This window comes from Shinella sp. M31 (assembly GCF_049199205.1).
Taxonomy (GTDB): domain Bacteria; phylum Pseudomonadota; class Alphaproteobacteria; order Rhizobiales; family Rhizobiaceae; genus Shinella.
This window is the reverse complement of the sequence record NZ_JBLZPH010000022.1, coordinates 1-57,671: the sequence shown is the minus strand read 5'-3', so window position 1 is coordinate 57,671 and position 57,671 is coordinate 1. Positions and strand designations below refer to the sequence as shown.

Below are 57,671 nucleotides of genomic sequence, written 5' to 3'. Positions count from 1 at the left end.
TCGAAGCGGCCGAGCTGGAGCTGGGTCAAACCGAGATTGTAGAGCGCTGCGCCGTCCCAGGGATTGACGGTCAATGCCCTGGCACAGGCGACGAGGCTTTCGCTGAACCGGCTGGTGACGGTCAGAAAGCGGCAATAGGCATCAAGCGCCGGCAGGGAGTGCGGCCGTCGGGCAAGCGCACGTTTCAGCAAGACGTTCGCATTCTGCTCGGCCGCAGCGCTTTGAACCGGATCGTACCACGTCATCTGCACCCCGCGCAGCTGCAACCCGGCAAGGGCGACCTGCAGCTCCACATTGTCAGGGTCTTCAGCAAGATATTGTTCAAGAATGGCGCGTGCCGTGCCGAAACGTTCGCGTGTCGTCTGGTTGATCGATGCAATAGCCTGCTGAATGGCGACATTGGAAGGGGCCGCGGCCTGTTCATCGGGTTCTTGAAGGGCACTCAACCGGGCACCCAGCGGATAACCGATACCGGCGGCGAGACGCTGGACGAGGCGTTGCCGGTCGGTTTCGCCGGCACCCGCCTCGACCTCCGCAACCGCCTTGATCTCCTGGCTTTCGCCATCTATGAGGCGCGCCTGAAGGATCCAGCTGCCCGCGCCGCGTTTCAATACGCTCCGCACTTCCAGCCCGATCCGACCTTGCCGCACCGCTTTACCCTCCGGCACGATCAGGTCGATGCCGTCAATCCGGGAAAACCCCTTGACCAGCTCCGATCCAAGGTCGCGCGCGAGCGCAACGCCTTCCGGGCCGGCCTCCACGGTCACAATCGGCTGCAGCACGACCGTGAGCCGTAGCGGCGAAAAGAGACGATCGCCAAGAAGCACAAGCCCAGTCAAGACCATGGCGGCGAGAAGGAAAACCGCCGCCACGACAAGCAACCGCCGGCTGCGCGATTTGCGGTGGTCCCGGATTTTCCGTACGTCCTGGTCCTGCGGCACGGTTGTGTCGGTATCCGCCTGCCGGCTGGTCACGTCGAGCGCGAAAAGATAACCACGCCCCGACACCACGCGAACCATTTCCCGCCTGGCATCGCCAAGCGCCAGGCGGATTTCGCGGATGCATTGAAAGAGGCTGTCTTCACCGACATGGATGCCCGGCCAGATCGCCTCCATCAGCTCATCCTTGCCGAGGACGCGATGGCTGTTTTCCGCCAAGAGCTTGAACAGGTCGAGGGTCTTGGGGCGCAGATGCGTCACGGATCCATCGGCGTGCCGCAACTCGGCCCGGTCCGTATCCAGAACGAAATCCGCAAAAACGTACACGGATCCCCCGAACCCTGCGCTTGGCCGGAGTGCACCATAGTGAGCGCATACCCGGGCCGTCAACCAACATGCTGGAACGCTCGACGAGCACCGGCACCGCTTCAGAAAAATATCAGAAAACTTTAGAACCGCGCCCCGCGGTCTTCAGGACATGCGCCGTCCATGCCGGTTATCCATCACCATGGATACCTCCGGGGACGATGCATGCTGACTGAGTTGGCCGTTGCGAAACACGAAAGCAAGGAATGGATCGACACGCCTGCCTTGCCTGTAGGAAACGTCGACTGCCTGATGACGGCTGCGACCTTCCCGAGCGCGGTCGAGTTTCTCGCGCAGAGTTTCGTCACCGGCTATGAAAGCGCACCCCGGGCTTCGGCGCTCTTTGCCACGCAGCAGCGCTGGCTTTTGTCCCTGGCAGCGCTCTCGCGGCACTATGGCGGCGATGGGGCCGGCATGTCCCGGCGATCCATCGCACAGTCGGCACTCAAATACCTGATCGCCAGCCGCAATACGGCCTACGCCTTCTTCGACGAAATCGTCAAATACGGCATCGTCCTCCCCATGTCCGGAAGCGAGCTTTCAAAGGAAGTGGCCGTCTTGCCATCGCCGGGTTCACTGGCGATCCTGGTTCAATGGTGCGACATGCATCTCGCCGCCCTCGACCGCGTCGATGCAGGCACGCGAAGCGACCGGTTTCGCGCAGCCCCCGAGCGGCTGCTTCCCCTTCTGATGCCGCCGCTCAGCGAGGGGCTCCTGGCAAACCCGCATGTCCGCATGCCGGGGCCGCTGTATCGTATCTTCGCCTGGACCGACGCCGGCGGGCTCTTGATGGACCGGCTCGTCGCCGGTATCGACCGGCAGGTCCCATGGCCCGGCGGCTACCTGACGGATGTCGTCACGATCGCGCAGCTCGCCCGCGCATTCAGTCTTTCGCGGGCGCATACCAGCCGCAAATTCGCCGAGGCGGAAGCGATCGGCGGCATCGGCTGGAGCGGCCGGCGTGGTTATTCGCCCCTATGGATCTCGCACGGCTTCTTTTCGGAATACGCGATGATGCAGGCACGCAAACTCCTTATTTTTCGGGCCGCCTTCGCAGCAGCGGAAGCCTAGCAGTCAAAAATGGACGGCGAAAATCAGGGCTGGGCGCGTTAAAAAACGCCTGAATTCCTGAATGCACGCTGCTTGAGACAAACCGCCGAGGCCCGGTCTCGCATCAGCTGTGCAAAGGGGCCAACCTATTGTTTACACCGATCACGCCTGGCCGTTGGCCAGTCCGAGGGGCTGTCATGAGCACGATCTTTACCAGACAGGATTTCAACGTCGACGCCTATGCCGACGACCTCGCCATCGCCGACGTGAATGGTGACGGCAAGCTGGATCTTGTGGTCACCGCCTCCAGTTCGACGAACGAATTCCTCGTGCTTCTGGGTGATGGCACCGGGGGTTTCACGACATCGACGAGCCTTGACCTCACGAACACCGGCTTCGATGCCGGAGGCGCCACATTGGCCGACATGGACGGCGACGGCGATCTCGATGTCATCTATGCGAGTTACAACAACCCCATCGTCAGGGTGCTCTATAACGATGGCACGGGTGGATATCTGGCCGGAAGCCAGATGTACGTCTATCCAGGCCAGAAATCGATGATCGCGGGTGACGTGAACGGCGACGGCATTACAGACGCAGTCTCCGTCAGCAGCAATAGCTCGATCATGGTCTTCCTGGGCAACCGCCAGGGTGGCTTTCAGTCGATTACCACCAATACATCCCTTGCCGCTTACAATTCGAACGCTCTTACGCTTGCCGATATGAACGGGGACGGCAAGCTGGACCTCGTGACATCTAGCAGCAACCACGCAGTGTTCGTCATGCTGGGGGATGGCACAGGCGGCTTTACGCCCGAATCCGGTTATGATCTTGGCTGGCTGGATTCGCCGAACCTCGTCACCATCGCGGACGTCAATGGCGACGGCAAGCTGGATGCGCTGACCGGCAACTACAACACTGTTTCGGTCCTGCTGGGCGACGGAACCGGCCACTTTACATCGTCAACGACTGTCAGCGTCGAGAGAGATCCGAAATCCATTGCCGTGGCGGATATCAACGGCGACGGCAAACTGGATCTGATAACCGCAAATTCCTTTTCCAGCAGCGTCTCGGTCCGGTGGGGAGATGGCAACGGCGGTTTCTCCGGCGGCATGGATATTGGCGTCGGCTACCAGCCCGAAACCCTCAAAGTGGCCGATGTCAACAAAGACGGAAAGATGGACATCATCGTCACCAATTTTTACGGCCGCTCCGTGACCGTCCTGCTGGGTGGCGAAAAAACGTTCGCGACGGGAATATCCGCCAGCACCGACCAGACCGGCACGCTGAAGATCGGCGACACGATCACCTTCACACTCTCGACCGAGCTGCCCGTCACGGTGACAGGTGTGCCGGACCTGCTGCTGAACAATGGCGGCCATGCAGTCTATGCCGGCCTTGATGACGATGGTCGGCCGACTTTCGTCTACACAGTTGCAGACGGCGACGACGATACGAGCGACCTGTCCGTCGCCGGCGTGGATACGACCAATGGGACAGTGGACGGGCGTGCGGCCGAGCTGAGCTTTGCGACGCCGACATATTTTTACATGCGCACGTCTGCGACTTCTCTCAGCACAGTCGATGTGAATGGAGATGGCAAGCTCGACATCCTGACAGCCAGTTTCTTCGGCAGTTCCGTGTCGGTGCGTCTGGGCGATGGCGCGGGCGGCTTCTCCAGCCCAACCCATATCGCGGTAGGAAGCAGCCTGCGATCTGCGGTCGTTGCCGACGTGAACGGTGACGGCAAGCTCGATATCCTCGGGGCGGATTTTAACAGCAGTTCCGTTTTGGTACGTCTGAATGACGGTAGCGGCGGCTTCCTGGCTGCCACCAGCGTCCAGGTCGGTTACGGCCCGTTCTCCATCACCGTCGCCGACGTGAACGGCGATGGCAAGCTCGACATTCTGACCCCGAATTACGACTATACCATCTCGGTGCGATTGGGTGACGGCACGGGCAATTTCTCCGGTTCGACTGCGGTCGCCATCGGCACTGCGGTGAATATCTGTGTCGCCGACGTAAACGGCGACGGCAAGCTCGACATCCTGGCTCCGAATATGGAAACCGACACTATTTCGGTGCGGCTGGGTGACGGCACCGGCGGCTTTTCCGGTTCGACCGAGATCGCCGTGGGTTATGATCCATATTCGGTCACCACCGCGGACATGAACGGCGATGGCAAGCTCGACATCGTGGCGGTGAACCAGACCGGCGCTACCGTTTCGGTGCGACTGGGCGATGGTGCAGGCGGTTTTTCGGGCTCGACGGAAATCGCTGTCGGCGCCGACCCGCTTTCCGTCGCCATTGGCGACGTGAATGGCGACGGAAAACTCGACATCGTGACCGCCAGTTACAGCGGCAAGTCCGTCTCCGTCCTGTTGGGCGATGGTACGGGCGGTATCCTCAGTTCGAGAGAGATCACGAGCAATTCCCAAATCAGCTCTGTCAGCCTCGCCGACGTGAACAGTGACGGCAAGCTCGATATCCTTGCAACGAGATCAGACGGCTACGTCGCGGTTTTCCTGAACACCTCTCAAAAGGGCTCTCCCTTCGACGGATCGACGATTTCCACTGTCGACGGAGCCAAAACCGGGCGGACCGTGGATGCGACCCGGCCGGATGCGCCGACGGTCGTGCTGACCCACGATAGCGGCACCTCCTCGACCGACGGCCTGACCAATAACGGTTCCTTGACGATCACCGGTTTGGAAGACGGGGCGACACTGAGCTACGTCGTCAATGATGGCGAAGCATCGGCCACGTACGATCCGAGCACCTTCGACGACGGCCATTATACCGTGAAGGTCTTCCAGACGGATACGGCCGGCAATGTTTCACTGGCCGGCACCGTTTCTTTCACATACGACCTTACGATCGGCTCGCCGGAACCCTACCTCGCCAACGACACCGGCAGTGCCTCGAACGATTTCGTGACCAATGACGCCACACTCTCAATCGCTGGCGTGGAGGACGGTGCGACCCTGAGCTACGTCATCGATGGCGGCCCGGCGACGGCGACCTACGACCCGACCGCGCTCAGTGACGGCGAGCATACGATCAAGATGAAGCAGACGGATGCCGCCGGCAACGTCTCTTTCTTCTACGGCACCATCACCTTCACTCTCGACCGAAGCAAGCCGGCGACGCCAACGCTCGCCTTGACCTCCGATACCGGCAAATCCGCCACCGACAAGATCACCAGCAACGGTGCCCTGACGATCACGGACAAGGAAGCCGGCGCGACACTCAGCTACATCGTCGATGGCGCCACCGCATCGACCACCTATGATCCGAGCGCCCTTGCCAACGGCACCCACACAGTCAAAGTCCTTCAGACCGATGCGGCCGGCAACGTCTCCTCGGCCGGCAGCCTCACCTTCACGCTCGATAGATCCATCGCAACGCCGGTGCTCACGCTAACCGCGGACACCGGAAAGTCCACGACCGACAAGATCACCAGCAACGGCGCCCTGACGATCTCGGGCAAGGAAGCCGGCGCGACACTCAGCTACATCGTCGATGGCGGCGCGGCATCGACCACCTATAACCCGGGCGCCCTTGCCAATGGCACGCACACGGTGCAGTTCATCCAGACCGATACAGCCGGCAATGTTTCCACAAACAGCATCACCTTCACGCTCGACAAGTCCGTCGCAACGCCGACGCTCGCACTGACCGCAGACACCGGAAAATCAGCAACCGACAAGATTACCAGCAACGGTGCCCTGACGATCTCGGGCAAGGAAGCCGGCGCGACACTCAGCTACATCGTCGATGGCGGCACGACATCGAGCACATATAATCCGAGCACCCTTGCCAATGGCACACATACGGTGAAGGTCTTTCAGACCGATGTGGCCGGCAATGTCTCCTCGGCCGGCAGCCTCACCTTCACGCTGGATCGCGCCAAACCCGCAACGCCAACGCTGGTACTCGCCGCCGACACCGGCAAATCCGCCACCGACAGGATCACCAGCAACGGTGCCCTGACGATCGCCGGCAAGGAAACCGGCACGGCACTGAGCTACATCGTCGATGGTGGCACGGCATCGAGCACCTATAACCCGAGTGCCCTCGCCAATGGCACGCATACAGTGAAGGTCGTTCAGACCGATGTCGCCGGTAACGTGTCCTCGGCCAGCAGCCTTACCTTCACGCTGGACAAGGTCGCGCCGACGGTGACCGGCATCACTACATTGGGCCCAGGCATCAGTGGCGGCTCCGGCACGCTGACGACGGGCGAGGCCGCGCGGTTCAGCATCGCCTTGAGTGAAGCAGTGACGATCACCGATGCGAACAAGCTGGTCCTGACGCTCAGCAATGGCGAGAAGGCCATCTACGATGCGGCCGCCTCCACCGCCACGAAGCTGGTGTTCAGTTATCGGGTCGGGCTGGAGGAGACGTCGAGCGATCTCGCCGCCAAGGGGATCATCCTCAATGGCGCGACCATCCGGGATACGGCCGGCAACAACGCCGATCTCACCGGCACGATCGTCAATCCGACCGGCACCCTGGTCATCGACGGCTATACCGGCACGTCGGGCGCCGATGCCTTCAAGGGCACAAGCGGCGCAAACACCTTCCGCGGACTCGGCGGCAATGACAGCTATGTCGTCAACCACAGTGGCGACAAGGTGATCGAGGCGGAAAAACAGGGCACCGATACGGTCTTCGCCTCCGTTTCCCATACACTTGCCGCCAATGTCGAGAACCTGACGCTGACGGGCTCCAAGGCGATCAACGGAACCGGCAACAGCCTTGCCAATATTCTCACCGGCAACGGACTGGCCAACATTCTGAAGGGTGCCGACGGGACTGACACGCTGAAGGGCGGCGCCGGCGACGACAGCCTCTATGGCGGGCTCGGCAAGGACCTGATGATCGGCGGGTCGGGCCAGGATACGTTCGTGTTCGACACCAAGCTCGGCATTACGAATATCGACACGATCGACGACTTCTCCGTCAAGGACGATACGATCTTCCTCGACGACGACATCTTCACCAAGGTTGGCAAGGTCGGGGATCTCTCGGCGAAGGCCTTCTACATCGGCACCGGGGCGCACGCGGAAACGGACCGGATCATCTACGATTCGAAGACAGGCAAGCTCTGGTACGACGCCGACGGGTCCGGCAAGGGCGCAGCCATCCAGTTCGCCACGCTCGACGCCGGCTTGAAGATGACCGCGACGGATTTCGACATCATCGGGTGAAAACCACATCCCGGGAAGCGGCCAGGCTTCCGCTTAACCATATGAAAACAAACAGTATTTCTGGAAGATACTGGACGTCACGCAATAGCGCTCACCATGGAGGACATCGTCATGAAATATGCCATCCTTATCGCCACGCTTCTGGCCGCCGGCACCGCACAGGCCGGAGAAATCAAATTCCCGGCCGACGAGCCGGTTGCCTCGATCACCATCCCGGATGGCTGGAAAACCACCCCGACCGAAAGCGGCATCGAGGTCCAGGCCGACGATGACTCGGTCTATTTCTCAATCGATGCGCAGGACGGCAAGGATACCACCGAGACGGTCAAGGAAGCGGTCGAATATCTCGCGAGCCAGAATGTCACGGTCGACGATTCGACGAAGAAGGAAGAGGAAGGCAAGCTCAACGGCATGCAGGCCTACAATGTCTACTGGTCGGGCAAGGACAGCGACGGCCCCGTCACCATCGGCCTGACAGCCTTGGTGGCTGCCGCCGACAAGACCCTCGTCATTACCTATTGGGGCGGCACCGAAGAGCAGAAGGCCCATGGCGAAGAGATCGGCGCGATCTTCAACTCCCTGAAGCCGATCACCCAGTAAAGTTGACCGAGGCGTCCTGAAGCTTCGGTCTGGTGCGGTCTGGCTTGAAAGACGTGCCGTTCTCGACAGCGTTCAGGACGCTTTCTCCCAATACCACGCGACATACATCTTCTTGCGGTCATGCTGGCGCGCTTTGAGACTGGCCCGGATGGCGCGGATATCGTCCTTTTCGCAGGCGGCCCAGACGAATGTCCCCTCGTCCAGGGTCGCAATGGCGTTCTTCGCTTCCTCCAGGAGAGATCCGGTAGCCGTACTCCGGTGCAGCCAGCGGACATCGAGCATACCGTTCGAAGGCAGCGGCTGCTCTTCTGCCGCGTCCTGGACTTCAATGATCGCTTGCATGCGCGTTCCCGCCGGCATCTCGGCGACGATGCGCGCGATGGCCGGCAAGGCGCTTTCATCGCCGATGAACAGGATCGACTCAGCTGACGGCAGATCACCGCCGCCCGGTCCGAGAAGGGCGGCAACGTCACCGGGCTGCGCATCGCGGGCAAAATCCGCGCCCGGCGTTGCCACACCCGGTGCGGGATGCTGCAGAAAGTCGATCCACAACTCCCCGCGGCCGGCGTCGACGGCGCGGATCGTGTAGACGCGCACCAGCAGCGCATCCTCGCCCTCCGGCCATGCGATACGCCCGTCTTCCCGGAAGCCGGGCCAGACGGGTGCTTTGCCTTTCGGCGGCACCAGCAGACGAACATGCATGTCGCCGCCGATGAAGGGGGAGACATCCGCGCAGGAGAAGATGACGCGGCGCATATGCGGCGTCACGTCCTCACTGGAAACCACCGTCACTTCATGCAGGTTCGGCAGTGCCGATAAAGAGGTCGGTTCTGACCATGTCAGTTCGAAGGGCTGGTCTTCTGCGAAGTAGAAGAGATGTTCCGCAAGGATCGTGCGGCTCATCTGCAAGGCCTCGGCGGTCGGGCAGTCGAGATCGATGAGCAGGCGGCCCGTGTCGATGCGGATATGGGCCAGGCCGACATTGCTTTTCAAAAGGGCCAGGTCGCCGGTCCGCTCCACATCGGCATGCTCGATGAAGTGCTCGCATATCTCGTCGAGCATGCCGGCGGCATTGCTGGGAAGGGCAACGCCCGAAAGCTTGAAGGACGACATCTCGTTCATGCGCGTTTCTCCTGTTGTGGCGGACGGCCAACCTCGTCGTCGATGGCCGCGGCCATCCGGTGCCGGCCGATCGGCAGCATGATGGGACGGCCGGATATGGGGTCGGTGATGACCCGGCTTTCCAGCCCGAAAACCTGCCGCACCGCCTCCTCCGTCAGTACGGCTTCCGGCGTGCCTGATATGTGCACGCGGCCGGATGCCAGCGCGACGAGATGGTCGGCATAGCGGGCGGCGAGATTGAGGTCGTGCAGGACCATGACCACGGTCGTGCCGCGCGCGTGGTTCAGATCGGTCAGAAGATCGAGCACCTCGATCTGGTGGTTGATGTCCAGAAAAGTCGTCGGCTCGTCGAGCAGCAGGATATCCGTCTGCTGCGCCAGCGCCATGGCGATCCAGACGCGCTGGCGCTGGCCGCCGGAAAGCTCATCGACTGGCCGTTCGGCAAGATCGAAGGTCTTGGTGGCCGAAAGCGCGCTGTCGACCGCCTCGTCGTCCTGCAGCGTCCAGCGGGAAAACAGGCTCTGATGCGGATGCCGCCCCCGGCTGACCAGATCCGCGACGGTGATGCCTTCCGGAGCGATCGGCGATTGCGGCAGGAGGCCCAACGTCCGGGCGAGATCACGCGAGGGCATGCGGTGGATGGATTTGCCGTCCAGCAGCACCTGCCCGCCCGTCGGCGCAATCAGCCGCGATATCGTTCGGAGGAAGGTGGACTTGCCGCAGGCATTGGCGCCGACGATCACCGTGATCTTGCCGGGGGGAACCGTCAGGTCGAGGCTATGGAGGATTTCGGTATTGTCGTAGCCGGCCGAGAGGCCGCTGGCGACGAGCAGATGATCGGTCACGGCGTGCCTCCGATCCGGTTGACGCGGATGATCAGGTAAATCAGGTAGGGTGCCCCGAGCGCGCCGGTCACGACGCCGACCGGGTATCGTCCGGGCAGAAGGTGTTGCCCGATGTAGTCGGCCGCAAGAACGAGGACCGCTCCGATCAGCGCCGAGGGGATGAGCAACGATCCATCGTTTTTAACGATGCGGCCGGCGATCGGCCCGGAGAGGAAAGCGACGAAGGCGATCGGCCCCGTTGCCGCCGTGGCCGACGCTATGAGGCCGACGGCCGCGACGATCATCAGCATCCGGGTCTGCGCAACGCGCGTGCCGAGCGCGGCGGCCATGTCGTCGCCCAGCCGCAAGGCATCCAGATCGCGGCTGCGGCTGAGGAGAAGGCCGCCGAAGACCAGGAGCGCGAGCAGCAGCGGCAGGGCCTGATCGAGCTGTGCGCCATTGACGCTTCCCGTCAGCCAGCGCATGGCCTCCTGCAGGCTCCAGGCGGGCGCTGATTGCAGGATATAGGCGATGACGCTCTGCAACATAGCCGAAACGCCGATACCGACCAGGATGAGCCGCGTGCCGGCGACGCCGTTGTGGAACGACAGGCCGTAAACGAGCATCGCGACGCCAAGCCCGGCCACGATGGCGAACACCGAGACCATCGGCCCGCTCATGGAGAGGACAACGATGGCGAACACCGCCGCCGCCCCGGCACCAGAAGTAATGCCGATAATATCGGGGCTGGCGAGCGGGTTGCGCAACATGACCTGGAAAGCCACGCCCCCAAGCCCGAAGCACAACCCGGCGAGGACCGACAGGACGGCGCGTGGCAGCCGCAGTTGCCCCACGCTGAAATCCGCGCCCGGCACCGGTTCGCCAAGCAACACCCGGAAAACTTCTCCCGGCGGCGTGATGGTCTTGCCGATAGACAGGGTGACGGCGAAGATCGCCAGCACGAGGGCCACAAGCATCGCAAGCACGGCGGCATATCGGCGCGTGCGTCCCCGGCGGTATGCGATGACGACATCGATGGTGGCGCTCTGCATGGTCACAGATCCCTCACCCGCTGCCGCCTGACGATCCAGATGAAGAAGGGCGCGCCGATCAGGGCAGTGACGATGCCGACATCGATTTCCGCCGGGCGGGCGACGATGCGTCCCAGCACATCGGCAGCCAAAAGCAGGCAGGCGCCGCCGAGCGCCGAGAACGGCAGCAACCAGCGATGATCGACACCGACCAACAAACGGCAGACATGCGGCACGACGAGGCCGAGGAAGCCGATCGGCCCGCACACGGCCGTCGTCCCGCCGCACAGCAGGATGGCGCCAAGCGACGCGATGGCCCGCGCGACCGCAACGTTTTCGCCAAGCCCGGCGGCCAGCTCGTCACCGAGCGCCAGGGAATTCAGCTTCCTGGCCGACAGAAGGCTGATGGCGAAGCCGGCGAGCAGGAATGGCAGGACCGGAACAAGGCGCTCGTAAGTCGCGCCGCCGACACCGCCGATCTGCCAGGACTGGATGCCGCCGGCGATATCGCCGCGCGGCAGCACGATGGCGATGACCAGGGAGGCGAAGGCGACCGAAGTCGCGGCACCGGCAAGGGCAAGCTTGAGCGGCGTCGCACCGCCGCGCCCCAGCGAGCCGATGGCATAGACGAAAATTGCAGCACAGCCTGCCCCCACGATCGCCGTCCAGATATAGGCATAGGCGGAGGACACGCCGAACCAGGCGACACCGACGACGACGGCAAGCGACGCGCCCATATTGACGCCGAGAATGCCCGGATCGGCAAGCGGATTGCGGGTCACGCCCTGCATGATGGCCCCCGCCAGCCCGAGCGCGCCGCCGGCGATCAAGGCCAGCAATGTCCGGGGAATGCGCAGCGCGACCGCCGCCCGGCCGATCGTGTCCTGCGCGCCGCCGACTGCGGCCACGACATCGGCCCAGGCAACGTCGCGTGTTCCGACCGTGACCGACAAGAACACGAACAGTGCCAGGAGAACGACAAGCCCCGCCAGCCAAAGGCTTCTGGTGCGGTTGGAGCCGGATGCGGCCGACCACCGGGTGGGCGATGTGTTGAGCGCGCCGGCGGTCATTTCGATTTCTTGGCCGCCTCGCTCAGCAGCGTCATATAATCCTTCAGGACCCAGCGGATGGACAGCGGCGTCGGATTGGCGCCGGTGCCGACCGCATTGTTGCCGAGCATGACGATCGATTCTTTCGCCACGGCCGGCATATGCAGCATCAGGGCATTCGCCTTCAGGGCATCGAAAAGCTTGCCGTCGCCATAGGTGACGAGGATATCGACATCGTCGAAGGCGTCGATCTCTTCCGCGCTGACCGAACCGGAGAACTTGCCCGGCTGCGAGGCTTCGATGACGCTTTTCGGCGAAGTGAGACCGAGATCGGCGAAGAACCGCACCCTCGTGTCATTGGTCGTGTAGAAGTTGACGGTGCTGAGATCCCACGAGCTCAGATGCGTGATGAACATCGCCGACTTGCCCTTGAGCTCGGGATAACCGGCGAGCACCGAGGCGATGTCGGCCTCGATGCCGGCAATCAGCGCCTCGCCTTCCGTGGCCATGCCGATGCCAGCGCTGTCCAGCCGGATCGTCTCGCGCCAGTCCGTCGACCAAGGCGCCTGCGGATAGGCGATGACGGGCGCAATGGCACTCAGCGTCTCGTAGTCCGCCTGCGTGAGGCCGGAATAGGCAGCGAGGATGACATCAGGACGCGTTGCAGCGACCGCCTCGAAATCGATACCGTCGCCCTCGTCGAACAGGACTGGCGTCTCGGCCTGGAGTTCGTCCAGCCGCGCGGCGACCCAGGGCAGGACGCCATCACCATCGTCATCACCGAAATTGGCACGCGCCATGCCGACGGGAACGATGCCGAGCGCCAGCGGCACCTCATGGTTTGCCCAGGCGACGGTCGCCACCCGCTCCGGCTTCTTTTCAATGACGGTGGTGCCGAAGGCATGTTTGATGCTGATGGGATAGGACGCGCTCTCGGCGGCAAACGTGCTTTTGCCCGCGCAGATGAGAACGAAGAGCATCATTGCCCACCCGGCAAAACGAAACCGCTTCATCATCCACTCCATTCCACACAATAAGTTGACCCCAAATCTCAGCTTAATTCCGCGCCGTCAACGGCGAAGCCGTCAATCCAGAGAAAGTGCGTGGAGATTTCCGGCGGATCGTACAAAACCGGGGGAATATACAATACTAGACAATTATGCTCCAGTTAATAGCGGAACATCGGGGCAAGGCCTTCACGTGGGGGACCGGTCGGACGAGGCGTCATGCGTCTTGACCGGCCGAACAAATAAGGCCCGGCCGCATCAGCAGCTACGGAATTGGAATATGACTATGGATATCGATCAAAAAGGCCGTTGCGCAACACGAACGCCGCTCCGCTTTCGAAACGCGCGTCTTCTCGGTTGCACGGCGCTTATCGCCCTGACGCCGGTCCTGTCCTTTGCGCAGGATGCCGGCACGACGGAGGGCGGGGCGACCGCGCTGGAAGCGGTTGTGATCGAAAAATCCGGCGGAACCCTGCTCGACACGCAGAACGATTCGAAATCGATCGTCGCGACCCGGACGACCGGCGCGGGCAAGATGCCGACCGATATTCTCGTCGCCCCCGCAGCGGTCTCCGTCATCACCTCCAAGGAAATGCAGGAGCGTGGTGCCGATACCGTCGAGCAGGTCGTGCAATACGCGGCCGGCGTCGTGACCGACTTCTACGGCTCGGACGACCGTTTCGACTATTTCGATATTCGCGGCTTCACCCCCTACACCTACCGGGACGGCCTCGCCATCGGCCGGACCTTCGCCGGCGTCCGGGAGGAACCGTACGCCTATGAGCGCATCGAGGTGCTGAAGGGCGCGAGTTCCTCGAGCTTCGGCGCGGCGGAACCGGGCGGCTCGGTCAACTACGTCACCAAGACGCCGAAGAGCGAGCGCTTCGGCGAAGTCTATGGCACGGGCGGCTCCTTCGCCCACAAGGAACTGGGCTTCGATTTCGGCGACAACATCACCGAGGACGACACGCTGTCCTACCGCCTGACGGGCAAGTTCCAGCGGGCCGACGCGGAATACGATTACTCCCGGGATGACGAGAACTTCATCATGGGCGGCCTGACCTGGCGCCCGACGGACGCCACCAGCCTGACATTCGTTTTCGACCATCTCGACAAGGACGGCGTTCCCGGCAGCGGCGGCCACCCGCTCGGCACGGATTTTGACCGCGACGTGTTCTTCGGCGAGCCGGACTATTATTTCACCGAGACGAACCGCAACAGCTACAGCGTGCTGTTCGACCACGATTTCGGCAACGGCCTGAGCTTCAGCTCCAATGCGCGCTACAGCAACCTGAACGACGGCTTTGGCAGTGCGTATATCGGCAGCACGCCGACCGACGGCTCTACGGTTGCCGGCCGCTATTTCTTCGGCAACGAGAAGTCGACCGAGCAGTTCGTCATCGACGCGCACCTGATGTACGAAGCGAATTTCAATGACATCGAGAGCCGCACACTTCTCGGCGGCACCTACAACAAATACGAAGCCTACAACGACAGCTACTACACGTCGGCACCCTCGATCGACTGGGAAAACCCGATCTATTCCGGCGGGCCGGGCGCGATACCGCCCTACGCCAGCGTGAACAACGACCAGCAGACCACCGCGATCTATCTGCAGCAGGACCTGACCTTCTTCGACAGGCTGACCGTGAGTGCCGGATTGCGCAACGACTGGCTCGACCTGAGCGAGACGGATCTGCTGGCCGGCACGACCAAAGCCGCCGATCACAGCGAGTTCACGAAGAAATTCGGCGTGAGCTACAAGATCACCGACGAGCTTGCGCCCTATATCAGCTATGCCGAATCCGTCGCGCCGCCGGCCATCGGTGCCGACCCGACGACCGGAAAGCAGTATGAAATCGGCATCAAGTATCAACCGGATGCCTTCCCGGCCCTGATCACCGCCTCCGTCTATGACCTGACCAAGGGCAACATCACGGTCTTCGACCAGGTGACCTATATTCCGCAGACCGTCGAGAAAGTCCGCCATCGCGGCTTCGAACTCGAAGCCAAGGCCGAGGTGACGAACACCATCAACATCATCGCCGCCTACAGCTATATCGACAGCAAGATTGTCGAGCCCGGCGGCGCCAATGACGGCCACCGCCTGATGCGCGTGCCGGAAAACATGGCCTCGATCTGGGGCACCTATACGCTGGAAGGCGAAGGCGGGCGCGGCGACATGACCTTCGGCCTCGGCGCACGCTATTCGGGTGCCTATTACACCAATATCGAGAACACCAAGAAATCGGACAGCGCGGTCGTGTTCGATGCCGCCTTTACATACAAGGTACAGGAAAACACGACGTTCCAGCTGAATGTCAGCAACGTGTTCGACGAAAAGCATGTGGCGAGCACCGATACCGGTGCCGTCTACTACAATCCGGGCCGCTCCATCCTCGCGACGCTGCGCCAGACCTGGTAAGAAAGACATGTTCCGCCCGTGCTTCGACGGGCGGGACGTTACGGACGCCGCAGCTGCTGCATCCGCCGCCAGGCTGCGGGCGTTTCACCGACGATCTGGCGGAAAACCTTCGTCAGATGCGCCTGATCGGAAAAACCGAGCTGCGCGGCGATGCTGGCAACGGGAAGCTCGCTTTCACGAAGCAATTGCTTCGAGCGTTCGACCCGTTTGCCAAGCTGCCATTGCAGGGGCGTATGCCCCGTCGTCTGCTTGAAGACATTCGCAAACCAGCTTTCGGACAGGCCGACGACCGCCGCCATGTCGGCGACGGACATGCGATAGTCCCCAAGCTCCTCCACATGGGAAAGAAGCTTGTTCATCTGCCCCTGTGTCAGCCGGCCGCTGCCCCGCTCTTCGCTTTCAGCGGGAATATCCAGAAGCCCCGCGACGATGCCGCCGATCAGGCTTTCCGCATAGACCGCATGCCGGGAGGGGCTTTTGATCTCGTCCGCCAAAAGCCTGGCAAGAGCATCGATCGCGGCGACATCCTGCAATTCGACCGGGCGGCGCAATGCCGTCTGTGCCGCGGACGTGCCAACGGATGGTGTCAGGTAACGCAGCACCCTGTCGCGGTGGAGATGCAGGTTGAGATGGCTGAAACTGTGCGTCTTGCGGCTGCCGGTCCACAACGGCACGCCGGCCGGAACATAAACGGCACGCGCCATAGGACGGGAATTGCGCGAAAAATCGTCGTTCTCGTTCGAGATGCGGACATGCGGTGAGACATCATTGAAGAAGAACATGATACGCGGGTCGTCGGCGAGATAATAGCCGCTGGCACCCGCTTGGCTCTCCGCCTCCCAGAGAACGCTGACCAGTCCGTCATACTGCCGCCACTGGACCGGCGACGTGACCCGAATGCCTTCGGTTTTCCAGGACATGGAATGCCAAAAGCCCATCTTCGATCACTTCTTCCATTGCAAATCTGGGGACTTGCCACCGGCCGCAATTTGCAATCCCGCGAGCCGGGCGGGCATATGAGTACCTATAAGTTGAACTGATTAATCATATTTTATGCCGAATAGCAACACGCCCCCGATGCGGTTTCACCGGGACCGAACGCGCGGGACAGCCTCCGCGCGAACCCGATCACATCACGCGCAACCCGTCACGATAGAGTGTCGGATCTGGGATCGGTACGGCAGCCATCAGGTTGCGGGTGTAGTCATCGGCCGGGTTCTCGAACACCTGCCGGCGCGTGTCCATCTCGACGATGCGCCCGCTGCGCATGACGGCGACGTGGTGCGACATCTTCTCGATGACCGCCATGTCATGCGAGATGAAGAGATAGGCAAGACCCATCTGCTCCTGCAATTCCAGCATCAGGTCGAGCACGCGGGCGCGCACGGAAACGTCGAGCGCGGCCACACTCTCGTCGGCGACGATCAGCTTCGGCTCCAGGGCAAGCGCGCGGGCGATGCAGATGCGCTGCCGCTGGCCCCCGGAAAATTCATGCGGGTAGCGGCTGCCGGCATCCCTGGGCATGCCGACGCGCGTCAGCAGCGCCGCCACCCGGTCCTGCCGTTCCGATGCATTGCCAACATCGTGGATGACCAGCGGCTCGGCAATTGCCGCGCCCACCGTCATGCGCGGGTCGAGCGAGGCATAGGGATCCTGGAAGATCATCTGCGCGACACGACGCACGGGGCGCATGGCCGCCGGTTTCAGCCCGGCCGTTTCGCGCCCGTCGATCTCGACACTGCCTTCGAAGGGAATGAGGTTCAGCACGGCCTTGCCGGTAGTCGATTTGCCCGAGCCGCTTTCGCCGACGAGGCCGAGCGTCTCGCCCGCCTTGATGGAAAAGGAAATGCCGCTGACCGTTGCCGGCGCTTTGGGCGACCGGTTGAACCAGCCGGATCGCGCGCCATAGGTGACGCTGAGATCTTTCACCACCAGCACCGGCTTTTCGGCGGCTGGTGCGGCCGCCTTCGTCAGGCGCGGCGGCGCATCGGTGCCGGCATGGGCGCCAAGTCGCGGCACGGCGGCCAACAACTGGCGCGTATAAGGCTCTGTCGGGCGCGCAAAAATATCGAGCGCATCGCCCTGCTCGACGATCTTGCCCTGCTGCATGATCGCCACCCGGTCGGCCATTTCCGCGACCACGCCCATATCGTGGGTGATCATCAGAATGGAGGTGGAGAATTCGCGGCGTAGCTCCCGCATCAGCGTCAGGATCTGCGCCTGCACAGTCACGTCGAGGGCGGTCGTCGGCTCGTCGGCAATCAGCACCTTGGGGCGGCAGGAGAGCGCCATGGCGATCATCACGCGCTGGCGCATGCCGCCCGAAAGCTCGTGCGGAAATTGCTTCAGCCGGCGCGCCGGCTCGCTCATATGCACCGCGTCGAGCATGGATCGTGCGATCGTTTCCGCGCCCTCGGAAATATCCTCGCGGTGCTCGCGGATCGCCTCCACCATCTGGTCGCCAATGGTCATGACCGGGTTCAGTGAGGTCATCGGCTCCTGAAAGATCATTGCGATCTCGCCACCGCGGATTTTTCTGAGCGCCCGATGCGGGATACCGATGATATTGCGGTCTTCCAGCCGGATTTCACCCGAAGAGACCTTCAGCGACGCCTTCGGCAGCAGCCCCATGATCGCCAGCGAGGTCACGGATTTGCCCGACCCCGATTCCCCCGCAAGGCAGAGCGTCTCGCCGGCGGCGAGATCGAAGCTCACCCCATCGAGAATGCGCTTCAGCCCTTCGGGCGTGCGCGCATCGACGGAGAGGTTGCGGACGGAGAGAACCGGGGCGGCATTGCTGGAAGTCACGCGAAGACGATCCTCGGGAAGTAGAAGGAGACGACCCAATTCGGCATGTCGACGATCTCGCTGATCCGGAGATCGCCGCAGACCGAGCAGAGCATATAGGCATCGACGGGGCTGTAGCCGCGTTCGGCGACGAGCAGGTCGATCATGCGCATCACCGCCTCGCGCGCGCCCGTCATCAGGTCCGAGCCGATGCCGGTCGTCACCTCGTAGCCGGCGCCGTCGAGATGGCGCGTCACCGGCTCGGTCGTGGTGAAGCGCGGCGTCTGGAGATTGGCGCCCTTCACGAGGTCGAGGGTCAGTTCGACATTCATCTGGCTCTCGATCGCCGTGCCGCAGACCTCGCCGTCGCCCTGCGCGGCGTGGGTATCGCCGACGGAGAACAACGCGCCCTCCACCTCGACCGGCAGATAGAGCGTCACGCCGGCCGTCAGGTCGCGGATGTCCATATTGCCACCGACGCGGCGCGGCGGCACGACGGAATGCAGGCCGGCTTCGGCCGGTGCGACGCCGATCGTGCCGGTAAACGGTTTCAGCGGCACGCGGCCGCCAGGCCCGAAGGCCGAGGGCGCCATGGAGGCCGTGTCGTAGGACCAGATGTGCAGCGCCGGGTCCTTGAACTGGTCGGCGAGCAGGCCGAAGCCCGGAATATTGGCCGTCCAGCCGTGGCCGGAGGGATGGAACTTGCGGATGGTCACCTTCAGCGCATCGCCGGGCTCCGCACCCTCGACATAGACTGGGCCGGAAACCGGGTTCACCTTGCCGAAATCGAGCGCGGCGAGCGTCTCAAGCGTCGCATGCTTGCCGAGCTGACCTCCGGAGGAATCGAGGCATTCGAAAAGGATGGTCTCGCCGGGCTTGGCCGTCAGTGCCGGCGGAAAATCGCGGTTCCAGCCGAAATTATGCTGCGCGCGGTGAATGGTATGGGTGCAGGCGACGCACATGAAAGCCTCCCGGTCATTTGCTTGCGGTTCTTTCGCCGAATGCCGGGGGCACCCCCTCATCCGGCCCTGTGGGCCACCTTCTCCCCGCCGGGGAGAAGGGGTAATGCGACGTTTGCGATCTTCCCCTTCTCCCCGCCGGTGAGAAGGTGCCGGCAGGCGGATGAGGGGGAAGACGCGGGCTGGAGGTTTACGGCTTCACGAAGATCGCGTCGTAGTTGATGACGCGCGTCGGATCGATGTAGATATTGTCCGGCCCACCCATGCGCAGGGACTTTGCGACGACACGGCGCTCGTTGATGACGGGCACCCAAGGCGCATCCGCCATGACGTCGGTGAAGATCTTGCCCCAGGCCGCCTGGCGCTCCGCGGCCTTGGCCGGATCGGACATGGCGTCGGCCTCGCCGGCGCGCTTGTCGATCGCCTCGTTGCAGTACCACGGCCAGTTCCAGCCACCCGCGACGGCACCCGAGCAGCCAAGGATCGGGCCGTAGAAGTTGGACGGATCCGGGAAGTCGGCGATCCAGCCCATGCCGCCCGACCAGATCATCGGCGCCTCGCCTTCCGTGCCGCCGGCGGCGATCACGTTGCCCTGCGCCAGCGCGCGGACTTCGGCCTTGATGCCGATGGCGGCGAGATCCTGCTGGATCGCCTGGGCGATGCGCGGCTGCGGATCGGTGTTGGTGGAATAAAGCACCGTCTCGAAACCATCCGGGTGGCCGGCTTCGGCGAGCAGGGCCTTCGCCTTCTCCACGTCATAGGCATAGCCGGTGAAGGCCTTGTCATAGCCCGGCATCAGCGGCGGCAGGATCTGGTTTGCGGCGGTCGCGCGGCCGTTCAGGATGCGCGTGATGCGCTCCTTGTTGATCGCCATGTTGACGGCCTGGCGCACCTTCACGTCGTCGAAGGGTTTTACCTTGGTGTTGAGCGTGATGTAGCCGGTGTGCAGCTGCTCGCCATCGACGATCATCGCCGCACCATCGGGCGAGTTCTTGATCTCCAGGAACTTTGCCGGCGGAATGCCGTCACCGGCTATGTCCACTTCGCCTTTCTGCAGGCGCAGCAACGCGACCAGCGGTTCCTGGCCAACCTCGACCGTCACCTTGTCGACATGCGGCACGTCCTTGACGAAGTAGTCGGGATTGCGTTCGAAGACGAGCTTCTGGCCGATCGTCCAATCCTTGAGGACGAGCGAGCCGGAACCGACCGGCTTCTTGCCGAAATCACCCGCGGCGGCTTCGACAGCCTCCTTCGGCACCACCGAGGCGAAGTTGATCGCCATGACATGCAGGAAGGTCGCATCCGGCCGCGAGAGGTGGAAGACGACGGTCTGATCGTCGGGCGTCTCTATGCCCGAGAGCAGTTCCGACTTGCCGCCTGTCAGCTCGTCAAAGCCCTTGATGGCGCCGAAGAAGCCGGCGCCGGGGCCCTGCGTCTTCGGGTTGACGGCGCGCTCGATGGAGTATTTCACGTCGCCGGCGACGATCTCGCGGCCATTGGTGAACTTCACGCCCTTGCGCAGCTTGAACGTATAGGTGAGGCCATCGGGTGCGACCTCGAAACTTTCGGCGAGCGAGGGCACGAGATTGGCGGTGCCCGGCTCGTAATCCATCAGGCGCGAGAACAGGCTCTTGATCATCGACCAGTTGACCCAGTCGTAACCGATATGCGGGTCCAGCGTGGTGATGTCATCCTTATAGGTCACGACGATCTCGCCGCCCTGGGCGGGCGTTTCGGCATGGGCCAGCAGCGGAGAAAAGGCGAGTACGGCCGCCGTCGAGGTGGTCAAAATCCAGCGATTGAACATTTTTAAAGTTCCCCTTTTGGTTTCAATGCGAACGGATGCGTGGATCGATCATCGGCGCGATCAGATCGGCGACGAGATTGCCGACGATGATGGCGAAGGCGGAGGTGAGCGTGACGCCCATGATGATGGGAATGTCGACCTGCTGGATCGCTTGCCAGGCGAGCTGGCCGATGCCCGGCCAGCCATAAACAGCCTCGACCACCACGACGCCACCCATGAACTGGCCGATATCGATGCCGATCATCGCGACGATAGGCAGGATGGCATTGGGCAGCGCATGGCGCAGCACGACGCGGCGGCCGGAAAGCCCCTTGGCGCGGGCGGTGCGGATGAAGTCCTGGTTCAGCACATCGATCATCGCCGAGCGCGCCATGCGCGCATACCAGCCGGCGCCGAGAATGCCGAGCGTCATGGCCGGCAGCACGACATGGGCGGCCGTGCCGTAGCCGCTCATCGGGAACCAGCCGAGCGTGGCGGCAAAGACATAGAGCAACAGCAGCGCCACAACGAATTGCGGGGCGGAGACGCCGACGAAGGCAGACGCCATGACGATGCGATCGATCGCGCCGCCGCGGTTCAGCGCGGCGACGATGCCGAAGGTGAGGCCGAGCAGCACCTCGACGAAGATGCCGGCGGCCATCAGCGTCAATGTGGCCGGCAGACGAGCGGCGATCAGCGTCGCCACCTCGGTCTTCTGGGCATAGGAGCGGCCGAGATCGCCCTGAACGAGATTGCCGAGATAGTGCAGGAACTGGCTGAGCAGCGGCTGGTCGAGGCCGAGTTCGCGGCGAATGTTCTCGACCGTCTGGGCCGTCGCGCTGCGGCCGGCCAGCATGCGCGCCGGATCGGCCGGCAGCGCATAGAGCAGCACGAAGGTGATGGCGGCCACACCGAGCAAGATCAGACAGGATTGCACGAGGCGTTTTGCCAGCAGCGTTACCATCAGCCGCGGCCCCGCTGCGTCGGATCGAGGATGTCGCGCAGCGCATCACCCACCAAGTTGAAGGCGAGCGCCGTCAAGAGGATGACCGCGCCGGGGAAGAAGACGAGCCAGGGTGCGGCCTGGAAATAGCTTTGGCTCTCGAAGATGATGTTGCCCCAGGAGGGTTGCGGCGGCTGCACGCCGATGCCGAGGAAGGAGAGCGTCGCTTCGAGCAGCACCGTCGTCGCGATGCCGAGCGTGCCCCAGACGATGGCGGTCGGCACGAGATGCGGCAGGACGTGCAGCAGCACGATGCGGGCATTGCCGGCGCCGAGCGCCCGTTCGGCCATGATGAAATCGCGCTCCACCAGCCCGCGCGTCTCCGTATAGACGATGCGCGCCACCTGCACCCAGTTGACCAGCGCGATGACCATGGCGACGATCCACAGGCTGGGTTTGAGGATGGCGGCCAGTACGATGGCGAGCAGCAGGGCCGGAAAGGCCATCATCAGGTCGGTGAAGCGCATCAGAAGTCCGCCGACCCAGCCGCGCATGTAGCCGGCGGTCACGCCGACGAAGAGACCGATGGCGACCGCGATGCCGTTTGCGACGAGGCCGATGATCAGCGAGGTGCGTGCGCCATAAAGCAGGCGCGAAAGCAGGTCGCGGCCGAGCGTATCCGTGCCAAGCGCGAACTGTTCGCCGGGCGGCATCGGCGCGCCCTCCAGCGTCAGGCCGTCGAACATCTGGTTGTCGGGTTCATAAGGCGCAAGCCACGGTGCGGCGATGGCCGCGAAGACGACGGCGAGAACGATGACGAGACCGAAAACCGCGGCGGGCTGGCGGCACAATTCCTTCAGGACCCGCATCGACCGACCTCGCGCAGGGTTTCGGAACCGCCCAGGAAGAAGGCGGCGAGCTGTTCGATGGGCATGCGGCGGCGCATGGCGCAGTCACGCAGGATGGCATAGGCCTTCTCGTCATCGATGTGCCGCTCGGCCTTGAGGCGGACGATGGCGGCGAAGACGATGGGCCTGAGCTTCAGCCGTTCTTCGAGATGGTCGATGCGGCGGCGCGCTTCCATGCGCTCGGCATGGATGGAGACGGCCAGCACCAGCGCCGGATAGACGGCGGAGGCCGCGACCGGCTTTGGGATCATCGCACCGGCACCATGGCGCAGCGCAAAGGAGATGCGGCCCGGCGCTTCCGAACCGAGCAGCGCCACAACGGGGCAGGCCGGCGCGGCATCGGAAAAGGGCAGAAGTTCGTCCCAGCCGCGATCGGCATCGATCAGCACCAGATCCGGCAGGTCGGCCGCCGCCAGCGGCGTCCACTGGATGGATACGGCTATGCCGAGCAGGCCGAGCTGGCGGCGCAGGCGACCCGTATTGCCATCTTCCTCGCTGAGGATGACGGCGCGCCAGCCGGTGAAATTCGGGGTCCTCGTCGTCATGACACGACCCTCAGGCGCGGTGCCGGCTTGGTCGACGCGCCCGTCAGATAGGGATCAGCGGCAAGGGCCGGGGCGGAGGCGATGACGTCGAAAACGCGCCGCTCGTTGATGCGGCCGAGCAGGAAGGGCAGCGCGGCATGATTGGTCGCCGCATCCACCCGCATGGCGCCGAACAACGACGGCCAGTCGCGGGCGAGAACTTCGCTGCGCACGCGCTCCGGCGCATCGGAGCCGGCGGCCTCGATGGCTGCGATGCAGAGGCTGACGGCCGTATAGGCGCTGGCAAAAAGGCTGGAGACGATGCGCTCGCCGCCGCTCCAGGCGGTCAACCGCGCTTTGAAAGCCTTGTTATCGGGCGTGTCGAGCGTATCGAAATAGGAGGCGGCGCAGAGCTGGCCGAGGGCGGCACCGTCCCTGATGTCGCCAAGTTCGCATTCCTGAAGATCGCAGCTGGCAACCGGGCAGTTTTCCGGCAGGAAGGCCGGGTCGCGCTCGCCGAGCTCGCGCATCGCGGCGAGAAACGCATAGCTCGACGGCCCCACGAGATTGTTCAGCACGAAGCTCGGCCGCTTCTCGGCGATATCGGCGACGATGCGCGCGACGGCGGTTTCCTCCAGCGGCAGATAGCGCTCGCCAAGCACCGTGCCGCCGGCATTGTGGATCAGCTCGCGCGCCAGCCGGTTCATTTCCCAGCCCCAGACATAGTTCGCGCCGACCAGATAGGGCCGTGCGCCGTGGCGCGGCAGGAGGTAATCGAAGAGCGGGATCAGGTGTTGGTTGGGGCAGCCGCCGATATAGATGACGTTCTCGTTCGCCTCGAAACCCTCATAGGGACACATGTACCACAGCAGGCCATCGTGCTTCTCGACGAGGGGAATGACTTCCTTGCGCGCCGAAGAGGTAATCGTACCGATGATATGACGGCAGCCGTGGTCCCGGATGAGGCTGCGCGCGCCCTCCAGATAGGCCGAGAGATCGGCGCGCGGATCGAAGAAGACCGGCTCGATCTCGGATCCGCCGCGGGCGCGATAATCGTGAAAGGCGAATTCCGCGCCGGCATGCGCATCCCGCCCCATCGCCCCATAAGGGCCGGAGGTCGAATAGAGGATGCCGATCTTCACGCTTTCCTGCACCAGCCACCAAAACGAAAAGCCCACAGCGGGAAGCCCCGGAAACCGGGCCGCTGTGGGCGCTATTGCCCTTCGACAAACGAAGTCATGTGAGATGTCGCGAGAACGCGTCCCGCATATTGGAGAGGATTGAAATACGCTCGGTCGGTCTTTGTCAAGGACCCGGCCGACAGGCTTGAGATGGAACGGCTGGCCTAAGCCATTCTCGCCAATGCTATCTCAAAAACCAGGAGGCCCCGGCGGACGGTCAAATCATGGTGCCCGGCGGGAAAACGACAGTATCCCACCGCTCAGTCCAGATGGCCTTCGGCGACGATCGAATTACCGAGCAGCCGGATTTCCGCGTCGAGAAATGGCGGGACATCCGGTGCGGGCGGTGGGGAAACACCCTGATGAAAGGCCCTGACGATAGCGGCAAGCGAGGCATGCAGCCGCGTCGAACCGTCCTTGCCGAAGAGCTCTTCCGCTAAAGCGGTATTCCCGCCCGTGGCAGACGCCGCTTCGATCTGCCACGCGGCCGCGAGCAGGCGATAGGCAAGCCGCTGGGTGGCAACCACGGCGGGCCAGAGCGGCTCGGCCGCAGTCCGGCTCTTGGCACTGCTGCCGACGGCGGTGTCAAAGCTCTGCAACAACAGGATCGTGTGATGCTGTAGATTTCGCCGCGCATTGCGCACGCCCACCGTGTCGGCGTCGCCGGACGCCAGATATTGGGAGACCAGATCGATTGCGCCCCAGGTGCGCAACAGCTCCTGCGAAATCGCCCGCGTCGCGCCACGCTTCGCCAGGAGCACGAACACCACGATGCCGATCGCACATCCGAGGATCGTATCCAGCGCGCGGATCCAGACCTGGTGGGAGATATCCGCCACCGGATGACCGCCGGAGGCGATCGTGAGCGCAATCGCCGTGATGAAGACCACAGCCAGTCCATAGTTCCTGAGAACCAGCATTTCGATGATGAATTGCAACATGGCGATGGTGGCGGCGAACCAGAGCCCCTCGGGGTGCAGATACAACACGGCGCCCGCCAGTGCCGTGCCGATCAAGGTACCGCCGACCCGCTGGACCGCCCGCTGCAGCATCGTTGCCCGGTCGAGCCCCTGATAGAGCATCAGCACGGCCGCAGCCGTGATCCAATAGGAATGCTCGATATTGGTCATCCAGCCGACGAACCCGCTGACCGCAGAGGCCACCGCTACGCGCAGGCCGATCTCGAACGGCTGCGCGCCCGGTCGCGCGCTTTCCTTCAGCGCCTGCCAGCCGCTGACGCGCCCAAGGGGCACATGATGCGGATCGGTCCTGTCCTGCGGTGTTGCTCCCTGCGCGGCGATTGCCGCCACACGCTCGATTTTCGTCTCCGGGATCGGTTCGCCGGCCGCCACGGCATTGATCGCCTCCGCGAAGATCATATGCAGTTCCCGGCCTTCCATGCGAAGCCGGCTCAGCGTTCCATCCGGGCGAGGTCGAACCGGCTGCTGGCCGACCAGCACCGTCCAGGCCATATGGAGGGCAACAGCCGCCTGATGCCTGGCGGCATCGGCACGCGCCGTTTGCGCCGCGCTCAGAAAGTCACCGACCGCGCGGGCCGCCGCTTTCAGCGCCAGGATTTCGGGTCCCCGCGGCGCGAAGATCACCCCCACCATATGCAACGACCAGGCAAAGGCCCCGCCGGCAAAGACCAGCGTGCCCACATGCCACCATGCCAGATGCTCGGCGCCCATCGCCGTACCGGCAGCGACCGCGAGCGTGAAGAGATAAGCGCCGGGCGGCGAGACCTTCAACGCGCTGCACAGGAACGCGGCGGCACCCGCGATCAATGTAATCACCGGAATGATCAGCCAGGCCGTGCCGCCGGCCGCCACACCGATCATCACCGCAAGCGCGAAGGCTATCGCAATCGCCCCAAGATGGAAGGCACGGTTCAGGAACGGCCGGTCATTGCCATAGACAGCCGTGAAGCCGCCGATCGTTGCCATCAAACCCGCCGGCAGGTCGCCAGCCAGCCAGCCGATGGCCGCCGGCACGCCCATCGCCAAGGCGGCACGCAGCGCAAAAGGCCATCGGCGCCCCCCCGGCTTGTTCAAGACGAACAGCGACCTCAGTCGGAACGCCGGGCCCGTCGGCAGCGTAGTATCGGGCTTCCTCGTTGATTCAGGCATGGTGGTCCGTGACGCTTCGGCTGATCGACGCTAACTCGCGTCGCATGGATTGGCAATCGAAGCGCCTAAAGAGATTTGAACCGAATTTCCCCGGAACTGAATCGTTAGAGGCCTGCCCAGATAGCACTCGGAAATTCGGCGCTGAATGTTAAGCGCACCAGTCCAAAAATTGACACCGGCCACAACCATTCGACTGGCCGTCCCGATAGACGACACCAAGCAATATACTAAAATATTGATGTTTTGCCGCTCCACTACTGCGCCGGAGAGGAGCATTCGCCAGTGACGAATGCCCTCCCGGGCAAGCTTCAGAACGGGTAGTGCTGATGCGGATCCTCGATCGTGATCCAGCGCAGATCCGTAAATTCGGCGATCGCCGCCTTGCCGCCAAAGCGGCCGTAGCCGGAGCCTTTTATGCCACCGAAGGGCATCTGCGCCTCGTCATGCACCGTCGGCCCGTTGATGTGGCAGATGCCGCTCTCGATGCGGGCGGCGACGTCCATCGCGCGCCTGATATCCCGGCTGTAAACGGAGGCTGACAGGCCGTATTCCGTGTCATTGGCGATCGCCACCGCCTCGTCCTCGTCCTTCACGCGGATCACCGGCTTGACCGGGCCGAAACTCTCCTCGTCATAGAGGCGCATGCCGGGCGTCACGCCGTCGAGAACCGTGGCTTGGACGACACTGCCCCTCCGCTCGCCGCCCGCGGCAAGCTTTGCACCCTTCTCGCGGGCGTCGGCGATGAGGCCATCCATTTTTTCCGCCGCCGCAGGGCTGACGAGCGAGCCGAGAACGACATGTCCGCGCGGATCGCCGGCCGGCAGCTTTGCGGCCCGGGCAGCGAGCTTTTCAACGAATTCGTCGGCTACCTTTTCATGCACGATCAGCCGTTCGGTCGACATGCAGATCTGGCCCATATTGGCGAAGGCGCCGAAGATCGCGCCATTCACCGCCGCATCGATGTCGGCATCGTCGAGCACGATCATCGGCGCCTTGCCGCCGAGTTCCAGCAGCGCCGGCTTCAGGTGCCGGCCGGAAAGCTCCGCGATGATGCGGCCGACCTTGGTCGAGCCGGTGAAGTTCACGCGCCGCACCTCGGGCGCCGAAATCAATGCCTCGACCACGGCGGCGGCATCCTCGGGCGCATTGCTGATGACGTTGACGACCCCTTCGGGGAAGCCTGCCTCGACGAAGCCCTTGCCGATGGTGACATGCATGCCCGGGCAGGCTTCGGAGGCCTTGAGAATGACGGTGTTGCCGCAGGCCAGCGCCATGGCGATGGCGCGCACGCCGAGGATGACGGGCGCATTCCACGGCGCGATGCCGAGGCAGACGCCGGCCGCCTGCCGGATGCCCATGGAAAGCGTGCCGGGCTTGTCGGAGGGGATGATCTCGCCCTGGATCTGCGTCGTCATGCTGGCGGCCTCGCGCAGCATGTTGGCGGCGAGCATGGTGTTGAAACCGGCCCAGGGGGCCGTGCCGCCGGTCTCCGCGATCATCAGTTCCGCAAAATCGCCGGCCTTGGCGGCAAGCACGTCCGCGGCCTTGTTGAGAAGCGCGCGGCGCTCGCCGGGGCCGGTCTTCGACCAGGCCGGGAAGGCCGCGTGGGCCGCAGCAACGGCCGCCGCCACGTCGTCGAGACCCGAGGCGGGCGCGCGGGTCGCCACCTGCCCGGTAAACGGATCGAGCCTTTCGAAGGTCTTGCCGGACGCGGCGCCGACGAATTTGCCGCCGATGATCTGCTGAATATCAGTCGTCATGAAAATCTCCTAGAAACCAAGCACGTCGGCATTGATCGACGCTTCGAGGCCGCCATCGGCGGCAAGATTTGCCCCATTGATCCAGCGTGCCGCATCCGAGGCGGCAAACAGGATGACGGGTGCGATGTCGGATGCAGTACCCGCCCGGCCGGTGCGGTCAATGTCGGAATCGACCTTGGCGTCGCCGAGCACGGAGCGGAACTGGGTGAGGATCGGCGTTTCCACCGGGCCGGGGCTGACGGCGTTGACGCGGATGCCGCGCCGTTTGAACAACGGCTGATGCGCGGCCATCTGCGTCCAGAGGATCAGCAGTTCCTTGGAGAGCGGATAGCCGATCTCATCGGGCACACCGTTATCGGCCAGAACCCTGGAAATGTCGGGAAATCCGGGCGCGGCGACGAGCCTCTTCGCCCGCTCCAGATTGGCGCGCCAACCGTATCCGGCGACGGAGGCGACATTGACGACTGCACCGCCTTCGCGGATGCGGCCTGCAAGATTCTCGCTGAGCAGCCGCAAGCCGTAGAAATTGATCGCCAGCGTAAGCGCCGCACCGCCGGTTCCGGAAACGCCGGCGATGTTCAGCAGCGCATCGATGCGCGGTGGCAGGCGCTCGACGATAGCTGCGATGCCCTCGGGCGTGGAAATGTCGCCCTTGAGGAAGGCACCGTGGCGGGCGGGCGGGTCGCGCATGTCGATGCCGATGACGTCGGCGCCCTGCGCGATCGCCAGTTCGGCCGTGCGGGCGCCGATGCCGGAGGAGACGCCTGTGATGACGATGGTCTTGCCGTTGAGCATGGTCAGTCCTTTCTGGAGGGGGACGGGATGTCCAGCCGGTAGCCGACCGGCATGAGGGAGACCCCGAAACGGGTTTCGATGGCGCCCCACAGGCCGAGCGGCAGGAAGAGCGAGAACAGGAGGGCGACGGCGCCGAGGCCGATGAGATACCAGACGCCGAGCGCGCCGAACCAGGTCTCGATGGCGAAGAAGATCACCGCGCCAAGGATCGCGCCCTCGAACCGGCCGATGCCGCCGACCAGCACCATGAAGATCATGTAGGCCGTCCACTGCACCGAAAAATAGGTCTTCGGCTGGAAGGTGGTGGCGCTGGCAAGCCACAGCGCCCCGGCGACGCCGATACCGAAGGCGGCGAGCACGAAGATCAGCCGTTTGGTCCTGGCGACGTCGATGCCGAGCGAACCGGCAGCCTCCTCGTTGTCGCGGATCGCCTGGATCGCGGCGCCGGTGCGGCTGCGCAGCAGCGCGAACAAGCCGCCGAGCAGGCCGGCCATGGCGGCAAGCGCCATCCAGTAGATAATGTCGCGCCTGGTATCCGCCGCATAGGCATTGAGCGAGATCAGCGAGCGGCCGGTCTCGCCCTGAATAAGACCGTCGAGATTGACCATGAGGTGGGTGAGCGCCGAGACGACCCACATGCCGATGGCGAATTCGCCGCCCTTCAGCCGCAGCATGACACGCGACAGCGGATAGGAGACGGCGGCGACGAGCAGGCTTGCGAGCGCCATCGCCACGAAAGGATCGATGCCCGCTTCGGCAAGGCGCACGGTGAAATAGGCACCGAGGCCGAAGAACACCTGCTGCCCCACCGAGACCAGCCCGCCGTAACCGGCGAGCGCATTCCACATCGCCGCCACGATGACGTAGACGAACAGGGCCGTCAGCCGGTCGATGGCGCCGGCGCCGAGGATGGCTGGCAGCAGGGCGAGGCCGACAAGCACGGCCACCGATGCCGTGACCGCATGCCGGGAGGCGCGGGTCCAGCGGTGGACCTTGGCGGACGAAACGACAGCGCTCATGCGGCACCTCCCCGGCGGATCAGGCGGGCGGGCATGGACGCCAATTCCGGAAAGATCAACCGCGCAAACAGGATGATCAGGAAGACGGCATGCCCGGCAATCAGGAAGCCGAGCGGATGCAGCGAGGCTCCAAACGTCTGGGCAAGACCCAGCACGATGCCGCCCGCCAGTGTGCCCCAGAGCGAACCCGCGCCGCCGATCACCGATGCCTCGAAGGCGAAAAGCAATTGCGGCGCGCCGGAATAGGGCTCGAAAGTGGCACGCATGCCGAGCGCCATGCCGGCGATGGTCACCGTGACGAGGGTGATGGCCGCGGCCGCCGCATTGACCCGCCGCGCGTCGATGCCGACCAGCCCGGCCGTATCGGGATCCTCCGCCGTGGCACGGATCGCCCGGCCGATATTCGTGTGGCTCAGCATCAGTTGCAGGCCGGCAAGCAGCAGCACGGCGGTGAGGAAGATCAAGACCGGCAGCTTGCCGACATAGAGCCCGCCGGGAAGCTCGAAACTATCCCAGGAGAGATCGCCGATGGCATTGGCAAGCGAGCGGGTATCGGCGCCGAACTGCTCGAACAGCGCATTCTCTATCACCATCGACAGGCCGAAGGTGGAGAGGATCGGCAGCAACTGCCCGCCCCGCGCGCTGCGGTCGAGGATCAGCCGCTGGATCAGCCAGCCGGCCACAGCCATCACGGCAACCGCGATGAAGAAGCAGGCCCAGAGCGGCAGATGCGCCCGCTCCGACAGCACGAAGATGAGATAGGCGGCTGAGACCGCAAAGCTGCCATGCGCGAGATTGATGATGCGCATGACGGAGAACATGAAGGACAGGCCGCAGGCGATCAGGGCGTAATAGCCCCCGAGTAGGATGCCCTGGACGATCTGGTTGGTCATGCCGGCACCCTTTCGTTCTTCTTCCGGTTGAGGCCGAAATAGGCCTCGGTCACCTGATCGCGCGTCAGCTCTTTCGCGCGCCCTTCCAGCACCGCCCTGCCTTCCAGCAGGCAGATGACCCGGTCGGCGACGGCCATGGCGCGGGACAGATCCTGCTCGACGAGGAGGATGGTGGTGCCGGATCTCATCAACCCGTCCAGCGAAGCATAGACGCGCTCGACGATGGCCGGCGAAAGGCCGAGCGAGACTTCGTCGAGCAGCAGGATATCGGGATTGCTCATCAGCGCCCGGCCGATGGCCGTCGCCTGCTGCTCGCCGCCGGAAAGGTGCCCGGTCTTGTGGCCGATGCGTTTCCTGAGATTGGGAAAGACGTCGAGGATGCGCTCGACCGACCAGTCGCCCTTGCGGCCGGCCATCGCGCCGAGCTTGAGATTTTCGGCGACCGTCATCGCGGCGAACATCTTTCGCCCTTCCGGCACCAGCGCGATGCCGCGCCGCACCCGCTGATGGGCGGCCAGCCGCGTCACGTCCTCGCCGGCGATGGTGATAGAGCCGCCGTGGACGGGATGGGCGCCGGCCAGCGTGCGCAAAAGCGTCGTCTTGCCCGCACCATTGGCGCCGACCAGCGCCAGGATCTCGCCCTTGGCGATGCTGAAAGAGAGGCCGCGCACCGCTTCGAGCAGGCCGTGGCGCGCGGTGAGGTTTTCGACCGAGAGCATCGTCATTGCGTGCTCCCTCCGAGATAGGCGCGCACCACCTCCGGATCGGCCATGACGGCCTGCGGCTCGCCATCGGCGATGATGCGCCCGGCATCCATGCAGATCAGCCGTTCCACCACCTGCAGCAGCACATGCACGATATGCTCGATCCAGACGATGCCGATGCCGCGCCGCCGCAGTTCCTGGATCGTCGTCACCAGTTCCTGCGCCTCGGAATCCGTCAGTCCACCGCCGATCTCGTCGAGCAGGATGACTTTCGGGCCGGTCGCCAGCGCCCGCGCCAGTTCCAGCCGCTTGCGATCCAGAAGCCCCAGCGTCTCGGCGCGCCGGTTGGCGACGCCGAGCATGCCGCAGAGTGTGAGCGAATCGACCGCCCGCTCATAGGCCTCGTCGCGGCTGCGCACGTCGCTGTGCGCGGCAGCGACATGGACATTCTCGAAGGTGGTCATGCCGGAAAACGGTTTGGGAACCTGGTGCGTGCGCACCAGGCCGAGCCGGCAACGTGCCGCGGCGGAAAGCCGCGTCACGTCCTGCCCGCCGAAGGCGACCGTACCGGCACTCGGCTGATAGGCGCCCGAAAGCGTCGCGAGCAGCGTCGTCTTGCCGGCGCCGTTCGGGCCGACAATGCCCACCGCCTCTCCCATGCCCATCGAGAAATCGACATTCTCGAGCACGGCAAGGGCGCCGAACCGCTTGGTGATGCCGCGCCCCGAAAACCGTGCGTCTGTCTTTTCCACCGTCACGCCGCTCATCCGTTATAGGCAAGGAGCTTCGCCCCCACCGGCACGTTCGGATCGGTGGCGTTTTCCGTCACGACATAATCGAGCGGGAATTTCGAACCCTCCGGCGCCTTCACCCATTGCGTGCCGATAATCGGGCCGGGCGAGACGTTCGGCACCGGGCCGGAGGTGAAATCGACCTTGCCGGCGATGGTCACGGTGTTCAGCATCGACAGCGATTTGGCGACGGCCTCCTTGCTCTTGGGATCAGCCGCCTGTTTCAGCGCGTCGAAACCGGCATCGAACAGCGAAAGGGTCGCGCCGAGCTGCTGCGTCCACTGCTTGCCGGACGCGGCCTCGTAGCCGTCGGCCAATTCCGGGCCGCTGACGCCCGAAACCGAGGAGTTGTAGGGAAACGCCTTGTGCCAATAGGCGGCGCTGGCGAGATTGACGCCGAGATTGCCGAGCGCCTCGACGCCCGAGGGGAACAGGCCCGTCTTGGCGACCTGGATGATCTTGACCTGCCGGTGCAGACCCTGCTGGGCCGCCTGCCGCCAGAAGGTGGCGAAGTCGGGCGGAATGGGGAAGCTGTTGACGATCTCGACGCCTTCCTGCTTGAACAGCGCGATCTGGCTCGAAAAATCCGTGGTGCCGGTCTCATAGGCGCCGGGATCGACGATGGTGTAACCGTCCTTCTCGAGCAGCGGCGCGAGATTGGCGCGGATCGCGTTGCCGTCGGCATCGTTCGGATACATGACGCCGACCTTGCGGTTGGTCTCGATCAGCTTCCACTGCGACACATAGGTCTTGTGAAACTCACCGACGCCGAAGCCGAAATGATAGGTCCATTTAAACGGCGAAGGCTCGCCCGGCTTGGCGCCGCGGCCGAAATACCAGGCCTCCCAAGGCATGACGGTGGACAGGCACGGCATGCCGGCCGCCTCGCAGGCGTCGGCGACGGGATTGATCGTCTCGGGCGTGGAGACCGCCAGCATCAGGTCGATCGCCTGGTTGTTGATGAGGTCCTTGGCAAGCTGGCCGGCACGCGAGGGATCGGACTGCGTATCCTGGTCGAGGATCTCGACCGCATAGGTCTTGCCGGCGACTTCGATGCCGTTGGCCAGCGCCTTGCGCACCACCTCCAGCACATAACCGTCGGTTTCGCCGAAGCCGGCAAGCGGGCCGGTGCGCGGGCTGATGAAGCCCACCTTCAGCGTATCGGCCGCGAAAGCCGGCCTGATGCCCATCGCGATCGCAGCAGTGGTTGCGCCCGTTGCGGCCAGCAGCGCGCGACGGGTCAAGCCTTTCGGCTTCCCTTTGGTCATTCCATCCTCCCTTGGTGAAGTCGTCCCGATCCGCCCTGGGCTAGATCGGGTATTCCTCCTTGCCGCCGGATATCGTGATCCAGCGCAATTCCGTGAACTCATCCAGTGCGGCGGGACCGCCGAACTTGCCGTAACCACTCGCCTTGACGCCGCCGAAGGGGATCTGCGGCTCGTCGCCGACCGTCGCCGCATTGATATGGCAGATACCGGATTCGATGCGGCGCGCGACATCGAGCGCCCGGCCGACATCGCGGCCAAACACCGCACCGGAAAGCCCGTATTCGCAGTCGTTGGCGACCGTTATCGCCTCCTCGACCGAGCCGACGCGGATGATCGCCGCGACCGGCCCGAAGCTTTCCTCGCGATAGAGGCGCATCGTGCGCGTGACATAGTCGATAACAGTGGCATCCATGAAGGCGTCGTGATTGTCGCCGCCGGCAAGCACGGTCGCCCCCTTGGCGACGGCGTCGTCGATCAGGCCGCGCACGCGCCGCGCCGATTCCGCTGTCACCAGCGCCCCGAGCGGCAGGTCGCCGCGCGCCGGATCGCCGGCACGCAGGGTTTTGGCCTTGGCGAGAAACTTCTCGACGAAGGCGTCCGCAACGTCGTCCAGGACGATGATGCGCTCGGTCGACATGCAGATCTGGCCCTGGTTGAAATAGGCGCCGAAGGCAGCCGCGCCGACGGCGAGATCGAGATCGGCATCGTCAAGCACGATGAAAGCGGCCTTGCCGCCGAGTTCCAGCAGGCAGCGCTTAAGATGTTTTGCGGCAATCTGGGCGATGATGCGCCCGACACGGGTCGAACCGGTGAAATTGATGCGGCGCACGACGGGATGGGCGATCAGCGCCTCGACCACCGCGGAGGCATCGGCCGGCGCGTTCGAGACGATGTTGAGCACGCCGGCCGGGAAGCCGGCCTCGGTCAGCACGTCGCCGATCAGCCGATGGGTGGCCGGGCAGAGTTCGGAGGATTTCAACACCACCGTATTGCCGCAGGCGAGCGCCATGGCGATGGAGCGCACGCCGAGGATGACCGGCGCATTCCACGGCGCGATGGCCAGGCAGACACCGGCCGGCTGCCGATAGGCCATCGAGGTCCGGCCCACATAATCGGTCGGAATAAGCTGGCCGCCGATCTGCGTCGTCATGGCCGCGGTTTCGGAAAAGATCTTCGCTGAAAGCGCGACGTTGAAGGCGCTCCATTCGCGCGTCGCGCCGGTCTCGGCCATCATCAAGGCGGTGAAATCGTCCTGGCGGGCGAGAAGCAGCCGCCCGGCCCGTTCAAGCAGCGTGCGGCGATATCCGGGGCTCGTTTGCGACCATTCGGGAAAAGCCGCGGCGGCGGCATCGGCAGCAGCGGAGGCGTCCACGGCGCTGGCGGCCGTCGCGATCGTAACGAGATCGCCGCTAACCGGACTGTGGCGCTCGAAGGTCGCACCGCTTGCGGCCTCGACATCGCAGCCGCCGATCAGCATCGGCACGCGGCGGGCCGGCGCCGAGGCGCTTTCAGGCCTCTCGGATTGCGGGCTCAACCGCCTGTGAAGATTGCTCGAAGCCGCCATTCCCGCCTCCTCCCAAAGGCTCTTGAAGAAAATGCTACGCCTTGCCGCCAAAATGAGAATGTGATTTTCTGGCCATTCATTGTTGTTTTCTGGCCATAAGGCGCATGGTTATCGATCCCGGCATCCATCATGACGCGCGTGGCGAGGCGATCGAGCCCGCCATCCAGTCCCGCGTGCTGCGCATCGGACAGCCGACGCAACGCTGGTTCCATCACGCGCTGCTGCTTTTGCGTGGCAACATTCACCTTGCGCGCGGCGAAAGCCCGGTGACGATCACCGGCCCGGCCTTCGCCTTTTTCCCGCCAAGCAAGGAAGAGGTGCTCACGGTGGCGGCCGGCAGCCGTGGCTATCTCGTCGGCGCCTCGCCTGAAATCATCGGCGATGCGATCGGCGACCATGCCGAATCCGCAGCACTGCGGGTATTTTCCGCCGGCTTTTCCGTGAACGACGCCCTTACGTCCGCAAGCCTGCGCGAGATGACGCCGCTGTTCGAGGGAACGCTGGCGGAGCTGGCGACGGAGGGCCGTGGCTCGCGCATGGTCGTTGCGGCCTATATGCGGCTGATCCTGATGACCCTCTGGCGGCTTCAGCACATGCCGGCGGAGGAAGAGCGCCTGGCGAGCACCGGCTCCATCCTGCAGCGGTTCCGCCAGGCGGTCGAAATCGGTTTCCGCCGCCATCGCAGCATCGCCGCCTACGCCGCCGAACTCGGCATCACCACGGACCGCCTGCACGCCATCTGCCAGCGCACGCTGTCCCGCTCGCCGATCGAGCTGGTGCATGACCGCCTCGTGCAGGAGGCCAAGCAGCGGCTGGAGCGTTCCGCCCGCGACGTACAGGAGATCGCCTACAGCCTCGGCTTCCGCGACCCCGGCAATTTCAGCCATTTCTTCAAGCGCAAGACCGGCCTTTCGCCGGCGCGCTACCGGGCAATCGCAATCCAGAAAACCAGCAGCGTACCGGTCCCGACCGCCTCGGATTATCACGACTGGCCCTGAACCAGGATGTCATTTCATTTCGCCAGATATCCGCCGTCGGCTTCAAAGCACGCGCCGGTAACGAAGGAAGCGGCATCCGAGAGCAGGAAGAGAATGACATTGGTGATCTCGTCTGCCTGACCAACCCGTTGCATCGGGTGTAGTGCGGCTGCGGCGTTGCGCTTTTCATCGCTCAGATGACGGAGCAACGGCGTGTCGATGAAACCCGGCGCAACGGCGTTGATGCGAATGCCTTGTGCTGAATGGTCGAGGGCGGCCGCTTTCGTGAAGCCGATGACGCCATGTTTGGCGGCGGTATAGGCCGGCTGGCCGGCAAAGCCGCGAAACCCCATGATGGAAGAGACATTGACGATGGATCCGCGGCCGCGCGCCAGCATGGCCGGAATCTGGTGCCGCACCGCGTTGAACACGCCGGTCAGGTTGACCGCAATGATCCTGTCCCATTGCTCGGCCGGATAAGACGCGGTCTCGCAGCGCGGCAGGTCGATGCCGGCGGAATTGACGGCGAGATCGAGGCCGCCGAACGTATCGACACCCCGCCTGATCGCCTCTTCCACACTGGCAATCGCCGTGACGTCGACCTCGACCGCCAGCACGGTCGCCGATGCGAGCGTTTTGGCAAAGGCGTCCAGCCGTATCTTATCCCGATCCACGAGAACGAGCTTTGCACCGAGATCGGCTAGCCTGCGGGCGGTCGCAGCGCCGATACCCGAGGCGGCGCCGGAAACGAAGGCAACCTTGCCCGAGAATGCCGCGGGATCGAAAAGGGAAGATGCCATGCGTTCACGCCTGCCGTGATCTACTTGTAAACGCCGACCCAGATGATGATGGTCGGTTCGGTCTTCGAGGGATTGTGGGAGCGATAGGTCGACGAGCGATTGAAGCGGTAGCTGTCGCCCTCGACGAGTTCGAACTTTTCTTCATCCACCCAGAGCTCCAGACGCCCCTTGAGGATGTAGCCGTACTCGGCGCCTGACGTCGGCACGTTCTTGGGTTCCGTTTCCAGGCCAGGCTCGAAGGTCGACATCATGAATTCGACGTCGGAATCGAGCTGCGGCGTCAGGAGCTCCGTTCGCGCACCCCGGTGCAGCATGAAGCGGCGCTGGCCGCTGCGAACGACGATATCCTTTTCGCGCTCGGCGTCGGGCTGCTTTTCTTCCAGATCGACGAACCAGCTCATCGGCACGCCGAAGATCGTACAGGCGGCGTAGAGATCCTTCAGCGTCGGCTGCGACAGGCCGCGTTCAAGCTGGCTGACATAGCCCGTCGAGCGGTTCAGCCCCTCGGCAAGCTGCTGGATGGTAATGCGGCGAGAGCGCCTAAGCTCGCGCAGCGTCTTCCCGACATGATCGGGCGTCGGGGCTTCGAAAACAGAATTGGACATCGAGCATAACCTGATAAATTCACTTGAATGATGGAATTGATCAAACGCTTCACCGAAGTCAACGCCAGCCTTGGATTGCAATCCCCGCCGGACCGGTTGTCCCCATCTACCGGACCACCTCAGCCAAACGTTCCCGCCGTGGTGCCGCCATCCAGCATATAGACCATGCCGTTGGCATAACTCGCCTGCGGCGACAGCAGGTGGCGGATGGCATCGGCCACTTCGTCCGGCCTGGCGAAACGGCCGAGCGGCACGCGGCGCTCGTAGAAGGCGCGATCGTAGCCGCCGCCGCTCTCCTTCAGGAGACCATCGGCCATCGGCGTGTCGACGAAGCTCGGGCAGACGACATTGCTGCGCAGGCCTTGGGAGCCATGGTCGAGCGCCATACAGCGGATCAGGCCCACCACGCCATGCTTGGATGCGCTGTAGGCGGCATAACCGCGTGAGCCGCGCACGCCGGAGTCCGAACTGACCGCGACGAAGGCGGAGGACGAATTGCGCAACAGGTGCGGGACCGCATGCCGCGCCAGCAGGAACGGGCCGGTGAGGTTCACGGCCAGCGTTATCGCCCAGGTCTCGTCGGTCAGCGTCGTGACATCGCCTTTCCGCGCGATGCCGGCTGCGGCAACCACGTCGGAAAGGAAGCCATGTGCTTCAACGGCCCGACCGACGGCGGCGGCGACATCGGTATCCAGGGAGGCGTCACCTGCCTCCGCGATGACGGCCGCTCCCCGGTTTTGGCACGCGCTTGCCACCTCCGCCATCGCCGGTGCGTTGCGATCGAACAGGGTGAGCGCGACGCCCTCTTTGGCGAGACAAATCGCGGTGGCCCGCCCGATCCCGGAGGCCGCGCCGGAGATCAGGATGGATGTCTGGGCTTTCGACATGTTTCCTCCGTATACGCCGGTCAGGCGCCGAGATAGGCAGCCTTGAGATCGGGATCGTTGAGCACGTTGTTTGCGCCCCCCTCCACCGAGCAGCGGCCGGCGTCGATCACGTAGGCATAGTCGGCGATTTCCAGTGCCACCGCCGCATTCTGCTCGACGACGATGAGGCTGATGCCGGACTTCGACAGCGTGATGATGATCTCGAAGATCTGGTTGATGATTTTTGGCGCCAACCCAAGCGAAGGCTCGTCCAGCATCAAAAGCTCGGGCGTTGCCATCAGCGAGCGGCCGATCGCCAGCATCTGCTGCTGACCGCCGCTCATGCGGCTCGCCAGCGAATGCCGCCTCTCCTTGAGGATCGGGAACATGTCGTAGACCTGGGTCCGGATCTCGTCGAAGCTGCGCCCGCGACCGGGGATGTAACCGGCCAGCAAGTTCTCCTCGACCGTCAGTCGCTGGAGAATCTGGCGCCCCTCGGGGCAATGGGCGAGACCGAGGCGGGTGATCTCTTCCGGTGGCAGGCCCTTGATCGGGCTGCCCTTGAATTCGATCTCGCCGGAATAGATCTGCGTCAGGCCGGAAATCGAGCGTAGCGTCGATGTCTTGCCCGCGCCGTTCGCGCCGATGATCGTGACGATCTCACCGGCACGGACTTCCAGATCAATGCCGAACAATACCTGCGTTCGCCCGTAGCCCGCCTTGAGCCCGGCGACTTTGAGCAAGCTTGCGGATGTCGTCGAGTTCTTCCGTGGTTCCAAGATAGGCCTCCTGCACTCTTTCGTTCGTGCGCACCAGATCTGGCGTGCCGGAGCAAAGCAGCTCGCCATAGTTCAAGACGTCGATCCGGTCGGAAATGGACATCACCATGTCCATGTCGTGTTCGACGAGGATGATCGCGCGGTCTTCACGTCTCAGGCCGGCGATCATCGCCGCCATGTCCTTCGTTTCGGTATGGTTGAGGCCTGCGGCCGGCTCGTCGAGCAGCACGATCGGCGCCTGCGTGACGAAGGCGCGCGCCAGTTCGAGGATTTTCTGTCGGCCGTAAGGCAGGTCGCCGGCCAGAACATCCGCCACATCCGACAGATGGAATTCGGCGAGGCAGGCGTGGCAAATCTCGAGCCGCTCGGCCTTGCTCAACCGTTTCGCACCGGTCAGGAAGGTCAGCCACGACTGCGGGAAGAAGCAGACCTCCAGATTCTCCAGAACCGTCATGCCATCGAAGAGGCGGAGGTTCTGGTAGGTGCGCGACACGCCAAGCTGGGCTATACGGTGCTTAGGCAGCCGGTTGAGCGCCGTTGCGCCGAGCCGGATGGTGCCTGACGTCACGGAATAGGAGCCGGCGATCATGTTGACGACCGTCGACTTGCCGGCACCGTTCGGCCCGATGATCGAGTAGATCGAACCGACATCGAAGGACAGCGACAGGTTGCGGATCGCAACGAGCGAGCCGAAATGCTTGCTTACGTTTTCGAGGGCGAGAGCCATAGGGTCCGGACCTTTCGAATGATGAAGCCGAGGTTGAAGCGGGGGGAAACGAGGCCGCCGGGGCGAAGAACGATGACGGTCACGAGAACGACGCCGTAGATCAGCAGGCGGTATTGCGCAGCGAAATGCAGGATTTCCGGCAGAACCACGAGCACGACCGCCCCCGCGATGACGCCGACGATGTTGCCGACGCCGCCGATGATGATGATCAGGACGACGAGCAGCGATTCCTGGAAGGTGAAGCTTTCCGGGCTGACGAAACGCTGGAACGCGCCGAAGATCACCCCGCCTGCCCCGCCGATCGCCGCGCTGAGCGCGAAAGCCAGCAGCTTCAGCGTCGTCGTGTTGATGCCAAGGCCCCGCACCACGTCCTGATCCTCGCGCAGCGCCCGCCAGGCTTTGCCGAGGATCGAGCGTTCCATGTAGTAGACGCCGGCGCAGACGATGATGGCCAGCACGAGCAGCAACCAGTAGAAATGCACCGGCGTGGTCAAGGGCAGGCCGAAGAGGCTTGCCCTGTCGAGACCCGCGATGCCCTGCGGACCGTTGGTCAGATCATCGGCATTGTTGATGGCGATGCGAATGATCTCGCCGAAGGAGAGCGTGACGATGGCGAGATAGTCGCCGCGCAACTTCAGCACCGGGAAGCCGAGGAGCACACCCGCTATGGCGCCGGCCGCAGCACCGATGAACAGGACGACGATGAACGGCAGATGGATGTCGAACTGCCCGCTGGCAAGCAAGGCATAGGCATAGGCGCCCACCGCGTAGAACGCGATGAAGCCGAGATCGAGCAGACCCGCATAACCGACCACGAGGTTCAGGCCGACAGCGAGGATGATGTAGATCAGGATACTGTCCACGACGCGGACGTAATAGGACGGAAGGTACGGCACCAGCATAAGCAGAACCACGCAGAGCGCGAGAACCGCAAGAAGGCCGAGCCGCCGGGCGATCACCGAATTCCCCATGGGTCAGTAATCCTTCTTTGCGACGGTCGTTTCTTCCGAGACGGTCTCGCCGAGCAGGCCGGCGGGCTTGAACAGAAGAACGAGGATGAGAACGGCGAAGGCGAAGACATCGCGATATTCCGTGCCGATATAGCCGAAGGAGAGGATCGGCAGGAACGCCGTGCCGAAAACTTCGATCGCGCCGAGCAGGAAACCACCGAGCATGGCGCCCGGAATGGACCCGATGCCGCCAAGAATAGCAGCCGTGAACGCTTTCAGGCCGATGACGGAGCCCATGGTCGGCTGCATGATGCCGTAGTAGGACGCGTACATGATACCGGCCATGGCGCCGAGCCCCGGGCCGATGAAGAAGACGAGGCTGACGGCGCGGTTGACGCGAATGCCGAGCAGGCTCGACGTCGTCCAGCTTTCGGACGCCGCACGGATCCAGATGCCGAGCCGCGTGCCGTTGACGAAGAGTGTCAAGCCCACCATCAGCAGGACAGCCGCAACGAGGATGCCGAGCTGTACCGTGGTCACCATGCCGCCAAGAGCGTCGATCGGCGTGCTCGGTACGATGGCCGGGAAATGCACCGGCTGCGGACCCACCGTCACACGCACCGCGCTTTGCAGCACGATGGACATGCCCAGCGCGCTCAGCATCGGCGCAAGGCGGCCATAGGCGCGCAGCGGCCGGTAGGCGAAGCGCTCAATCGCCACGCCAAGCAGGCCGACGATCACGAAGCTCGCGACGATGGCGATGGCGGAGTCCAGTACCGGGGCCAGACCACCGAGACCGAGGAGGCCGCTAAAGATGAACGTGTAGACATACGGGCCGAGCATAAAGAACTCGCCGTGGGCAAAGTTGATCAGACGCATCACGCCGTAGACCATCGTGTAGCCGAGGGCGATCAATCCGTAGATCGCACCGATGGCGAGCGCGAAGATCAGCTGTTGAAGAAAATAGTCGAACAAGGGGATCGCCTTTATGACGACGGGCCGGTACGGACTGCACCGGCCCCGTTGAACAAAAGTCCGGCTGATTATTGCTTGATCAGTTCGAACTTGCCGTTCTTGACGACGTAGAGGTACATCGGCGCGGTGGTGTTTTCACCATTCTCGTCGAAGGCGACCGGGCCGAGCAGCGTCTCGACCGTCACGCCATGCAGCTGCGCGAGAACGCCGGCGCGATCGAGGCTTTCAGCCTTTTCCACCGCGGCAGCCATGACTTGCGCATTGGCGAAGCCCAGCGAGGCGTAGGGGCCGGGTGCGCGGCCGAAGCGGGCCTGATGGCGATCGGAGAAATCCTTCAGTTCCGGCGAGGAATCGTAGGGAGGAAGCTGGAAGGTCATGAGCGCGCCCTCGGCGGAGGCAGCACCCACCTGCGTGATGAAATCGACGGTGAAGCCGATATCGGGGCCGATGAACTGAGCCTTCAGGCCCTGTTCGCGCATCTGCTTGAGGAACAGCGCAAGCTGCGGCATGCCGGCGCCCATATAGACGACGTCAGGGTTTTCCAGCTTGATCGAGGCGATCAGCGCCGAGAAATCGACGTCCTCGGGGTTCGTGCCGTAGGTGCCGGAGACCTTGCCGCCGCCGGCTTCAAAATTGTCCTTGAACACGCCGGAGATACCCTGGCCGAAGACGGTCTTGTCGTGCACGAGCACGGCATTCTTCAGACCGAGCTTCTCCGTCACGTATTTTGCCGGCAATGCGCCCTGCACGAAGTCGTTGGCGACGGGGCGAACAACGGTCTTGAAGCCCATGCGCATCAGTTCCGGGTTGGTCGCGGGGACGACCTGCGGCATGCCGCATTCCGAGTAGATATCGAGGGCCGGCATGGTGACGCCGCTGTTCATGTGCCCGATGACGCCGATGACGGCGCTGTCGTCGCAGAACTGCTGGGCAACGAGCGTACCCTGACGCGGGTCGGCGCGATCATCGAGCGGGCGGAAGACCACCTTGTTGCCCTTGATGCCGCCCTTCTCGTTGAGCTGGTCGAAATAGAGCTGGGCACCATCGATCTGCGACTGGCCGAACTCGGCCTGTGCGCCGGACATCGGCGCGCTGCCCCCCAGCACGATGTCATCCGCCAGCACCGGCACGGTGCCGGAGGCGAAGAGGAGTGCGGCGGCAGAAAGAAGTATATGGGTTCTGTTCATTTTGGTTCCCCTTTTGCTCGTTGAGATTCGTTGCACGGAACTCCCGTCCGGGCAACGCATGCATGAAATTATTAGATACATTCTTCACGACAGTGACCAGGCACGCGACTACCTGAAGTTTCCCTTCACCCTCCTCATTTCGCGAGATACCCACCGTCCACCGCCAGTACGTGGCCGGTAGTCATTGCCGAGGCCGGTCCGGCCAGGAAGATCATGGCGGAGGCCACTTCATCCGGTTCCGCCAGGCGCTTCAGCGGCGTCAGGCTGCGGATCTTGTCCATCTGCGCCCCGTCGGCCATCAGATGATCGATCAGCGGCGTCCGGACCCAGGTCGGTGCCACCGCGTTGACGCGAATGTCGTAATCGGCCCATTCGACTGCCAGCGTCCGGGTGAGGTTCACCACGCCGGCCTTGGTCGATTGATACGAGACATTCGGATGGAGGCCACCACCCGAAAAGCTCATGATCGAGGCCGTGTTGATCACCACGCCGGGCCTGCCCCGAGCAATCCAGGAGCGGGCAGCCGTCCGCGAGCAGAGAAACATCCCTGTCAGATTGACGGAGACGACGCTGTTCCAGTCTTCGATCGCAAGCTCCGTCGACGGCCTGCGGATCGAGATGCCCGCATTGTTGACGAGGATGTCGAGACCACCGGCGTCCTGCTCCGCCGCAGCGAAGACCGCCAGGACGTCGGCCTCGTCGGTGACGTCGAGAGCGGAGGCAGTCGCAAAGCCACCAGCCTCCCGCACCTCCCGGCAAACGGCTTCCGCCGCCGCCCGATCCCGGTCGAGAACCACCACATGCGCTCCGAAAGCAGCGAACATCAGCGCCGCAGCGCGGCCGATGCCTCCACCGCCACCGGTGATGAAGACCCGCTTTTCATCGAGCCTGAACATCTTTTCGGGCGCTTTTGCACACGTCATGTGTACGGTTCCCTGTTAATCCCGTTTCAGCCGACGATCTTGCCGAAGCCGAGGACGAAGTTGGCGACGATCATTTCCGCACCGACGATCTCGCGGATCTGGAAATCGGAGAACGGATCGCTGGCGCTGCCGCCGATCTTGATCTCGGCCGTGCCGAGGGCGTGGCGGAGCGTTTCGGACTGACCCAGCGAGTTCTCGATGATCTGCGTTTCAACGGCCGCACTTTCCGGTGACGGAATGATGCGGGTCTGGAAACGCGGGTGCAGAGCCGGCTTCTCGAAGGCCGGGCCATCAGCCTTGAAGTCGATCTCGATCAGCGAGGTGCCGCGGCGCGAGAGCTTGGCCGTGATTGCCGTACCGCTCGCCTTCCACTCCACGTCGCCCATCTTCTTCGGATAGCCCCAGACCTCGCGGCCGACCGCCATGGAGTCGTCATTGGTGACGATCTCGTACAGCACGTGACCGCCCGGGCGCCCCTGATAGCTCATCGGCACGACGATGCCGCCTTCCGCATAGGACCCAAGCGCGCCGCCGGCCGGCACGTCCATGATGAAAAATTCGATCACATCGCCCCGAACGTCGAATTGCTCAGGCAAAGCCGCGCGGATTGCCGCTTCATCAACGCGGCAGAACACGCTGACCTTGCTGAAGGCTTTGTAATCGAACGGCGGCGCCTGATAGAGGGGGGCGCGCTGCGGAAGGGCATAGGCGTTCTGGGACATGGCAGAGAGGATCTTTCCTGTGTGTTCACTTTAGCATGAAGTTCACACTAATGAAAAAATGAAGTCAAGATTTCATTTTAGTGATTTTCACAAATTCGTCTGTGAAACGAACTTGATCGTCTGGAACGTCTCCAGCGCCTCCGGGCCGCCCTCGGAGCCGTAACCGGAATCCTTCACGCCGTTGAAGGGAACCTCCGCATAGGCAAGGCCGTAATCGTTGATCGAAAGCATGCCCGTTTCGATGTCTTCGGCGAAACGCTGCGCCTGTCTCTGGGACCGCGTGAAGGCATAGGCGGCCAAGCCGAACGGCAGACGGTTCGCCTCGGCAATCGCCGCATTCACCGCCGCGAAACGGTTGACGACTGCGACAGGCCCGAACGGCTCCTCGTTCATGATCGCGGCGTTCAGCGGCACATCGGCCAGCACCGTCGGCTCGAAGAAGAAGCCGGCATTGCCGATGCGGTTGCCGCCGATCAGCAGGCGGCCACCCTTGGCGATAGCATCGCCGATCAGCCGGTCCATCGCGTCGAGGCGGCGGGCATTTGCCATCGGCCCCATGTCGATACCGTCGGAGAGGCCATCTCCTACCCTCACGGCCTTCGCCGCAATGACGAAGTCTTCGAGGACATTGTCGAAGACAGGCTCTTCCACCAGCACACGTGTCGGCGCGATGCAGACCTGACCGGCATTGTGGAATTTGTGGCCGGCCAGCATCGAAACGGCGGACGAGAGGTCCGCGTCGGCGCAGACGATGTATGGCGCATGGCCGCCGAGCTCCATCGTCACGCGCTTCATGTGGGCGCCGGCGAGCGCGGTCAGATGTTTGCCGACCGGCGTCGACCCGGTGAAGGACACTTTGCGGATCACCGGATGCGGAATGAGATATTCGGAAATTTCCGAGGGTGTGCCGTAGAGCAGGCTGATCGCCCCATCAGGGAAACCGGCATCGGCAAAGGCGCGCACCATGGCCGCGCAGGAAGCCGGCGCCTCTTCGGCGGCCTTCAGGATGACGGTGCAGCCGGCGGCAAGCGCCGCGCAAATCTTGCGGATCGCCTGGGCGACCGGATAGTTCCACGGCGTGAACGCGGCGACCACACCGATCGGCTCCTTCATGACCATCTGCTGCACGCCGGGCTTGCGCGCCGGGATGATGCGGCCGTAGGAGCGGATGGCCTCCTCCGCGAACCAGCGGATGACGTCATCGGCATTGCGCAGTTCCGAGCGGGCTTCGGCAAGCGGCTTGCCCTGCTCCATGGTCAGGATGGGCGCGATATCCTCGATACGGGCGCGCAGATTATCGGCGGCTGCATGCAGCAGTTTTGCACGCTCGCGCGCCGTCGTCTTGCGCCACTGGTCGAAGGCTTCGGCAGCAGCGGCAAGCGCGCGATCCATGTCTGCGGCCGTTGCTTTCGCGACGCGACCGATTTCGCCGCCAGTCGCCGGATTGAGGACGGGCAGCGTTTCGCCGCCCGAGCCGTTCGTCCATTCGCCGGCAATGAAGAGTTGGGTATCGGGATACATAGTCAGTCTCGTTCGATTTCGTCGGTCAGCGGTCGAAGCACACGAGCGTGCGGGCAAGAACGCCCTGCTCCAGCCAGCGGAAGGCTTCATTGATCTGTTCCAGCGGCACGCGCGCGCCGACCTGGCGGTCGAGGTCGAAACGGCCGGCGCGGTAGAGGCCGAGGATGCGTTCGAAATCACGCTCCGGAACCCCGCCGCCATAGTTGCTGCCGATGATGCGCTTCTGGGTATTGGGCAAGGTCGAAGCCGGCAGGGAGACCATCTCGCCCTTGGCGGCGATGCCCACGGAAATCACCGAACCGCCGAGCCGGACGCTGTCATAGGCAAGTGCGATGGCCGCAGGCCGTCCGGTGCAGTCGATGATGCTGTCAGGCCCGCGGCCGCGGCTGAGCGCCTTCAGTTCCGCGGTGACATCCTGTGTCGCAGAATTCAGGAAGTGCGTCGCACCGAAGGACCGGGCGACCGCTTCCTTTTCCGGATTGATATCGATGGCGACGACCGCTTCCGCGCCGGCGACGGATGCCGCATGGATGGCGTTGATACCGACGCCGCCGACGCCGATGACGCCGACGATCTCGCCGGGCTCGACGTGGGCGTCGTTCACCACGGCACCGAAGCCCGTCGTCACCGCGCAGCCGACGAGAGCCGCGACCTCGAAGGGAATGTCTTGCTCGATCTTGGAGCAGCCCGCTTCCGGCACGACCGCAAGCTCTGCAAAGCTCGAAACGCAGGTGAAATGATTGACCGGCTTCTGCGCACTGCCGAGCCGAAGGGCACCGTTCCACAGCGTGTTGCCGCCCGCAGCGTCACCATAGGTGTCGCACATGGTCGGCAGGCGCTTGTGGCAATAGAAGCATTCGCCGCAATTGGGTGCCCAGGAGAGGATGACGTGGTCGCCCTTCTTCACCTTCGACACCGCCGAACCGGTGCGCTCGACAATGCCGGCCGCTTCGTGGCCGAGGATGACGGGCAACTTGGGGCGAGACTTGCCCTTTGCGGCGCTGAGATCGCTGTGGCAGACACCGGTCGCGATGATGCGCACCAGCACCTCGCGATCGCCTGGATCAGCGATCGGCACATCCTCGATGACGAGGTCTTCATTGAACGTGTAGAGAACGGCGGCCTTCATTCTAACTGTCTCCCCCTCAGGGTATGCGGTTGTGTACGTATCGGGTCCAGACCTTATCGGCCGGCGTGCTGCTGCCTGTCCCAGCTGCCTTCGACGGATGCAGGCAGGCGGTGCTTCATGATGCGCTGGCTCGGCGTGCGTTCGAAATCCTCGACCACAGCGAGGTAGCGCGGGTTCTGGAACGGCGCCAGACGATGGGCGAGCCAGTCGGAAAAGGCCGGATAGTCGATCGCTGCCCCTTCCTTCGGCTTGATGAACAGCTTGATCTCCTGTTCGCCGACCTCGGCCTTGACGCCGATCAGCGCACAATCCTCAACCATCGGATGACCGCCGGCGACATGCTCCACCTCGAAGGCCGAGACGTTCTCGCCCTTCACACGCACGCTGTCCGTCAGGCGGCCGAGGAAATAGAGGTTGCCGTCCGCATCGATCATGCCGAGGTCGCCGGTGTGGAAACCATCCGGCCGCAGCGCCTTGGCGGTCGCCTCTTCGTTGCGGAAATAGCCGGCGAAGACCGCGCCCGCCTGACGCGGGTGGACGACGATCTCGCCATGCACGCCCGCCGCCACGGGCGCACCCTGTTCGTCGAGAATCTCGACGGAAAGCCACGGCACGGGCGTGCCGACCGAACCGACTATGCCGGCCGCGTTGAACGTGGTGATGCTGGAGGATTCCGTCATGCCGTAGCATTCGCGCAGCGGTGTGCCGAAACGCTCCTCGAAGGCGCGCCAGATGTCGCGCGGGCAGCCACCGCCCCAGGCGACGCGGACCTTGTGGTCACGGTCGCGCGCGCTTTCGGGTTGTTTGAGAAGGATCTGCAAGACACCGCCGAGATAGTGGATCTGCGTCGCGCCGCAGTCGCGCACCTGATCCCAGAAGCGGCTGGCGCTGAAGCGCTGCACCATGGACAGCGTGACGTCACGCAGCAGCGGGATCGGGATGAGCTGCGCGCCGCCGATGTGATAAAGCGGTTCCCAGACGAAGAAGACATCGCCATCGCGCGCATCCGAGCAGAGCATTGCGCCTTCGGCCGCGTAGCGCAGCATGCGATGGGTGACGCGGACGCCTTTCGGACGACCGGTCGTGCCGGAGGTGTAGTTCAGCGCGAAGAGATCATCGGCAGCCGGCAGCGGCTCGGCGAAGACGTGATCGCCGCTGGCAAGCCGGTCGAGCGACTCGGTGTCGCCTGCCTCTGCAACAAGCCGGAACGCCGAGGTATCGGCGCCACATTCCAAGATGTTCGGGAAAAGATCGCGATCGGCGAAGACGACGCGCGGATCGCAATGTTCCAGGATGTATTTCAACCCGTCGCCGCGCAGCTGCACATTCACCGGCACCCACACGGCGCCGCACTTGGCGATGGCAAACAGCACGGCGAGGCTGTCGGGGCTGTTGCGCAGCATCAGCGCGACGCGATCACCCTTCTCAACGCCAAGGCGACGAAGTGCGACCGCAACATTGTCCGACTTGCGGTGCAGATCGGCAAAGGTGATCGGTTCGCCGTCGAACGTCGCATAGATGGCATCGGGCGAGGCGGCGGCCCGAGCCGGCAGGCGAAAAATGAAACCTTGGTCTTCCACGCTATAGTCCTGAAAAGTCATTGATCTTGAAACGCGACGGCAGGTGCGGCTCAGCCGGACTTCGCCTTGGATTTGGCGGCGAGAAACTGTTCCATCATGCGGTTGGGCTCACCATCGCCATAGGCGATGCGCTGGTTGCGAACGCCGGCCGCAAGCGCGTCGCGAAAACGGGCCTCGGTGACCTCGCGGAAGCGTTGCTTGTTGAGCTTCATGGCAAGCCGCGGCTTTGCGGCAAGCTGTTCGCCGAGCGCCAATGAGGCTTCCAGCACCTCCTCGCGCGGGACGATCCGGTTGATGAGGCCGATGGCGACACATTCCGCCGCGTCCATCATGCGGCCGCTGAGGGTCAGGTCGGTGGTGCGCGCAAGCCCGATCATCTCCATCATGATCCATGGGCCGGTCGTGCTGGCGATACCGGAATTGATCTCCGGCTGCCCCATCTTCACGCCATCGTGGCCGATGCGGAAATCGCCGAGCAAGGTCACCTGGAAGGCCGAGCCGGCGGCCAGGCCGTTCAGCGCCATGATCAACGGCTTGGATAGGCTGCGGATCCGATCGTAGAGCCGCTCCCATTCGCCGATCCAGAGTTCCGCACGGTCGGGGTCGAAGGTCTTGGTCTCGTTGAGATCCTGCCCGGCACCGAAGGCGCGCTCGCCTGCCCCGGTCATGATGATCGCACCGACGGCGGCGTCTTCCTCGGCGGACTCGAGCGCAGCCATGAGGTCAAGCCGCATCTGGGAATGCCAGGCATTGAGGACCTCGGGGCGGTTCAGCGTGATCGCGCGGCAGGAGCCGCGCTGCTCAGTCAAAACAAAATTTGTCATGCGATCCATCGTATCGTATTGTGATACTTAGTATCGTAATTCGATACATGAAATTGTCAATGGGATTTTTCACGACATAAAAAATCCCTCGCCGGCAAGCCGGCGAAGGCTCAAGATTTGCCTTTTAAAGACGTCAGAAGGTGGATGAGGCCTGCGAGATCGAGCGCGCGGCCGCGACGACGAGAGGCGCGAATGTTTCTTCCGCCTTTTCGGGCGTGTAGCGCGCGTTGGACACACCGATATTGACCGCCGCGACGGGACGTCCGGCCTGATCGGTCACCGCGGCAGCAACCGAGAGATCGCCTGGAAAGAATTCGCCCCAGGTCGTCGCATAACCGGCACTGCGTGCGGCATCGAGCCGTTCGACCAGTCCGTCGACCGTGTACACCGTCTGCGGCGTAAACGCCTGCAAGGGCGACCGCTCGATGAGCGAGAGCGCCTCCGCCGCGGGCAATCGGGAAAGGATCGCCCGGCCCGGCGCCGTGCAGAAGGCAGGCATGCGCGTGCCGACGACGACATCGGTGTTGAGCATATGCCGGCTCATGAAACGGGCGGCAAAGACGATCTCCGTTCCGTCGGGCAACGTCAGGTTCACCGCCTCCTCCGTCTCGCGGCTGAGATGGAGGAGATAGGGCATCGCCTGGTTAACCAGCGGGTTGGCGGTGATGAAATGGCGCGCCATTTCGAGGCTGCGCAAGCTGAGCTCGAAACGCTTTGTCACCGGGTCTTTTTGCAAATAGCCCAGCTTGTTCAGCGTATGGGTGAAGCGTTGCGCAGCGCTCTTGTCGAGGCCGACATTCGCGCCGATCTGCGCAAGGCTGAGGCTCCTGTTGGTGCCGTCGAAGGCCTCCAGCACCCGAAACGCCTTTTCCACGGATCGCACCATCAGCGGATCGGCATCGTCGGCACTTTTCGGGTCATCAGAGGACAAGCTCGTCACCATGGCAATCGCTTCGCCGCGCCACGAAGGCGCCATTGCAGAACTCGTCTCGTGTAGCCCGGCCTCCCGATATCGGCAAGCCCGCCGGATACCACCGTGCCGCCGTTGAGATCAGGCGATCGAGGTCTGCGGAACGGGATACGGCGGCAGGATCGAGCGGGTGTCTACGATCCCAAAAGCGTTTACGCGGCTCCTCAGCGCTATTCGCTGCGGCTGAAATCACTTGACGAACATGGAATCATGGATAAGAAATTTCACTTGAATGAATTTATATGGATATTTTTTCATATGTTTTCCGCACCCTCTAAAGGCCCAAGGCAGCTATGACCCGAATTCCGCTTCACAATGCCAACAACATGCCCCTCCAGGCGCCGCTGATCCCGGATCCCTTCGTACCCTATGAATGTCCGGGCAACCGCAGTCTCAACGCCATCTGCCAGGGTGATCCGGCAATCCTCGGCCACTATCTGGAGAACACGCCGTTCACGCTCGCCGGCGACCGGTTCCTGGTCTATGTCTCGGACTTCACCAACTGCCGCAAGGCGCCCTTCATGGATGCCGGCATCGTCATCCCCGTGCGTTTCGGCGATCGCGAAGGCGGCTATTTCCTGTTCGAATACGAGGACAATGACGCGGCCATCGCGGCCGGCCGCGATCTCTGGGGCTACCCGAAAAAATTCGGCACGATCGAACTGACCGAGCGCGCGGGCGGCGCTATGGCAAGTGTCGTCCGCCATGGCGTACCGCTGATCACCATCGACTGCACCTTCGACGGTACGCAGGCCGAACCGCTGAAGACAACCCCGCATCTCAACATCCACATTCAGCCGGCGCCGGACGGAAAGATCCTCAACAAGCGGGTGATCGCCCGCGATACCTCGTCGGATTTTCAGATGACCTCCTGCCGCTGGGGCTCGGCCGCAGTCTCGCTCGGCGCACTCGCCACCGACCCGCTCTCTCCGCTCGGCCCGGTGCAGGTGCTGGCCGCCAACTATGTGATCGGCGATTTCTTCGCCACCGAACAGAACGGCTGGGGCAAAACGATCGCCGATCTGGTCACGAACGGCATCCCGGTAGAAGGCGCCTGATATGGCCGAGGTCGCAACCAACGACGAACTGCTTCTGGTCGGATGCGGCAATATGGGGCGAGCTTTGCTGCAAGGCTGGCTGACGGCCGGCTTCATGCATCCGAACGACGTGCATGTGGTCGAGCCCGCGGAGGCATTGCGCGCGCAAGCCGGCGCGCTCGGTGTCGGGACCTATGCATCGGCCGAGGCGTTGCATGCCGGGTTCAGGCCGGCGACTGTGGTACTCGCGGTAAAGCCGCAGATCATGGCGGCGGTGCTGCCGGCCTACCGGCCCCATGTGACGGAAAGCGTCGTCGTCAGCATCGCGGCCGGCGTTCCCGTTTCGGCGCTGGAAACGAGCCTTGGCGAGGTGGCCGCGGTGCGCGCGATGCCGAATACACCGGCCGCGATCGGCAAGGGTTCGACGGTCATTTTCGCCAATGCGCGCGTCAGCCCGCAGCACGCCGAACGGGTGACGAGGCTCCTCTCTGCCGGCGGGGCGGTGCATCGCGTCGAACACGAGGCGCAGGTCGACGCGGCTACGGCCCTGTCCGGCTCGGGTCCCGCCTATGTGTTCCACTTCATCGAGGCACTCTCTGCAGCAGGCACGCAACTCGGCCTGCCGCCGCAAACGGCTCTCGCACTTGCAAAGGAAACCGTGTTTGGTGCCGGCGCCCTGGCGATGGCGGCCGATACACCCCCTGCGGAGCTACGCCGCCAGGTCACCAGCCCCGGCGGCACCACCGAGGCAGCGCTCAGCGTGCTGACGGAAAACGATGCGTTGAAAACGCTCCTTGGAACCGCGGCAATCGCAGCGCATCGTCGCGCTGTCGAGCTTGCTCGCACGGCATGAATTGGCCAACACACTCGCCTAAGACGACCCATCTTCATGGGGACCCACATGGGCCGCTCATCGGAAATGGAGGACCCGGCTTGTATCGAACCGGTGCTTCCAATAGCGTTGGCGAGCGGTTGCGACATCGTCGCGGCATCGGTTATTGCGGGTTGCGATATTTGCTTCCGGCCCGACTTCATCACGAGGAGTATCCTTTTGCGCTATATTCGCCCAAGTTCATTGGAGGATGCCGTCGGCCTGCTGGCGAATGCCGCAGGCAAGGCCGCGATCCTGGCCGGCGGAAGCGATTTGCTGGTGAGAATGAAAGGCGGGTTCATCGAGCCCGACCTCATCATCGACATCAAAGCGATAGAGGCCTTGGGACGCATCATCGAGAGCGACGAAGGCTTCGTCATCGGCGCGGCGGTGCCTTGTGCGGTCCTGGGCGAGAATGCAGCCCTCCGGAACGCCTGGCCGGGCGTGGTTGAGGGCGCCAGACTGATTGGTTCCAAGCAGGTGCAGGGGCGTTGCACGATCGTCGGAAATCTTTGCAACGCATCCCCCGCCGCTGACAGCGTGCCGGCGCTGGTGGCGGCCGGCGCAAAGGCTCTCATCAGAGGACCGGCCGGTTCTCGCACGATTGCCGTCGAAATGGTGCCGGTCGCGCCCGGCAAAACATCGCTGGCACCCGGCGAGATCATCGAAGCGATTCTGCTCGACAGGCGCCAGCCCCGTTCGGGCGACGCCTACCAACGGTTCACGCCACGCACCGAAATGGACATCGCCGTCGTCAGTGCCGCGGTCAATCTCACCCTCAATGATCAGGGCGTCGTCGAGAAGGCGCGCGTCGCGCTCGGCGCCGCGGCACCCACGGTGCTGCTGGTCGAAGAGGCGGCCGATATCCTGGTTGGCTCCCGCGTCGACGACGGCACGCTGGACCGCCTCGCCGAAGCCTGTTCCGGTGCCTGTCGCCCCATCGACGACAAGCGAGGCACCGTGGAATTCCGAAAGAAAGTCGCGGGCGTGCTGGCCAAGCGGGTCGCGCTGACCGCCTATCAACGTGCAGGACAAAAGTGATGGCAGGTATTGCAGTTTCGACGACGATCAATGGCGATCATGCCGAGTTTCTCTGTCATCCCGACGAGACACTGCTGGAAGTGCTGCGCGAACGCCTGGGGCTCATGGGCGTGAAGGAAGGCTGCGGCACGGGCGACTGCGGCGCCTGCAGCATCATTCTCGATGATCGCCTGGTCTGCTCCTGCCTGGTGCTCGGGGCCGAGGCGGAAGGCCGCCATATTTCCACCGTCGAGGGCATGGCGCAGGGTGACAAGCTCCACCCGCTGCAGCAGAAATTCCTCGAGCACGCCGCCTTGCAATGCGGCATCTGTACGCCCGGCTTTCTCATCGCCGCCAAAGATCTTCTGGCCAAAAACCCGGACCCGACCGAGGAGGAAATCCGCTTCGGCCTCGCCGGAAATCTCTGTCGTTGCACCGGCTACGACAAAATCGTGCGCGCCGTTCAGGACGCCGCCAGCGTTATGAGAGGAGCATGACCATGACTTTCGATCCCAGCCACGCGGCACGCAGCTTCTCTTCCGTCGGCACGCGCCCCATCCGGCCTGACGGCGTCGACAAGGTAACGGGGCGCGCACGCTACGGTGCCGATTTCAACATGCCCGGCCAGTTGATCGGACGTATCCTGCGCAGCCCGCACGCCCATGCCGTCATTCGCAAGATCGACACGTCGAAGGCCGAGCAGCTTCCCGGCGTCAAGGCCGTGGTGACGGCGGCGGACCTGCCCGACCTCACCAACGGCGACACGTCGATGTATGACATTCTCGACAACTGCATGGCGCGCAGGAAGGCGCTCTACGACGGGCATGCCGTCGCTGCCGTCGCGGCGATCGATGCACACACCGCCAGGCAGGCGCTCAAGCTCATCGAAGTTGAGTACGAACTCCTACCGCACGTCACCGACGTCGATCAGGCCTTCGCTGCCGATGCTCCACTCATCAACGACACGATCTTCACGACGGGCGTCGATCCGAAGCCGGATCGCGCTTCGAACGTCTCGATGCGCAGTCAGTTCGGGCATGGCGACGTCGACGCCGGCATGGCGAAGGCGGATTTCGTGGTCGAGCGGACGTTCAGGACCGAACAGACCCATCAGGGCTATATCGAGCCTCATGCCTGCGTGGCCAATGTCAGTTCGGACGGCACGGCGGATTTGTGGGTCTGCACGCAGGGCCACTTCGTCTATCGCCAGCATTGCGCGCAGCTGCTCGGCCTGGAAGCCTCCAAGCTGCGTGTGACGTCGTCGGAAATCGGCGGCGGCTTCGGCGGCAAGACCCATGTCTGGGCCGAGCCGGTCGCGCTCGCGCTGTCGCGCAAGGCCGGCAGGCCGGTCAAGCTGGTCATGACGCGTGACGAGGTGTTTCGCGCAACCGGCCCGACCAGCGCCACGTCGATCGACGTTAAGATCGGCGCAATGAAGGACGGAACGATCATCGCCGCCGATGCGACGCTTCGCTATTCCTGCGGCCCCTATGCCGGATCCTGGGCCGAGGTCGGCGCCATGACCGCATTCGCCTGCTACAAGCTCGAGAATGTCAGGACCGTCGGCTACGAAGTGCTGGTAAACCGTCCGAAGACTGCGGCTTACCGTGCGCCGTCCGCGCCGATGGCGGCGTTTGCCGTGGAAAGCGCCATCGACGAACTTGCCAAGAAGATTGGCATGGATGCCGTGGACTTCCGTATCAAGAACGCCGCACAGGAGGGGACCAAGGCATCCTACGGCCCGGTCTATGGTCCGATCGGGATCGGCCCGACATTGGAGGCCGTGAAAAACCATCCGCACATGAAGGCGCCGCTCGGCAAGAACCAGGGGCGCGGCATGGCATGCGGCTTCTGGTTCAACTTCGGCGGCCAGACATGCACCGATCTGAATATCGGAATGGACGGCACGGTCTCGCTGGCTGTCGGCACGGTGGATGTGGGCGGTTCGCGCGCATCGCTCTCGCTGGTGGCCGCAGAGGAACTCGGGATCGACTACGCGCAGGTCAGAGCCGTGATCGCCGATACATCAAGCCTCGGCTATAACGACATGACCGACGGCAGCCGTGGCACCTTCTCGTCCTCGATGGCCACCATCTCCGCCGCCCGCAACGCGATCGAAATCCTCCGCGCACGCGCGGCGCAGATGTGGGACATCCCGGTCGAGGACGTGACGTGGGAAAAAGGCCATGCCGTCGCCAAAGGCGAGACGCACGGAAACCTTCCAAAACTGTCCTTGAAGGAGATTGCCGCCGCATCCGGCACTACGGGCGGGCCGATTGCCGGTCATAGCGAGATCGTGGCCGACGGCGCCGGCGTGTCCTTCGCGACCCATATCTGCGATATCGAGGTCGATCCCGAAACCGGGGCCACCAAGGTCTTACGCTACACCGTGGTGCAGGACGCCGGCAAAGCCGTGCATCCGACCTATGTCGAGGGGCAGTACCAAGGGGGTGCCGCACAAGGCATCGGCTGGGCGCTCAACGAGGAATACATCTACGGCAAGGATGGCCGTTTGCAGAATGCAGGCTTTCTCGACTACCGCATCCCCGTCTGTTCGGATCTGCCCATGATCGACACGCAAATCCTGGAAATCCCCAACCCCAACCATCCCTATGGGGTGCGCGGCGTCGGGGAAACCTCCATCGTCCCCCCGCTTGCGGCGGTGGCCAATGCGGTTTCCAATGCGGTGGGCGTGCGGATGCAGCATATCCCTATGTCGCCGCCGCGGATCCTAGCGGCGCTCGAAGCCTAAGGAGGCCCGATGGTCGAGGTGACGCTCTGGGGTGCGCTCGCCGCGGCGGCCGAGGGCAACAGCAAGGTCGAGGTCGAGGCAAAAAACATCAGGGAACTGTTCAAGAAGTTAAGCGAACGGTTCCCTGGTCTTACGCCGTTAATGGACCGCGGGATTGCGGTTGCGATAGATGGGACGATCTATCGCGACACATGGTCGAAGGAACTACCGGCCGGAGCGGAAATCTATCTTCTGCCAAGGCTCGCGGGCGGATAGTGAAGCGATTGCGTCGTCGGGGTCAGGTGTACACATCGTGCGTTCGCACCTCTGCCACAATGGCTATGGAGGTGAAGCGTGAGATGGTGGGCACATTGATTGGCCTTCCGTATCACGCTCTCTCTGCGGAGAGGTCGCTCATCAAGCGTCGGTATTCTGCTTCGGGCCGGCCATAACAATCTTGTGCGAAATCCTCCAGAGCCAAGCGGTCGCGAATGACGACGCTGCCTCGCAGCGAGCGGATGAGACCCTCGCCTTCCAGGACATGAAGCGCAGTCGTCACGCTGGGGCGCCTGACGCCGAGGAGAACCGAGAGGAGTTCGTGCGTGACCGCCATCTCGTCGCTGCGCGAGCGGTCGTGGCACATGAGGAGCCAGCGGGCGAGACGCTCGTTGACATCGTGTACGGCATTGGACACGGCCGTATGTGCCAGTTGAACCGTAAACCCCTCCATCGAGCGGTTCATCACCTGCGCGAAAGGTTTGCTCTGATCCATCCAGCGGCGGAAATCGTCGAAGTCCATACTGTAACCCTCAGCGTCGAGCTGGACCGTGACATCGTAGGA

At 63.5% G+C, this 57,671-nt stretch carries 50 protein-coding genes (1 of these 50 running past the window's edge); 11 read left to right on the top strand and 39 right to left on the bottom strand.

Annotation, left to right across the window (positions count from 1 at the left end):
- On the bottom strand, positions 1 to 1,265 hold the 5' portion of the coding sequence (locus tag ACOZKU_RS03930) for a tetratricopeptide repeat protein (protein ID WP_421577754.1). Its footprint begins 379 nt before the window's first position; the window shows 1,265 of its 1,644 coding nt (coding positions 1-1,265); the start codon lies at positions 1,263 to 1,265; the stop codon falls past the left edge of the window.
- Between the two features lie 204 nt (positions 1,266 to 1,469).
- On the opposite strand from ACOZKU_RS03930, the gene ACOZKU_RS03925 reads away from it, so the two are divergent.
- From ACOZKU_RS03925 to ACOZKU_RS03915, 3 genes are all read left to right on the top strand, one after another.
- Entirely contained in the window at positions 1,470 to 2,375 is a 906-nt protein-coding gene (locus ACOZKU_RS03925; RefSeq protein WP_421577753.1) for a hypothetical protein, read from the top strand.
- Between the two features lie 176 nt (positions 2,376 to 2,551).
- Positions 2,552 to 7,567, top strand: coding sequence for a beta strand repeat-containing protein (locus tag ACOZKU_RS03920; protein ID WP_421577752.1), 5,016 nt, complete (start codon positions 2,552 to 2,554; stop codon positions 7,565 to 7,567).
- A gap of 111 nt (positions 7,568 to 7,678) precedes the next feature.
- The gene (locus ACOZKU_RS03915) at positions 7,679 to 8,167 is read left to right on the top strand and encodes a histidine kinase (RefSeq protein WP_421577751.1); all 489 of its coding nucleotides are present in this window, start codon (positions 7,679 to 7,681) and stop codon (positions 8,165 to 8,167) included.
- Between the two features lie 72 nt (positions 8,168 to 8,239).
- Here the strand turns inward: ACOZKU_RS03915 and ACOZKU_RS03910 are convergent, their stop codons facing one another.
- The 5 genes from ACOZKU_RS03910 to ACOZKU_RS03890 are packed head-to-tail and all read right to left on the bottom strand — an operon-like array spanning position 8,240 to position 13,206.
- Positions 8,240 to 9,289 (bottom strand): DUF2218 domain-containing protein, encoded by a 1,050-nt coding sequence (locus ACOZKU_RS03910; protein ID WP_421577750.1) that lies wholly within the window; start codon positions 9,287 to 9,289, stop codon positions 8,240 to 8,242.
- Complete coding sequence (locus tag ACOZKU_RS03905) at positions 9,286 to 10,134, bottom strand: ABC transporter ATP-binding protein (RefSeq protein ID WP_421577749.1); 849 nt, start codon at positions 10,132 to 10,134, stop codon at positions 9,286 to 9,288. Before ACOZKU_RS03905 ends, ACOZKU_RS03910 begins: the two co-directional genes overlap by 4 nt.
- Positions 10,131 to 11,171, bottom strand: coding sequence for a FecCD family ABC transporter permease (locus tag ACOZKU_RS03900; protein WP_421577748.1), 1,041 nt, complete (start codon positions 11,169 to 11,171; stop codon positions 10,131 to 10,133). Before ACOZKU_RS03900 ends, ACOZKU_RS03905 begins: the two co-directional genes overlap by 4 nt.
- Complete coding sequence (locus ACOZKU_RS03895; RefSeq protein WP_421577747.1) at positions 11,168 to 12,214, bottom strand: FecCD family ABC transporter permease; 1,047 nt, start codon at positions 12,212 to 12,214, stop codon at positions 11,168 to 11,170. Before ACOZKU_RS03895 ends, ACOZKU_RS03900 begins: the two co-directional genes overlap by 4 nt.
- Complete coding sequence (locus ACOZKU_RS03890) at positions 12,211 to 13,206, bottom strand: iron-siderophore ABC transporter substrate-binding protein (RefSeq protein ID WP_421577746.1); 996 nt, start codon at positions 13,204 to 13,206, stop codon at positions 12,211 to 12,213. The genes ACOZKU_RS03895 and ACOZKU_RS03890 overlap by 4 nt, the downstream gene beginning before the upstream one ends.
- A gap of 280 nt (positions 13,207 to 13,486) precedes the next feature.
- Here ACOZKU_RS03890 and ACOZKU_RS03885 point away from each other — a divergent pair, with 280 nt between their 5' ends.
- Entirely contained in the window at positions 13,487 to 15,625 is a 2,139-nt protein-coding gene (locus tag ACOZKU_RS03885) for a TonB-dependent siderophore receptor (RefSeq protein WP_421577745.1), read from the top strand.
- Positions 15,626 to 15,663: 38 nt separating this feature from the next.
- Here ACOZKU_RS03885 and ACOZKU_RS03880 read toward each other — a convergent pair whose 3' ends face one another.
- The 17 genes from ACOZKU_RS03880 to ACOZKU_RS03800 all read right to left on the bottom strand — a co-directional run bounded on the left by ACOZKU_RS03880 (position 15,664) and on the right by ACOZKU_RS03800 (position 35,549).
- A complete protein-coding gene (locus ACOZKU_RS03880; protein WP_421577744.1) occupies positions 15,664 to 16,563 on the bottom strand; it encodes a helix-turn-helix domain-containing protein in 900 nt (299 codons plus the stop codon).
- Positions 16,564 to 16,753: 190 nt separating this feature from the next.
- Positions 16,754 to 18,433 (bottom strand): ABC transporter ATP-binding protein, encoded by a 1,680-nt coding sequence (locus ACOZKU_RS03875; RefSeq protein ID WP_421577743.1) that lies wholly within the window; start codon positions 18,431 to 18,433, stop codon positions 16,754 to 16,756.
- Entirely contained in the window at positions 18,430 to 19,374 is a 945-nt protein-coding gene (locus tag ACOZKU_RS03870; protein ID WP_421577742.1) for an acetamidase/formamidase family protein, read from the bottom strand. The genes ACOZKU_RS03875 and ACOZKU_RS03870 overlap by 4 nt, the downstream gene beginning before the upstream one ends.
- Positions 19,375 to 19,561: 187 nt before the next feature.
- The gene (locus ACOZKU_RS03865) at positions 19,562 to 21,178 is read right to left on the bottom strand and encodes an ABC transporter substrate-binding protein (protein WP_421577741.1); all 1,617 of its coding nucleotides are present in this window, start codon (positions 21,176 to 21,178) and stop codon (positions 19,562 to 19,564) included.
- Positions 21,179 to 21,200: 22 nt separating this feature from the next.
- Entirely contained in the window at positions 21,201 to 22,121 is a 921-nt protein-coding gene (locus tag ACOZKU_RS03860; protein ID WP_314086039.1) for an ABC transporter permease, read from the bottom strand.
- Complete coding sequence (locus tag ACOZKU_RS03855) at positions 22,121 to 22,969, bottom strand: ABC transporter permease (protein ID WP_421577740.1); 849 nt, start codon at positions 22,967 to 22,969, stop codon at positions 22,121 to 22,123. The genes ACOZKU_RS03860 and ACOZKU_RS03855 overlap by 1 nt, the downstream gene beginning before the upstream one ends.
- Positions 22,957 to 23,553 carry an ANTAR domain-containing response regulator gene (locus ACOZKU_RS03850; protein ID WP_421577739.1) on the bottom strand — a complete coding sequence of 199 codons (597 nt, stop codon included), beginning with the start codon at positions 23,551 to 23,553 and terminating at the stop codon, positions 22,957 to 22,959. Before ACOZKU_RS03850 ends, ACOZKU_RS03855 begins: the two co-directional genes overlap by 13 nt.
- A complete protein-coding gene (locus ACOZKU_RS03845; RefSeq protein WP_421577797.1) occupies positions 23,550 to 24,686 on the bottom strand; it encodes a transporter substrate-binding protein in 1,137 nt (378 codons plus the stop codon). Before ACOZKU_RS03845 ends, ACOZKU_RS03850 begins: the two co-directional genes overlap by 4 nt.
- A gap of 287 nt (positions 24,687 to 24,973) precedes the next feature.
- On the bottom strand, positions 24,974 to 26,767 hold the full coding sequence (locus tag ACOZKU_RS03840; protein ID WP_421577738.1) for an FUSC family protein: 1,794 nt from the start codon (positions 26,765 to 26,767) through the stop codon (positions 24,974 to 24,976).
- 383 nt (positions 26,768 to 27,150) lie between these two features.
- Positions 27,151 to 28,602 carry an aldehyde dehydrogenase gene (locus ACOZKU_RS03835; protein WP_421577737.1) on the bottom strand — a complete coding sequence of 484 codons (1,452 nt, stop codon included), beginning with the start codon at positions 28,600 to 28,602 and terminating at the stop codon, positions 27,151 to 27,153.
- Positions 28,603 to 28,611: 9 nt separating this feature from the next.
- Positions 28,612 to 29,397, bottom strand: a complete 786-nt coding sequence (locus ACOZKU_RS03830) for a coniferyl-alcohol dehydrogenase (RefSeq protein ID WP_421577736.1) — start codon at positions 29,395 to 29,397, stop codon at positions 28,612 to 28,614.
- Positions 29,398 to 29,399: 2 nt separating this feature from the next.
- Positions 29,400 to 30,416, bottom strand: coding sequence for a branched-chain amino acid ABC transporter permease (locus ACOZKU_RS03825; protein ID WP_421577735.1), 1,017 nt, complete (start codon positions 30,414 to 30,416; stop codon positions 29,400 to 29,402).
- Complete coding sequence (locus ACOZKU_RS03820) at positions 30,413 to 31,309, bottom strand: branched-chain amino acid ABC transporter permease (protein WP_421577734.1); 897 nt, start codon at positions 31,307 to 31,309, stop codon at positions 30,413 to 30,415. Before ACOZKU_RS03820 ends, ACOZKU_RS03825 begins: the two co-directional genes overlap by 4 nt.
- Positions 31,306 to 32,034: an ABC transporter ATP-binding protein gene (locus ACOZKU_RS03815; protein ID WP_421577733.1), complete on the bottom strand. Its 729-nt coding sequence runs from the start codon at positions 32,032 to 32,034 to the stop codon at positions 31,306 to 31,308. The genes ACOZKU_RS03820 and ACOZKU_RS03815 overlap by 4 nt, the downstream gene beginning before the upstream one ends.
- Entirely contained in the window at positions 32,031 to 32,771 is a 741-nt protein-coding gene (locus ACOZKU_RS03810) for an ABC transporter ATP-binding protein (protein WP_421577732.1), read from the bottom strand. Before ACOZKU_RS03810 ends, ACOZKU_RS03815 begins: the two co-directional genes overlap by 4 nt.
- Positions 32,772 to 32,776: 5 nt before the next feature.
- Positions 32,777 to 34,072 carry an ABC transporter substrate-binding protein gene (locus ACOZKU_RS03805; RefSeq protein ID WP_421577731.1) on the bottom strand — a complete coding sequence of 432 codons (1,296 nt, stop codon included), beginning with the start codon at positions 34,070 to 34,072 and terminating at the stop codon, positions 32,777 to 32,779.
- Positions 34,073 to 34,112: 40 nt separating this feature from the next.
- Positions 34,113 to 35,549, bottom strand: coding sequence for an aldehyde dehydrogenase (locus tag ACOZKU_RS03800; protein ID WP_421577796.1), 1,437 nt, complete (start codon positions 35,547 to 35,549; stop codon positions 34,113 to 34,115).
- A gap of 191 nt (positions 35,550 to 35,740) precedes the next feature.
- On the opposite strand from ACOZKU_RS03800, the gene ACOZKU_RS03795 reads away from it, so the two are divergent.
- Positions 35,741 to 36,634, top strand: coding sequence for a helix-turn-helix domain-containing protein (locus tag ACOZKU_RS03795; RefSeq protein ID WP_421577730.1), 894 nt, complete (start codon positions 35,741 to 35,743; stop codon positions 36,632 to 36,634).
- Between the two features lie 14 nt (positions 36,635 to 36,648).
- Here ACOZKU_RS03795 and ACOZKU_RS03790 read toward each other — a convergent pair whose 3' ends face one another.
- The 15 genes from ACOZKU_RS03790 to ACOZKU_RS03720 all read right to left on the bottom strand — a co-directional run bounded on the left by ACOZKU_RS03790 (position 36,649) and on the right by ACOZKU_RS03720 (position 51,177).
- On the bottom strand, positions 36,649 to 37,413 hold the full coding sequence (locus ACOZKU_RS03790; protein WP_421577729.1) for an SDR family NAD(P)-dependent oxidoreductase: 765 nt from the start codon (positions 37,411 to 37,413) through the stop codon (positions 36,649 to 36,651).
- A gap of 20 nt (positions 37,414 to 37,433) precedes the next feature.
- Positions 37,434 to 38,018 carry a helix-turn-helix domain-containing protein gene (locus ACOZKU_RS03785; protein ID WP_117372207.1) on the bottom strand — a complete coding sequence of 195 codons (585 nt, stop codon included), beginning with the start codon at positions 38,016 to 38,018 and terminating at the stop codon, positions 37,434 to 37,436.
- Positions 38,019 to 38,137: 119 nt separating this feature from the next.
- Positions 38,138 to 38,905 carry an SDR family NAD(P)-dependent oxidoreductase gene (locus tag ACOZKU_RS03780; protein WP_421577728.1) on the bottom strand — a complete coding sequence of 256 codons (768 nt, stop codon included), beginning with the start codon at positions 38,903 to 38,905 and terminating at the stop codon, positions 38,138 to 38,140.
- 20 nt (positions 38,906 to 38,925) lie between these two features.
- On the bottom strand, positions 38,926 to 39,627 hold the full coding sequence (locus ACOZKU_RS03775; protein ID WP_421577727.1) for an ABC transporter ATP-binding protein: 702 nt from the start codon (positions 39,625 to 39,627) through the stop codon (positions 38,926 to 38,928).
- Positions 39,566 to 40,390: an ABC transporter ATP-binding protein gene (locus ACOZKU_RS03770; RefSeq protein ID WP_314086087.1), complete on the bottom strand. Its 825-nt coding sequence runs from the start codon at positions 40,388 to 40,390 to the stop codon at positions 39,566 to 39,568. The genes ACOZKU_RS03775 and ACOZKU_RS03770 overlap by 62 nt, the downstream gene beginning before the upstream one ends.
- Positions 40,366 to 41,361, bottom strand: coding sequence for a branched-chain amino acid ABC transporter permease (locus ACOZKU_RS03765; protein WP_421577726.1), 996 nt, complete (start codon positions 41,359 to 41,361; stop codon positions 40,366 to 40,368). Before ACOZKU_RS03765 ends, ACOZKU_RS03770 begins: the two co-directional genes overlap by 25 nt.
- A gap of 3 nt (positions 41,362 to 41,364) precedes the next feature.
- On the bottom strand, positions 41,365 to 42,315 hold the full coding sequence (locus ACOZKU_RS03760) for a branched-chain amino acid ABC transporter permease (RefSeq protein ID WP_421577725.1): 951 nt from the start codon (positions 42,313 to 42,315) through the stop codon (positions 41,365 to 41,367).
- 68 nt (positions 42,316 to 42,383) lie between these two features.
- Entirely contained in the window at positions 42,384 to 43,502 is a 1,119-nt protein-coding gene (locus tag ACOZKU_RS03755; RefSeq protein ID WP_421577724.1) for a branched-chain amino acid ABC transporter substrate-binding protein, read from the bottom strand.
- Positions 43,503 to 43,636: 134 nt separating this feature from the next.
- Complete coding sequence (locus tag ACOZKU_RS03750) at positions 43,637 to 44,425, bottom strand: SDR family NAD(P)-dependent oxidoreductase (RefSeq protein ID WP_421577723.1); 789 nt, start codon at positions 44,423 to 44,425, stop codon at positions 43,637 to 43,639.
- Positions 44,426 to 44,451: 26 nt separating this feature from the next.
- Positions 44,452 to 45,147 carry an acetoacetate decarboxylase family protein gene (locus ACOZKU_RS03745; protein ID WP_421577722.1) on the bottom strand — a complete coding sequence of 232 codons (696 nt, stop codon included), beginning with the start codon at positions 45,145 to 45,147 and terminating at the stop codon, positions 44,452 to 44,454.
- An 87-nt stretch (positions 45,148 to 45,234) separates the two neighbouring features.
- Complete coding sequence (locus tag ACOZKU_RS03740) at positions 45,235 to 46,668, bottom strand: NAD-dependent succinate-semialdehyde dehydrogenase (RefSeq protein ID WP_421577721.1); 1,434 nt, start codon at positions 46,666 to 46,668, stop codon at positions 45,235 to 45,237.
- Between the two features lie 25 nt (positions 46,669 to 46,693).
- Positions 46,694 to 47,797 carry a zinc-binding dehydrogenase gene (locus ACOZKU_RS03735; RefSeq protein ID WP_421577720.1) on the bottom strand — a complete coding sequence of 368 codons (1,104 nt, stop codon included), beginning with the start codon at positions 47,795 to 47,797 and terminating at the stop codon, positions 46,694 to 46,696.
- Positions 47,798 to 47,850: 53 nt separating this feature from the next.
- The gene (locus ACOZKU_RS03730) at positions 47,851 to 49,377 is read right to left on the bottom strand and encodes an AMP-binding protein (protein ID WP_421577719.1); all 1,527 of its coding nucleotides are present in this window, start codon (positions 49,375 to 49,377) and stop codon (positions 47,851 to 47,853) included.
- Between the two features lie 50 nt (positions 49,378 to 49,427).
- Positions 49,428 to 50,201 carry an enoyl-CoA hydratase/isomerase family protein gene (locus tag ACOZKU_RS03725; protein WP_421577718.1) on the bottom strand — a complete coding sequence of 258 codons (774 nt, stop codon included), beginning with the start codon at positions 50,199 to 50,201 and terminating at the stop codon, positions 49,428 to 49,430.
- A 133-nt stretch (positions 50,202 to 50,334) separates the two neighbouring features.
- Entirely contained in the window at positions 50,335 to 51,177 is an 843-nt protein-coding gene (locus ACOZKU_RS03720) for an IclR family transcriptional regulator (protein ID WP_421577717.1), read from the bottom strand.
- 287 nt (positions 51,178 to 51,464) lie between these two features.
- Between ACOZKU_RS03720 and ACOZKU_RS03715 the strand changes: the two genes are divergently transcribed.
- From ACOZKU_RS03715 to ACOZKU_RS03690, 6 genes are all read left to right on the top strand, one after another.
- The gene (locus ACOZKU_RS03715; RefSeq protein ID WP_421577716.1) at positions 51,465 to 52,229 is read left to right on the top strand and encodes an acetoacetate decarboxylase family protein; all 765 of its coding nucleotides are present in this window, start codon (positions 51,465 to 51,467) and stop codon (positions 52,227 to 52,229) included.
- Position 52,230: 1 nt separating this feature from the next.
- Positions 52,231 to 53,061: a pyrroline-5-carboxylate reductase gene (gene proC / locus ACOZKU_RS03710; RefSeq protein WP_421577715.1), complete on the top strand. Its 831-nt coding sequence runs from the start codon at positions 52,231 to 52,233 to the stop codon at positions 53,059 to 53,061.
- A gap of 198 nt (positions 53,062 to 53,259) precedes the next feature.
- Entirely contained in the window at positions 53,260 to 54,120 is an 861-nt protein-coding gene (locus tag ACOZKU_RS03705) for an FAD binding domain-containing protein (RefSeq protein WP_421577795.1), read from the top strand.
- On the top strand, positions 54,120 to 54,596 hold the full coding sequence (locus tag ACOZKU_RS03700; RefSeq protein WP_421577714.1) for a (2Fe-2S)-binding protein: 477 nt from the start codon (positions 54,120 to 54,122) through the stop codon (positions 54,594 to 54,596). The genes ACOZKU_RS03705 and ACOZKU_RS03700 overlap by 1 nt, the downstream gene beginning before the upstream one ends.
- Before the next feature lie 2 nt (positions 54,597 to 54,598).
- Positions 54,599 to 56,851 carry a xanthine dehydrogenase family protein molybdopterin-binding subunit gene (locus ACOZKU_RS03695; protein WP_421577713.1) on the top strand — a complete coding sequence of 751 codons (2,253 nt, stop codon included), beginning with the start codon at positions 54,599 to 54,601 and terminating at the stop codon, positions 56,849 to 56,851.
- Positions 56,852 to 56,860: 9 nt separating this feature from the next.
- The gene (locus ACOZKU_RS03690) at positions 56,861 to 57,106 is read left to right on the top strand and encodes a MoaD/ThiS family protein (protein WP_244762268.1); all 246 of its coding nucleotides are present in this window, start codon (positions 56,861 to 56,863) and stop codon (positions 57,104 to 57,106) included.
- A 112-nt stretch (positions 57,107 to 57,218) separates the two neighbouring features.
- On the opposite strand, the gene ACOZKU_RS03685 is transcribed toward ACOZKU_RS03690, so the two are convergent.
- Positions 57,219 to 57,671, bottom strand: a 453-nt coding sequence (locus tag ACOZKU_RS03685; RefSeq protein ID WP_421577712.1) for a Crp/Fnr family transcriptional regulator, incomplete at its 5' end; no start/stop codon positions are given.

Bases quoted from the DNA above. Each gene is read 5' to 3' on its own strand.
- ACOZKU_RS03770 (WP_314086087.1), bottom strand. From the start codon at position 40,390: ATGGCTCTCGCCCTCGAAAACGTAAGCAAGCATTTCGGCTCGCTCGTT.
- ACOZKU_RS03800 (WP_421577796.1), bottom strand. From the start codon at position 35,549: ATGCTGATCGGCGGCTGCGATGTCGAGGCCGCAAGCGGTGCGACCTTC.
- ACOZKU_RS03795 (WP_421577730.1), top strand. From the start codon at position 35,741: ATGGTTATCGATCCCGGCATCCATCATGACGCGCGTGGCGAGGCGATC.
- ACOZKU_RS03815 (WP_421577733.1), bottom strand. From the start codon at position 32,034: ATGACGATGCTCTCGGTCGAAAACCTCACCGCGCGCCACGGCCTGCTC.
- ACOZKU_RS03920 (WP_421577752.1), top strand. From the start codon at position 2,552: ATGAGCACGATCTTTACCAGACAGGATTTCAACGTCGACGCCTATGCC.
- ACOZKU_RS03755 (WP_421577724.1), bottom strand. From the start codon at position 43,502: ATGAACAGAACCCATATACTTCTTTCTGCCGCCGCACTCCTCTTCGCC.
- ACOZKU_RS03780 (WP_421577728.1), bottom strand. From the start codon at position 38,905: ATGTCGAAAGCCCAGACATCCATCCTGATCTCCGGCGCGGCCTCCGGG.
- ACOZKU_RS03865 (WP_421577741.1), bottom strand. From the start codon at position 21,178: ATGTTCAATCGCTGGATTTTGACCACCTCGACGGCGGCCGTACTCGCC.
- ACOZKU_RS03740 (WP_421577721.1), bottom strand. From the start codon at position 46,668: ATGTATCCCGATACCCAACTCTTCATTGCCGGCGAATGGACGAACGGC.
- ACOZKU_RS03870 (WP_421577742.1), bottom strand. From the start codon at position 19,374: ATGTGCGTCGCCTGCACCCATACCATTCACCGCGCGCAGCATAATTTC.
- ACOZKU_RS03750 (WP_421577723.1), bottom strand. From the start codon at position 44,425: ATGACGTGTGCAAAAGCGCCCGAAAAGATGTTCAGGCTCGATGAAAAG.
- ACOZKU_RS03880 (WP_421577744.1), bottom strand. From the start codon at position 16,563: ATGGGCTTTTGGCATTCCATGTCCTGGAAAACCGAAGGCATTCGGGTC.
- ACOZKU_RS03715 (WP_421577716.1), top strand. From the start codon at position 51,465: ATGACCCGAATTCCGCTTCACAATGCCAACAACATGCCCCTCCAGGCG.
- ACOZKU_RS03790 (WP_421577729.1), bottom strand. From the start codon at position 37,413: ATGGCATCTTCCCTTTTCGATCCCGCGGCATTCTCGGGCAAGGTTGCC.
- ACOZKU_RS03885 (WP_421577745.1), top strand. From the start codon at position 13,487: ATGGATATCGATCAAAAAGGCCGTTGCGCAACACGAACGCCGCTCCGC.
- ACOZKU_RS03910 (WP_421577750.1), bottom strand. From the start codon at position 9,289: ATGAACGAGATGTCGTCCTTCAAGCTTTCGGGCGTTGCCCTTCCCAGC.
- ACOZKU_RS03850 (WP_421577739.1), bottom strand. From the start codon at position 23,553: ATGACGACGAGGACCCCGAATTTCACCGGCTGGCGCGCCGTCATCCTC.
- ACOZKU_RS03830 (WP_421577736.1), bottom strand. From the start codon at position 29,397: ATGCTCAACGGCAAGACCATCGTCATCACAGGCGTCTCCTCCGGCATC.
- ACOZKU_RS03855 (WP_421577740.1), bottom strand. From the start codon at position 22,969: ATGCGGGTCCTGAAGGAATTGTGCCGCCAGCCCGCCGCGGTTTTCGGT.
- ACOZKU_RS03895 (WP_421577747.1), bottom strand. From the start codon at position 12,214: ATGACCGCCGGCGCGCTCAACACATCGCCCACCCGGTGGTCGGCCGCA.
- ACOZKU_RS03745 (WP_421577722.1), bottom strand. From the start codon at position 45,147: ATGTCCCAGAACGCCTATGCCCTTCCGCAGCGCGCCCCCCTCTATCAG.
- proC (WP_421577715.1), top strand. From the start codon at position 52,231: ATGGCCGAGGTCGCAACCAACGACGAACTGCTTCTGGTCGGATGCGGC.
- ACOZKU_RS03690 (WP_244762268.1), top strand. From the start codon at position 56,861: ATGGTCGAGGTGACGCTCTGGGGTGCGCTCGCCGCGGCGGCCGAGGGC.
- ACOZKU_RS03720 (WP_421577717.1), bottom strand. From the start codon at position 51,177: ATGGCGCCTTCGTGGCGCGGCGAAGCGATTGCCATGGTGACGAGCTTG.
- ACOZKU_RS03915 (WP_421577751.1), top strand. From the start codon at position 7,679: ATGAAATATGCCATCCTTATCGCCACGCTTCTGGCCGCCGGCACCGCA.
- ACOZKU_RS03735 (WP_421577720.1), bottom strand. From the start codon at position 47,797: ATGAAGGCCGCCGTTCTCTACACGTTCAATGAAGACCTCGTCATCGAG.
- ACOZKU_RS03725 (WP_421577718.1), bottom strand. From the start codon at position 50,201: ATGACAAATTTTGTTTTGACTGAGCAGCGCGGCTCCTGCCGCGCGATC.
- ACOZKU_RS03695 (WP_421577713.1), top strand. From the start codon at position 54,599: ATGACTTTCGATCCCAGCCACGCGGCACGCAGCTTCTCTTCCGTCGGC.
- ACOZKU_RS03700 (WP_421577714.1), top strand. From the start codon at position 54,120: ATGGCAGGTATTGCAGTTTCGACGACGATCAATGGCGATCATGCCGAG.
- ACOZKU_RS03925 (WP_421577753.1), top strand. From the start codon at position 1,470: ATGCTGACTGAGTTGGCCGTTGCGAAACACGAAAGCAAGGAATGGATC.
- ACOZKU_RS03785 (WP_117372207.1), bottom strand. From the start codon at position 38,018: ATGTCCAATTCTGTTTTCGAAGCCCCGACGCCCGATCATGTCGGGAAG.
- ACOZKU_RS03765 (WP_421577726.1), bottom strand. From the start codon at position 41,361: ATGGGGAATTCGGTGATCGCCCGGCGGCTCGGCCTTCTTGCGGTTCTC.
- ACOZKU_RS03825 (WP_421577735.1), bottom strand. From the start codon at position 30,416: ATGAGCGCTGTCGTTTCGTCCGCCAAGGTCCACCGCTGGACCCGCGCC.
- ACOZKU_RS03805 (WP_421577731.1), bottom strand. From the start codon at position 34,072: ATGACCAAAGGGAAGCCGAAAGGCTTGACCCGTCGCGCGCTGCTGGCC.
- ACOZKU_RS03835 (WP_421577737.1), bottom strand. From the start codon at position 28,602: ATGACGACTGATATTCAGCAGATCATCGGCGGCAAATTCGTCGGCGCC.
- ACOZKU_RS03860 (WP_314086039.1), bottom strand. From the start codon at position 22,121: ATGGTAACGCTGCTGGCAAAACGCCTCGTGCAATCCTGTCTGATCTTG.
- ACOZKU_RS03820 (WP_421577734.1), bottom strand. From the start codon at position 31,309: ATGACCAACCAGATCGTCCAGGGCATCCTACTCGGGGGCTATTACGCC.
- ACOZKU_RS03890 (WP_421577746.1), bottom strand. From the start codon at position 13,206: ATGAAGCGGTTTCGTTTTGCCGGGTGGGCAATGATGCTCTTCGTTCTC.